The sequence below is a fragment of the Anaerostipes amylophilus genome (assembly GCF_025567365.1).
In the GTDB taxonomy this organism is placed as follows: domain Bacteria; phylum Bacillota; class Clostridia; order Lachnospirales; family Lachnospiraceae; genus Anaerostipes; species Anaerostipes amylophilus.
Genome location: NZ_JAOQJG010000002.1, coordinates 1 through 57,671 on the forward strand (window position 1 = coordinate 1; position 57,671 = coordinate 57,671).

The window sequence follows — 57,671 nt, forward strand, 5'->3', positions numbered from 1 at the left end:
TAATAGAATTCGACATGCATGGAATCTGGTTCAGATTGATGGAACATACTACTATGTAGATCCTACAAATGCTTATTTTAAAGAGGATGGAGAACCGGGAAGAGAACTGTTACTTGGTCAAAAATATCTATTCAGTCTTTATACTCCAGATAATACTACAATAGAGGATACCTATAAAAATATATCACAGGATGACTACTTAAAAGAACATTCCATATGCAAAGGAAATCATGATTTATGGGAAAGTGGACACAATGGAGCTACATGTGAAAACCCTGCAACAACAGTATATTCTTGCAAAAACAAGGGATGTTTATATAAAAAGTATGTAGAAACAGCACCGGACCTTGGTCATGAATGGGGTAATGCAAAAATCACTCAAGAGCAATCTTGTGAAAATCCGGAAATTACAACTTATACGTGTACTCATAGTCTTTGTGAAAGAAAAAAGCAAGTAGAAACCAAACCCGCCCTAGGTCATACCTGGGATGAAGGAAAGGTTACAAAAGAAGCTACCTGTTCCGAAACAGGAGTTAAGACTTATACCTGTACTCGCTGTGGTGGAACAAAAAACGAAGAGATCCCAAAAACAAAACATGACTATGAAGAGCATGTCGAAACTCCGGCAACCTGTACATCCAGAGGCGTCAGTTACTATGTATGTAAAAACTGCGGACTTACAACATCAAAAAAACAGACACCTGCGACTGGCCATATCCATACAGAAGTCCGTAACAAAAAGGATGCAACTTATACAGACGATGGTTATACCGGAGATACTTACTGTAAAGATTGTGGTAAGAAACTGGAAACAGGAACCATGATTCCAAAACTGGTAGAAAAAGAACATGACTACGGAGAATGGGTTCTTGATCAGGCTCCAACATGCAAAAAATACGGAGTAAGACACAGGATCTGTAAGAACTGCGGAGATCGAGAGGTCGATGTGCTTGACAAAGTCGATCATTCATGGGAACTTGTCTCAACAACACCTGCTACATGCATCATTGGAGAAATCCAACATTATAAGTGCAGCGTTTGTGGAGAGACAAAAGATGTGACATTAAGTAATCCATTAGGAGAGCATTCCTGGGATAACGGAAAAGTAACAAAAGAAGCTACCTGTACGGAAGATGGAGAAAAGACTTATACCTGTACTGTCTGCAATACGACAAAGACAAAAGTCATTCCTGCTACCGGACATCAGCACAAAGAAGTAAGAAACGCAAAGAAAGCTACCTGTACCGAAGATGGTTACACCGGAGATACCTACTGTACAGACTGTAATACAAAACTGGAATCTGGAACAGTGATCAATAAACTCGGTCATACATGGGATAACGGAGTGATTACAAAAGAAGCAACAGAAACCGAGGAAGGTGTTAAGACATACACCTGTAAGACATGTGGCGAAACAAAGACAGAAAAGATTCCAGTTACATCCCACCATTTGGATCAGGGAACGATCACAAAGAAAGCTACTTGTACAGAAAACGGAGAGAAAATGTATCATTGTACGGATGCAGACTGTGATAAAACATATGTAGAAACGATTCCAGCGACTGGGCACAAGTTTGATTCCTGGAAGACTGTAAAAGCCCAGAGTATCTACAGCGGAGCTGTACAGAAACGTACCTGTAATGCCTGCGGTAAAAAAGAAACAAGGATTGTTGGAGACAAACTAAAACCAGTCTTAAAGGTCAATACACCAAAACTACAGTTAAAACGTAGACAGAAAACACAGAAATTCACATTAACTGATATAGCAAAAGGAGATTCTGTTAAGTCATGGGTAAGCAGCAACAAGAAGATCGTAACTGTTTCAGGGAAACCAAATGGAACATGTATCATCAAAGCCGGTAAGAAAACTGGAAGTGCAAAGATCACGATCACAATGAGATCAAACCTGAAAAAGACAATCGGTGTTAAAGTACAGAAAAAAGCAGTAGCCTGTACATTCATTAAAAATGTACCAAAGAAGCTGACACTAAAACGCAAGAGATCTTATCAGTTAAAACCAGTGATCAATCCGATCACATGTACTTATAAAGCAAAATACAAGACTTCCAACAAGAAGATCGTAAAAGTAACATCCAAAGGAAAGATTACAGCAGTAAAGAAAGGAAAAGCAAAGATCACAGTGATGGTAGGCAAGAAGAAGTTTATCTGCATGGTAACTTTCGATAATATAAAAAAACAACACACAACAAAGCTCGTAAATAAGCCATTTTTACGAGCTTTAAAAAAAAATTAAAAAAACTTTCAAAAAAGTGTTGACATTTATCGAAAATGAGAGTATATTATTATTTGTCGTCAGGCAAGAGAGCTTGAAAGACACAAGGGATCATAGCTCAGCTGGGAGAGCATCTGCCTTACAAGCAGAGGGTCATAGGTTCGAGTCCTATTGGTCCCACTATCCATGAACCTCATGGAGTAATTTCATAACATATGGCGATGTAGCTCAGTTGGCTAGAGCATACGGTTCATACCCGTAGTGTCAGCAGTTCGAATCTGCTCATCGCTACTTAACTAAGACATATTCATTAGGAATATGTCTTTTTTCTTTATAAATGCTTATAAGGCTTTCTGATAGTTACACTTTTTCTCAATCACATAATGAATAAAATTCTTCAAAACCATCCCCAGAAATTTTGCCGAAAAGATGATAAAAAAATTTAATCATGTTATAATAAAAACAAAAAAGGAGAACTTATATATGCGTGTAGGAATGGGATATGATGTCCACAAATTAGTAGAAGGAAGAGCCCTGATCTTAGGTGGTGTAAAAGTACCTTACGAGAAGGGACTATTAGGTCATTCAGACGCAGATGTTTTGCTGCATGCGATCACAGATGCAATCCTGGGGGCAGCAGCACTCGGAGATATTGGAAAACATTTTCCAGATACAGATCCTGCATATCATAATGCAGACAGCATGAAATTATTAGAAGAAGTAGTGAAACTGATTGAAGACAAGGGATACGAGGTAGGAAATGTTGATGCAACAGTGATCGCACAGAGACCAAAGTTATTAAATTATATTCCAATGATGAAAGAAAACATCAGCAAAGTTCTCAAAGTTGATCCAGATCAGGTGAACGTCAAGGCAACAACAGAAGAACACTTAGGATTTACAGGAGAAGGGCTTGGAATCAGCGCACAAGCTGTATGTTTGCTAAACGAGAGGAAATAATATGGAATTAATTTATCAGGAAGAGAAAGAAGTAAAACCAGTCTATGACATGTATCAGAAGATTTTTGAAGATCCTGAAGAATTTGCAAAGTATTATTTTGAAGAAGTCTATGCATCCAATGAAGTGCTTCTGGCAAGAGAAGGCCAGAAGATCTTAGGAATGATACATTTGAATCCATACCATATAAGAACAGGGGAAAAGACATACACATTAAATTACATTGTAGCTGTAGCGGTATGGAAAGAATACAGAAGACAAGGAATAATGGCAGCAATGCTTACAAAGTGCTTAAATGACATGCATCAGAAGAGACAGCCGTTTACTTATCTGATGCCGGCGAATAAAGCATATTATGAGCCATTTCAGTTTACCTTTGTGATGGACTGGGAAGAAACGATGATTCATTCAATGAATGATTCGGACAAGATAATTCCAGCAATACAACAAGATGCAAGAATTGTCACAGCACCAGAAGAAGAATATGACCGAATTACTATATTTTTAGAACAATTTATGCAGCCATATCAGATTTATACAATTCCTGATAAGCAATATTTAAGAAGACTTTCAAAAGAAAGCCAGAGTGGTGAAGGGAACCTCATGGTATATTATGAGGGAGAACAATTGACAGGTGTTTTTGCAGAGAGTTTTGAAGATGATGAAGTGTATATCCGATGGGCATATTCAACGCAGCCAGAGAATATGCTCAATGAGATAAAATATCGATATAAGAATAAGAAGATTTATATTACAGAAGGTAATTTAACCAAAGGAGAAAAAATACCAAAGATTATGGCAAGGATCACAGATCTCACAGCGTGGGGAGAGATCCTTCATGGAAAGAGTGATTTTACATTCAGGATTTTGGTCAAAGATCCGTATATCAAGGATCAGAATGGTGTATACCAATTCCAATGCCTGAATCATAAGATATCCATTCAATGTGTAGATTCATCAAAAGAAAATGCATGCAAAGAAGGACGATCAGATGCACAAGAATGGGAAGATGAAATTTCAATTGACGAGCTGACACAGGTGTTTTTTGACAACAATGCAGGACAGATATTAAAACAGCATGAGTATCTGAAAGATATCGTGCCGGCTGGCCCAATCTATATTTCAGAGGAGGTATAAGCCATGAAGTTAATGTTTATCGGAGCAGATCATGAAGTAACCGGAAGCTGCCACTATGTGGAAGCCTGCGACAAAAGGTTTATTGTTGACTATGGAATGGAACAAGGGTTAAATGTGTACGAGAATGTCGAGCTGCCAGTGAATGCAGGCAGTCTGGATTTTATTTTGCTGACACACGCACATATTGATCATTCAGGATTAATTCCGCTGCTGTATGCAAAAGGATTCAGAGGAAAGATATTTGCAACAAGAGCAACGACAGATTTATGCGAGATCATGTTGCAGGATAGTGCGCACATTCAGGAATTTGAAGCAGAATGGAAGAATCGTAAGGCAAGGAGATCTGGAAAACCAGAAGTTGTACCAATTTATACAATGGATGATGCGGTAAATGTTATGCAGTATTTTGTACCATGCCCATATGGAAGACAGATCGAAGTTTCAGATGGGATTACCATCAGATTTACGGATATCGGTCATTTGCTTGGTTCATCAAGTATTGAAGTATGGTTAAGGGAAGATGATGTAGAGAAGAAACTTGTGTTCTCTGGAGATATTGGGAATTTTGATCAGCCTCTGATCAAAGATCCAAGCTATACGAAAGAGGCAGATTATGTTATTATGGAATCTACATATGGAGACCGCTATCATGGAAAACATCAGGATTATGTAACAGAGCTTACCAATGTGATCCAGAGAACATTTGACAGAGGAGGCAATGTCGTCATCCCATCATTTGCGGTAGGAAGAACACAGGAATTATTATATTATATCCGTCAGATCAAAGCAGAAGACAGAGTGAAGGATCATGGCGATTTCAAGGTTGTTGTAGACAGTCCGTTAGCGGTAGAAGCAACTAAGATCTTTAATAAGAACATTGACGAGACTTATGATGAAGAAGCAATGGAATTAGTGAAAGAGGGCATTAATCCGATCACATTTTCCAATCTTCATTTATCTATTACAACCGAAGAATCCAAGGCGATCAACTTTGAGACAGAGCCGATGGTTATCATATCAGCTTCAGGTATGTGTGAAGCTGGAAGAATCAGACATCATCTCAAACATAATCTTTGGCGACCGGAGAATACGATCATATTCGTAGGATATCAGGCATACGGAACATTAGGAAGATCATTGATTGAAGGAGCCAAGGAAGTGAAATTATTTGGTGAAACGATCAAAGTGTCAGCAGATATCGTTCGGTTAGAAGGCCTGAGTGGACATGCAGATAAGAATGGACTATTAAAATGGGTCAATAGTTTCGAGAAGAAACCAGAAGAAGTATTTGTAGTTCATGGAGAAGATGCAGTTTGTGAAGCATTTACATCCTGTTTAAAAGATGAATATAAATTTAAAGCGAGAGCACCATACAGCGGAGATGTGTATGATTTTATTTCAGATGAATGGATCGAATGGGGATCAAGAGAACGCATCCAGAAGAAACCAAAACAGAGTAGTGCTTATATCAGACTTCTTACAGCAAGCGAGCGTTTGAAATCTGTAATAGAGCATAATGAGGGCGGTACGAACAAAGATCTTGGTAAGTTTGCCGATCAGATCATAGCCCTCTGTGACAAGTGGGAAAGGTAACAATGAAAGAGACAAAACGTAAAACAGAAGATGCAGTGCGTATAAATAAATATTTAAGTCAGGCAGGAATCTGCTCCAGAAGACAGGCAGATACTTATGTTGAAGAAGGCAGAGTAGAAGTCGATGGAGAAATTGCAGTAAGCGGAACCAAAGTACTTCCGGGGCAGAGCGTGACATTTGATGGAAAGCCGGTAAAGATTCAGGAAGATCTGATCTTTCTGGCTTTTCATAAGCCAAGAGGAATTGTATGCACAGCAAGCAAGGAAGAGAAAGATAATATTATTGATTATATCAATTATCCAACAAGAATCTATCCAGTAGGGCGTCTGGACAAGGATTCACAGGGCCTGATACTTCTTACGAATGACGGAGAAGCAGCCAATCAGATCATGAAAGCGAGAAATTATCATGAAAAGGAATATGAAGTTACAGTAAATAAGCGGATTACAAACGAATTCATTCATAATATGAGGAATCCGGTTCCATTAGATGAGATCAATGCAGTGACAAGAAGATGCAAAGTAACAAAAGAAGGACCAGATCAGTTCCGTATTATTCTGACACAGGGATTAAATCGCCAGATCCGAAGAATGTGTGAATACTTTGGATATCGTGTGACAAAATTAAAGAGAGTCAGAATTATGAACATAGAACTTGGAAACCTCAAAGAAGGAAGATATCGAAAATTAACTCCGGACGAATTGAGAGAGTTAAAGAAGGAGCTAAAAAGTGAATGATTTAGAGAGAATGAAAGAACTCATCCAGATCTTAAATGAAGCAGGAAAGGCTTATTACCAGCAGGATAAAGAAGTCATGAGCAACCTTGAATATGACAAGATGTACGATGAACTTTTAGAACTGGAGAAAAAGACAAACACTGTATTATCCAACAGTCCAACGATCCATGTCGGATATGAACTGATGACATCATTAGAGAAAGAAGCACATCCATCACCAATGCTTTCTCTAGACAAAACAAAAGAACCAGATCAGCTGGCAGCATGGCTTAGTGGACATGATGGAATCTTATCATGGAAATTAGATGGATTAACGATCGTACTGACTTACGAACATGGAGAATTAGTCAAAGCAGTAACCCGTGGAAATGGAGAAGTCGGAGAAGTTGTAACAAACAATGCAAGAGTATTTGACAATGTTCCAAGACACATTTCTTACGACGGAACGTTAGTGGTCCGAGGAGAAGCGATCATTCCATATTCTTATTTCTATAAGATGAATGAAGAGATTGAAGATGTTGACAGCCAGTACAAGAATCCAAGAAATTTATGCAGTGGTTCCGTCAGACAGTTAAATAATGAGATCACAGCAAAGCGCCATGTGCATTTCTATGCATTCAGCGTAAGTGACATCGAAGGAATGGATTTTAATAATTCTTTTGAACAGAAACTAGACTGGGCAGCAAGTCTTGGATTTGACGTAGTTGAACATATCAGAGTAACAGAAGATACGATTCGAGGTGAGATTGAAGAATTTTCAAAGAAGATCGAACATTTTGATCTGCCATCTGATGGATTAGTATTAGTTTATGACGATCTTGCATATGGAAAAAGTCTTGGAAGAACAGCCAAATTCCCAAGAGATTCCATTGCATTTAAATGGGCGGATGAAATGGCAGATACAACATTGACAGAGATCGAATGGAGTCCATCAAGAACAGGGCTTATCAATCCGGTAGCAATCTTTGAACCAGTAGAATTAGAAGGAACAACCGTAAGCAGAGCAAGTCTTCATAATATCAGTGTGATGGAAGAACTGGAATTAGGAATTGGTGATGAGATTGTTGTATACAAAGCAAACATGATCATTCCTCAGGTCGCAGAGAATAAAACGAAAAGCGGCAAGATTGAGATCCCACATACATGCCCAGCATGCGGAGGAGAGACAAAGATTGAAGATGAAAATGGAATCAGAACTCTGATCTGTACCAACGAATTTTGCAGTGCCAAGAAGATCAAGTCATTTTCACATTTTGTATCCAGAGATGCAATGAATGTAGATGGACTTTCTGAGGCAACATTGCAGAAGATGATCGATGTTGGACTATTAAATGAAATTTATGATCTCTTTACATTAAAAGAACATAAAGAAGAAATTTTAGAATTAGAAGGATTTGGGGAGAAATCTTTTGAGAATCTGACAAAAGCAATCGAAGATTCCAGAAAGCCGGTATTGGCAAACTTTATTTATAGTTTGGGAATTCCAAATGTAGGACTATCCAATGCGAAATTGATCTGCAAGCATTTTAAAGAAGATTTCAAAGCGATCAGAGAAGCAAAAGAAGAAGATTTTACAGCGATCGACCAGATTGGACCGATGATCGCAAAGGCAATGGTATCATACTTCCATACACCTCATAATGAAAAGATTTTAGAAGTACTTTTAAAATATGTGCAGTTTGAAAAGAAAGAAGAAGTAGAAACTGAACAGATATTAGAAGGAAAGACGTTTGTTGTCACAGGTTCACTTAATCATTTTGATAATAGAAAACAGTTAAAAGAAGAGATTGAGCAGATGGGAGGCAAAGTCACAGGATCTGTATCCAAGAAAACAGATTACCTGATCAACAACGACAAGATGTCTCAGTCTTCTAAGAATAAAAAAGCAATGGAATTAGATATTCCAATCCTGAGTGAAGAGGACTTCTTAGAGTTAATTGGACGATAAATAGAGATTGCATAAAAAAGGCAAGAGTTTTATAATAGATATTTGACAGGAAAATCCTGTAAGCTTAGAAAGCAATCGAAAAAAGAGAGAAGGAGATTTGATAAAATGCCAATTCGAATAGACAGTGATCTGCCAGCAAAGGCGATCTTAGAAGAAGAGAATGTATTTGTGATGGATAATGAAAGGGCATGCACACAGGATATCAGGCCTTTAAAGATTGCAATTTTAAATCTGATGCCAAATAAACTGGATACAGAACTTCATTTACTGAGAAGTTTATCAAATACACCATTACAGTTAGATATCACATTTTTACAGACAGAATCCTATGTTCCAACTCATGTATCAGAATCACATATGGAGAAATTTTATAATTATTTTTCGGAGATTAAAGATACACGTTTTGATGGATTGATCATTACAGGGGCACCAGTTGAATTGAAGGAATTTGAAGAAGTTGACTACTGGGATGAAGTAGTAGAGATCATGGAATGGTCAAAAACACATGTAACTTCAACACTTTACATTTGCTGGGCGGCACAGGCAGGGCTTTATTACCATTATGGAATCAAGAAACATGTCTTAGATAAGAAGATTTCAGGTGTTTATGAACATCATCCATTACATAGTAAAGTTCCGATCATTCGAGGATTCGATGATAAGTTTTATGTACCACATTCAAGAAATACAGGTGTTGACGGAGAAGCGATCAAGAAAAATAAAGAATTAACAGTTGTTGCGGAATCAGATGAAACGGGACCATATATCATTCTGAATTCCACAGGAAGCCAGGTATTTGTAACAGGTCATCCAGAATACGATGTGATGTCACTCCATTATGAATATGTAAGAGACGTGAAGCGCGGACTGAATCCAGATATACCAAAGAATTATTACAAAGATAATGATCCAACAAAGAAACCAGTCAAGTCATGGAGATGCCATGCAAATACAATGTATTATAACTGGTTAAATTATTATGTATATCAGGTAACACCATACGATCTTGAAAAGAAAAAATAAAAACAAAAGGTTGTTGTAAGATCAAAAGATACAGCGACCTTTCTGTGCGTATAAAGGAAATACAGCAGATCGTACAATAGATATAAAATTGTAAGGAAAGATAGAATGAAAAAGAATAAGAAAAGCATATGGATCAAAGTCATAGCATTTTGTATGAGTCTTATGATGGCTGTATGCGGTACAGTTACCAAAGATAAAGTACAGGTAAATGCTGCAACAAAGCTTAAAGTACATTTTATAGATGTTGGGTGTGGGGATGCAATATTGATCCAATATGGAAGTGGGGTAAAAGCAGAGTACGGAATGATCGATGCAGGACCCGTTTACTATACCAAAACAAATAAGAAAGATGTAAATACATCCAACAGAGCAAGAAACTATTTAAAAAAGCAAAAGATCACACATTTAAAATTTGTTCTCCTGACACATCCACACCAGGATCATATTGGAGGAATGATTAAAATTTTAGATGATCCGAAGATCAAGATTGATACGATCTATGGAAATAATTTTGATCTGAAAGTACTTCAAAGTAGTAAGAATAAAAAGAAACAAAGTGCATCAACAGCAAAGCTGATCAAATATCGAGACGATGAGGGAATATATGCACAAGTGATCGCAAAGATTCAAAAGAAAGTGAAACGAAAAGAAACCGTATATGTTGTTCCAAAAGCAGGAGATAAAGTTTATCTTGGAAAAGCATGTATGAGATTCTATGGTGTTATGAATGCAAAATACAAATATGGAAGACGAGGAGATTTGAATTATCGTCAGGTAAACAAATATTCTATTGTAACCAGACTTACCTATAAAAGCAATTCATTTCTATTTACAGGAGATGCACAAAAAGAGACAATTGAACAGTTAGTGAAAAAAGGGTATAATCTACAGGCACAGGTTTTAAAAGTACCGCATCATGGAATGCAGGATATTTTAAAAAACACTAAAAAAGCAAGATCAGATCATCGATATTTATTTCAACGTGTAAAAGCGAAAATAGCTGTGATCAGTAATGGTTATAAAAACAGTTACAAGGCACCACATAAGAAGACACTTAATGAATTAAAAACTGCGAATGTTTATGATACAGGAAGCAGAGGAACGATTGTGATCACAAGCGACGGCAAACGATTATCTGTAAAAGTGCAGAAGGGGAAAGGCCCAAGTTATAAGAGAACAAAGAAATAAGATATTTACAATAAATCAGACAAAGATAAGAAAGGAAAAGAAATGATAAAACTGATCGCAACAGACATCGATGGAACATTATTAGCAGATGGGACATTAAAAATTAATCCAGAATATTACGATGTGATCAAGGAACTGCGAAACAGAGGAGTGCGAGTGATCGCAGCCAGTGGAAGACAGCGCTCAAGTATTAAGAAAGTGTTTGCACCGATCGTTGATGAAATAAGTTTTATTTCAGAGAATGGAACAGCTGTTTATTCAAAAGATTATCAGTTTATAAATAAGATTCCAGAAGATGTTGCAAGAGCATACATTCGTGAAGCAAGAATGTTTCCAGGATGTGAAATTACGATCAATAAGGATAATATGGCGTATTTTGAAAATGTTGGATTATATCGTTATATGATCGATGATTATGGATATAGAGGAGAATTAGTTGATAATATTGAAGATTATCTGGATGACGTATGTAAGATCAGCATCTTCCACCACAATTGCGCAGAAAAGATGGTAAGTCAGGAATTTGTGGACAAATGGAGCAAAACAATGAATATTGCTGTCTCAGGAAAATTCTGGCTGGACTGCACAAATCAAGGTGGAAACAAGGGATCAGCGCTGCAGCATTTTCAGGAAGCATATAAGATCAGTCCGGATGAAACACTTGCGTTTGGGGATAATATCAATGATATTGAAATGCTAAAACGTGCCAGCCACAGTTTTGCAGTAGAAAATGCAAGAGAAGAAGTAAAAGAGGTAGCGAATTTTATTGCACCTTCTTATAAAGAAGACGGAGTATTACAGGTGTTAAAAGCAGTATTACGCGGAGAATTGGCATGACATACGAAGAATCTGTAAAATATTTATACAAAATCGCAGGATTCGCCAAAAAATCTTCTCTGGAAGATATAAACTATTTATTAGAGCAGCTTGGAAATCCGCATAAGGATCTGAAGTTTGTACATGTAGCTGGAACTAATGGCAAAGGATCAGTTTGTGCATTTTTGGAAGCAGTCTTAAAAGAGCATGGGAAAACGACAGCAGCATTTACTTCACCACATCTGGTAAAGGTAAATGAACGAATCCGGCTGAATGGACAGGATATTTCAGATGAGAGATTTAAAGATGCCTGCAGCCGGGTGAAAGAATGTGTGGAAGCAGCAGTGGAAAAAGGAGTTAATCAGCCTTCTTTTTTTGAGATGATGTTTTTGATGGCGTTATGTATCATGGAAGAAGAACAGCCGGATATCTGTCTGATCGAGACAGGGATGGGTGGAAGATATGATGCAACGAACGTTATCATTCCAGAAGTCAGCGTGATCACATCAATCAGTATGGATCATATGGAATTCCTTGGACACACGATCGAAGAGATCGCATCACACAAGGCAGGAATCATAAAAAAGGCGATTCCTGTTGTAACAATGGAACAGGAACAGGCAGTATCTGATATTTTGAGAGAAGAAGCAAAGCAGAAAATGTCACCATTTTATGACGTTTCTGAAGATAATCTTAAATTTGAAGAAAAAGCAGCAAAATATATTGATTTTTTAAATGCGAGTGCGTATGATAAGAGAAGAGATGTGAGAACGAATATTGCAGGAACATTTCAGAGGGCAAACTTAGCAGTTGCACTTAAGACAGCCAAGATCTTATGCCAGCAGTTAGATGCTGACAAGATTTATAATGCACTGACACAGATAAAGATTCCGGGAAGGATGGAAGAGATCGCACCAGGGATCATTGTTGATGTGTCACATAATATTCAGGGAATGGAAGGCTTTGTAAAGACTGTAGAAGCCAATTTCCAAGGAAAGAAACGCATATTATTTGCAGCATCTCACAAGAATGAAGAAGAATACATGAAGAATATTTTGAAACAGATACCACAGATCGAAGCTTTTTATACAGTGGCGATCGATCACAGAAGGATCAGAGAAGAAGAATTTCAGAATGTTTTTCGTCAGATGATAGATCGAAGAGAGAAAGATACGGTCTGCTTTGTAGTCGGGTCATTTTACCTGGCAGGCATGGCCAAAGATTTCATAAATCAGGAGGAGAAAGATGTTAAATTATAATGAAGAATTAGAAAGATTCCAGCCATGTGCGGATCTTGAATCAGCAGAAGAGAATATTTATGGTAAAGAGCTTGAAGAGATTAAGAAGAATAAGACAGAATTATATAAAGCAAATCAGATGATCAAGAAATATAACCAGGCACTGAATTATGCAAAACAGGGCAATGATGACCTTGCAATGCTGCAGTTAAAGAACGTTGTAGCAGCAATTCCTAATTTTGTAGATGCATATCTTCTGATGGCTCTATTATCCATCAAAGAAGAGAATTATGATGATGCAAGACAGTTCCTTGATACAATCTTAAAGATTGAACCAGATAATGAATTAGCCGTTGAATATGGTAAGGAATTTGAGTCAAAAGTAGTGGAAGAAGAACCAGAGGAAAAAGAATCAGATAAGAAAGAAAAGAAAAAAGAAAAGAAAAAACAGACAAAGGCACAGACAGAGCAGCCACCAAAGAAGAAAGAGAGCCCATTTAAGATCTCATCTTTCCAGGAAAATGAATCTGCAGGAAAGAGCCCTATGTTTTATATGGTAACAGGTATTGTGATCGGTGTGATCGTTGCAGCTGTTTTGATCTATCCAACAGTCAGAGCAAGCTTTAATCACAAGAGTACAACACAGGTTGAAGATTATAAAGAACAGATTTTAGCAAAAGATACACAGCTAAAAGCAAGTGACAAGAAAGTAAAAGAAGCACAGAAAGCTCAGAAGAAAGCAGAAGATGAATTATCAGAATATATCGGAACAAGCAAGAAAGACGGAGTCTATGATTCATTATTAAAAGCATTACAGAAATACAGTGATCGTGATTATACAGGATCAGCAGACGCATTACTTGATATTGACAGCAAGAAATTGACAACAAAGAATATGAAGAGCATCTATAATGATCTGACAACAAAGGTTTATCCAAACGCTGCAACAGGATTATACAGCAAAGGAAAGAATGCATACTGGTCAAAAGACTACAAGACAGCGATCAACTACTTAAAGAAAGCAATCAAAGTAAGAGATACAAATAGTTATGCATACAGCTATCTTGGACAGGCATATGAAGCTTCAGGAGATACTAAGAATGCGAAGAAGACATATGAGACACTGATCAAGAAATTCCCAGGAACATCACAGGCAAGATTAGCACAGACAAAAATTGATGCTATGGGCAAGAAGGATGCAAAGAGTCTGTAAATAATAACAAAGACTAAGATACAAAAGATAAGAGAAAGAAGAACAAACGAAGATGTTTGAGCTTCTTTCTTTTATTTTTTGTATCTTTTTCTATAGAAGATTTTAATGAAAGATTCTATAAAAGGTCAGGAGGAAAGAATATGGCAACAGAGTACAAAATTGAAAACAGAAACCTATATATTTATCTGGATGGAGAATTGGATCATCATCTTGCGAAAAAAATAAAATACCAGTGTGATATCATTTTGAAATCATATCCGATCAAGGATATAGAATTTGATTTTACAAACTCACCATTTATTGACAGTTCAGGAATTGGAGTGATCCTTGGAAGATACCGTTATGTACAAGCAATGGGAGGCACCGTAAGATTAAGCCATATGAGCCCATCAGTCAAAAAGATCATTCATATGGCAGGATTGCATCAATTAGTAGAAGAAATATAAAAGATATGGGAGGATTTATATGTTGCATTTAGAATTTAACAGTGAATCAGAAAATGAAGGAATCGCAAGAATCGTAACATCTGCATATATCATGAGATTTGATCCAGATATGGAGGAAATGGAAGATGTAAAAACAGCGGTATCTGAGGCTGTAACAAACTGCATTGTACATGCGTATTTCGATGAAAATGGAAAGATTGAGATGGACATTTCTGATAAGGAACAGATTGTGAAAATAGAGATCACAGATCATGGAATTGGAATTCCGGATGTGAAGAAAGCGATGGAACCAATGTATACGACAAAACCAGAAGAAGAGAGGACAGGAATGGGATTTTCTTTTATGGAGGCTTTTATGGATGAAGTGCATGTATATTCAAAAGAAGGGGAAGGGACCAAAGTAATTATGACAAAGAAAATGGGAGAGAAGAATCATCTGAATGGATAAGGTAAGAGAACTTTTGCAGCTTACCAAAGAAGGAAATGAAGAAGCAAGAGAGAAACTTATCTTAGACAATGTAGGGCTGATATGGAGTGTAGTCAGGCGTTTTACTAACAGGGGGTACGAATCGGATGATCTATTCCAGATAGGGAGTATTGGGCTTATGAAAGCAGTTGACAAGTTTGATCTGTCCTATGATGTCAAATTTTCAACATATGCGGTGCCGATGATCACAGGAGAAATTCGAAGATTTATAAGAGATGATGGGATGATCAAAGTAAGCCGAACCTTAAAAGAAAATGCGTATAAGATCATGAAAGCAAGAGAAATGTTTTGCCAGACATATCAAAGAGAAGCAACTATCGATGAGATCAGCAGCATCACACAGATCGCACGAGAAGAGATCGTGACATCCATGGAAGCAAGCAGTGAAGTAGAATCTTTACACCAACCTGCGTACCAGAAAGATGGAAGCGAAATTCTTCTGATGGAAAAATTATCAAAGGAAGGAAATGAGACAGAGAAAGTGATCGACCATGTATTACTACATCAGGCGATGAAACATTTGGAAGAACGAGAACGACAGATCATCCAATATAGATATTTTGATGGAAAGACACAGCAGGAGATCGCTGGATTATTTCATATTTCCCAAGTGCAGGTTTCAAGAATGGAAAAAAAGATTTTAAAAAAGCTAAAAAGACAAATGGTTGGAAAATTTTGAAAAATATGCTAAAATGAAAAAAACAATACAAATCTGAACCGATCGTTAAAGGATAGTTCATCCATTTTCCCAGGTAAAAGGAGAAAGAATCAATATGACATATGAAAAAAAATCGGTGATCGAATTGCGTGAAATTGCAAAAGAAAGAAAGATCAAAGGGATTTCAACATTAAAGAAGAAAGAATTAATTGAGACATTAGAAAAATATGATCAAGAGAATTATAAAGAAGTAAAATCTAAAGAAGAAACTCATGGAGAGCATCAGGGAAGAAAGCATTATCAGAAGGAATTCCCTAAAAATATCAAGAGCCTGGACAGTGGACAGAAAGCACATGGAATTCTGGAAGTTATGCCGGATGGTTATGGATTTATTCGTTGTGAAAATTATCTTCCAGGAGAAAATGATATTTATGTTTCCCCTGCACAGATTCGTAAGTTCAATTTAAAAACAGGAGATATCTTAACAGGTGCGATTCGCATCAAAACACAGAGTGAGAAATTCAGTGCGTTGTTATTTGTGGAATCTGTCAATGGATATGAGCCAGAGATGGCAGCAAGAAGACAGCATTTTGAAGATCTGACCCCAATCTTTCCACACGAAAGACTAAGCATGGAAACAGAGAAATCATCCATTCCAATGCGTATGGTTGATCTGTTATCGCCAGTTGGAAAAGGTCAGAGAGGAATGATCGTATCACCTCCAAAGACAGGAAAGACAACTTTGTTAAAACAGATGGCACAAAGTATCAGCAAGAATTATAAAGATATCAAATTGATCGTATTATTAATTGATGAGAGACCAGAAGAAGTTACAGATTTTAAGGAATCTATCGAAGGAAAGAATGTTGAAGTTATCTATTCTACATTTGATGAATTACCAGAACATCACAAGAGAGTATCAGAGATGGTATTAGAACGTGCAAAACGTCTGGTAGAACATAAAGAAGACGTTGTGATCCTTTTAGACAGTATCACAAGGCTGGCAAGAGCCTATAACCTTACAGTACCACCAAGTGGAAGAACATTAACTGGTGGACTTGATCCCGCAGCACTCTACATGCCAAAAAAATTTTTCGGTGCAGCCAGAAATATGAGAGAGGGCGGAAGTTTAACGATTCTTGCAACAGCACTTGTTGAGACAGGAAGCAAGATGGATGATGTGATCTTTGAAGAATTCAAAGGAACCGGTAACATGGAATTAGTTCTAAACCGCAAACTCGCAGAGAAGAGAATCTTCCCAGCTGTTGATATCGCCAAATCAGGAACAAGAAGAGAAGAATTATTACTTACAAAAGACGAGAGAGAAGTTGTCACAGCACTCCATAAAGAATTATCTGGAAATCGCTCCGAAGAATTTATGGAACAGATGCTTGATCTATTCAAGAGAACCAAGGACAACAAAGAGTTCGTCGCATTAACAAAAAGATCTTTATTAAGAAAATAAAAAAATGTTTGCAATTTCAAATAAATTGTGATAGAATAAAAAAGCTGTTTATTAAACAAGAAATGACGAAAGTCAAAGTATGTAAATGTTGGCAAAATCCAACAAATTTTTTAGAAGAGGTGAAAGAACATGCGTGAAGGAATCCATCCAAAGTATTATCAGGCAAAAGTAGTATGTAACTGTGGTAACGAATTCGTAACAGGATCTACAAAGGAAGATATCCACGTAGAAATCTGCTCAAAATGTCATTCATTCTACACAGGACAGCAGAAAGCTACTCAGGCTCGTGGACGTATTGATAAGTTCAATCGTAAATATGGTGTTAAGTAGAAAATTAAGAAATCAGGTTGAGGTTATCAAAATCTCAACCTTTTTTTTATGCAATGGGGAAGTCCCAGCATAGTAATAGGAGATAACAATGGCGGTTCGTATTGGCGGGCAGGCAGTGATCGAAGGCGTAATGATGAAGAACATGGATCGTTATGCAGTATCCGTGCGAAAGCCCGATGGAAAGATAGAGACAAAAGTAGAAGAATGTGTAAGCTTTGCAGAGAAACATCCATTATTTAAATTACCGATCCTTCGTGGAATGGTAAACTTTTTAGAATCAATGGTGATCGGAATGCAGACGCTTAATTACTCTGCATCTTTTTATGAAGATGAAGAAGAACAAACAGAAGAAAAGACCGAACAGTTTTTGGAGAAATTTCTAGGAGAAAAAGCAGAGAAGGTAATCATGGGAATAGTCCTTGTATTTTCATTAGCAATTTCCATCGGATTATTTATGATCCTTCCATATATTGCATCAGAAGCAGCAGGAAAGCTCATTCATAATGAATACGGAATCCTGTTGATGGAAGGAGTGATCCGAATTGTGATTTTTCTTGGATACATTGTACTGATCTCACAGATGGAAGATATCAAACGGGTATTTATGTACCATGGAGCAGAACACAAAACGATCAACTGTTTAGAAGCAGGTGTGGAACTTACCACTGAAAATGTGGATAACTATTCAAGATTACACAAAAGATGTGGAACAAGTTTTATTTTTATCGTCATGATCATCAGTATGGTATTTTTCTTCTTTATAAGAGTGGATACCATCTGGTTACGAATCGTGTTAAGATTATTATTTTTACCATTGGTGGCTGGCGTTTCCTATGAATTTATCAGACTTGCAGGAAGCAGTGACCATCCACTTGTACAGATTTTCTCAAAACCAGGACTGGCACTTCAGAAACTGACAACGAAAGAACCAGATCATTCTATGATCGAAGTTGCGATCGCATCAGTGGAAGGCGTATTTGACTGGAGAGAATATCTGGATAGTCTGAATAAAGGGGAACAAAAAGAAGATGAATAGAAGAGAATGGGTCCTCTATGGACAGAAAGAACTAGAAGAAGCACAGATTGAGAATGCATCTGGTGATGCATGGTATTTATTTTCTGAATGTTTTCATATATCAAGGGAAGACTATCTGTTCGGAATGACGGATGAGATCAATGATAAAGAAGCAGAAGAAAGATATAAAGAATTGATTCAGAAGAGAAAAGAACATGTGCCATTGCAATATATTTTAGGAACACAGGAATTTATGGGATATACATTTAAGGTAACACCAGATGTGCTGATTCCAAGAGCAGATACAGAAACAGTATTGGAGGAAGTGCTTCTTAAGGTCCCGCAGACCTTAAAGAATCTGAAAATTTTGGATTTATGCACTGGTTCAGGCTGTATTGCGATCAGTCTGGCATTGATTTTAAATCCAGAAGTATGTATTGGGACAGATATCAGTGAAAAAGCATTAAAAATTGCAAAAGCTAATGGCGAAAATCTCGCACCTATGGTAAAATTTATTCAAAGTGACCTTTTTGAGAATGTCACAGGAAGCTATGATCTGATCATTTCGAATCCGCCCTATATTACAACGGAAGAATGTGGGAAGCTGATGCCGGAGGTAAAAGACTATGAACCGATGTTAGCACTCGATGGGAAGGAAGATGGACTTTATTTTTATAAGAAGATCATCAAAGAAGCGAAAAACTATTTAAATCCACAAGGAATGCTCGCATTTGAGATCGGATATGATCAGGGAGAAGCAGTGAAGAATTTGATGGAAGCACAGGATTTTGCCTGTGTTGAGATAAAAAAGGACCTGGCAGGATTAGACCGGCTGGTCTTTGGATTTGCAAGAGAAGGAGAATAAGATGTTTGATAAGTTAGAAGGTTTAGTAGATCGTCTGGACACTGTACTGCAGGAATTGAATGATCCAGATGTAGCAGGTAACCAGAATCGTTTCCGTGATCTGATGAAAGAACAAAATGAGCTGACACCGATCGTGGAAAAATACAAAGAATACAAAGCAGAGAAACAGAATATCGAAGATAGTTTGATGCTTTTAGAAGAAGAGTCTGACGAAGAGATGAAAGAACTTGCCAAGGAAGAACTGAATGAATCTAAGGCAAATGTGGAAAGATTAGAAGAAGAGTTAAAGATTCTCTTAATTCCAAAGGATCCAATGGATGATAAGAATATCATCGTTGAGATGCGTGCTGGTGCCGGTGGAGATGAAGCTGGGTTATTCGTCGCTGACGTTGCACGTATGTATCGAAATTATGCAGAAAGCAAACGTTGGAAAGTAAATACATTAAGTTTTAATGAGAGTGGAATCGGTGGATTTAAAGAACTTGTATTCATGGTATCTGGACAGGGTGCATACTCAAGATTCAAGTACGAAAGCGGTGTACACCGTGTACAGAGAATCCCTGCAACAGAGTCTGGAGGAAGAATCCATACATCTACAATTACGGTAGCGATCATGCCAGAAGTGGAAGATGTGGAAGTAGAAATCGATATGAACGATTGTAAGTTTGATGTATTCCGTGCATCAGGAAATGGTGGACAGTGTGTCAATACAACAGACTCTGCGGTACGTTTAACACATATTCCAACAGGAATCGTTGTATCATGCCAGGATGAAAAATCACAGTTAAAGAATAAGGACAAAGCGTTAAAGGTATTACGTTCCCGTCTGTATGAATTAGAACAGCAGAAAGCACATGATGAAGAAGCAGCAAAGAGAAAGAGCCAGATCGGTACAGGAGACCGTTCTGAAAAGATCAGAACATACAATTATCCACAGGGTCGTGTTACAGATCACAGAATCAAGCTGACACTTCACAAATTAGATTCTATCATGAACGGTGATTTAGATGAATTGATCGACAGCTTAACAGCAGCAGATCAGGCAGCAAAATTAAGTAACATGGAAGAAGAATAATACAAAGAGATTTATAAGGGGTCAGGTGATCAAACCTGGCCCCTGCATATATTTAATTGAGGTATATAAAATGAAAGATGGATTTATCAAAGTTGCAGCCGCAACACCAAAGATCAAAGTGGCAGATCCTGCATACAATACAGAAGAAATTTTAAAGATCATCGATGAGACAGAAAAAAATGGAGCAAGTATTCTGGTATTTTCTGAATTAACGATCAGTGGATATACATGTGGTGATCTATTCTTGCAGCAGCCACTTTTAACAGAATGTAAAAATCAGCTTTTAAGAATTGTGAAAGCAACTGAAAATAAGAGTATGTTAGTTGTTGTAGGCTGTCCGATCGTTATAAAACAAAAATTATATAATTGTGCGGTTGTGATCAGTGATGGCAGTATTTTAGGAATCGTGCCAAAAACACATTTACCAAACTATTCAGAATTTTATGAATTACGTCATTTTACATCTGGAGAAGGATTAGAAGAAGATCTTTGGTTTGGAGAAGAATTTGGTTATGTAAATGTAGCCGTGAATCAGTTATTCAAATGCAAAGAGATTCCAGAACTTGTGGTAGCATGTGAAATCTGTGAAGATCTCTGGGTACCACTTCCACCAAGCACATATCACGCAATGGCAGGAGCAACGGTGATCTGTAATCCATCTGCAAGTGTAGAGACAACAACAAAAGAATCTTATCGAAGAAGCCTTGTATCAAATCAGTCAGCAAGATTGTTAGCGGCTTATATCTATGCTGATGCAGGAGAAGGAGAATCCACACAGGATGTTGTATACAGTGGACACCATCTCATCTGTGAAAATGGTTCAGTTTTAGCAGAAGCAAAACGATTTACAAATGAGATTATCTATGCAGATATCGATGTGCAGAAATTGGCAGCAGAACGAAGAAAGATGACTTCTTTCCCAGGAGGCCAAACAGATGATTATTTTGAACAGGAATTTTCACTAGAAGTCAAAGAAAACAAGATCACAAGAACATTCCCGAAAGCACCATTTGTACCAGATAATCAAGATGAAAGGGATAAACGATGCGATGAAATCTTATCTTTACAGTCTATGGGACTTAAGAAACGTCTGGAACACACAAACTGCAAACATGCAGTCGTAGGAATTTCAGGTGGATTAGATTCCACATTAGCAGTCTTAGTTACAGCAAGAGCTTTTGATCTGTTAGACATTCCAAGAGAAAACCTGATCTGTGTGACAATGCCATGTTTTGGAACAACAGACAGAACTTACCAGAATGCCGTATCCCTGATCAAAGAATTAGGAGCGACACTCAAAGAAGTAAGAATCGAAAAAGCAGTCCGCCAGCATTTTGCAGATATCGGGCATGATGAAAATAACCACGATGTAACTTATGAAAACTCTCAGGCAAGAGAAAGAACACAGATTCTGATGGATATGGCAAATCAGTACAATGGTATGGTCATCGGAACTGGAGACATGTCAGAATTAGCGCTTGGCTGGGCAACATATAATGGCGATCATATGTCCATGTATGCAGTGAACTGTTCTGTACCAAAGACATTAGTACGCTATCTTGTACTCTATTATGCTGAAACAACAGATAATAAGAAATTATCTGAAGTACTGATGGATGTCCTAGACACACCAGTAAGTCCAGAATTACTTCCACCAGTTGACGGAGTCATTTCACAGAAGACAGAAGACTTAGTCGGACCATATGAACTGCACGATTTCTTCTTATATTATATGTTAAGATTCGGATTCCCAAAATCCAAATTATACCGCATGGCAAAATTAACATTTGATGGTGTATACGATGATGAAACGATCAAGAAATGGCTGGATAAATTCTATTGGAGATTCTTCAGCCAGCAGTTTAAACGTTCTTGCCTGCCAGATGGACCTAAGGTTGGTAGTGTAGCAGTATCACCTCGAGGAGATTTAAGAATGCCAAGTGACGCAAGTCCAACGGCATGGATCTAAAATAAATAAAAGTCAGTTGGAAACGCGCTTTCGCTCGACTCGCACGTAGCGGACACTAAATTCGACAGCGACGAATACTCGTCACTGCTCATTAAGTGCCGACGAGCTCCTACGGTTTTCAACTGGCTTTTATTTATTTTAGTGAAAGTTTGTTGGTAAAAATAAAGAACATAACTTGTTTTAGGATATGTGAAAATTTGTTGGAATTATAAATAAATTTCGTTATAATGATTATATATTACGGAAAGAAAATGCGAAAAAGAGGAATGAAAGAACAAATATGAATCAACAATCGAAAAGAAATCTAACCAATAAGATCATAAGCTTAGCAGGAATCATGGTTTTTGTTTTTTTTATAGCAATCTATGTCAGTACATGTTCAAATTATCTGAAAGGAAATAGAACAAGAAGAAAATTATTCGGGGCGACTTATATGACGATGAATAATGAATTCTATAAAGTGGTCAATAACCAGATCCGCATGCAGGTTAAGAAGAATGGAGATGAGATGATCACATTGGATCCGGCACTTGATCAGAAGAAGCAGAATGAGCAGATCAAACAGCTGGTTAAACGAAAGGTAGATGCAATCTTTTTAAATTCAGTCGACTGGAAAGAAGTAGAGTCTGGATTGAAGGCAGCGAAGAAAGCGAAGATTCCAGTGATCGTTATCGACTCACAGGTTTATAGAAATGATCTTGTCACAATGACGATCGTGTCAGATAACTACAAAGCAGGTGTTTTATGTGCAAAGGAAATGATGAAGCAAAAAGATCATGCGAATATTGTATTGTTAACACATAATGCAGCAAGATCTGCGGTAGATCGTATCAATGGATTTACAGATACGATCAAGAAAAATAAAAACTATAAGATCCTTGCATCTGCAGATACTCAGGGACAGATCGAACGTGCACTTCCCAAGGTAGATAAGATCATCGAAAAATACAAGAATATTGATGTCGTCATGGGATTAAATGACCCGGCAGCGATGGGAGCTTTAGCTGCTCTTGACAGTAAGGGGGCTAGAGAAGGTGTTCTCGTATACGGAATTGATGGATCTCCAGAAGGAAAGAAACTGATCAAAGAAGGTATGATGACAGGAACAGCAGCACAGTCTCCCAAACAGATGGCAGACACAGCGATCAATGCAGCATACAAGATTTTGCAAGGGAAAAAAGTAGAGAAGAAAAAGGTAATCTCTGTTCAAATGATAACAAAAAAGAATGTAGAGCAGACTGATATTAGCCGTTGGCAGTAAAGAGGAAATGATATGGATCGAAAAAATCAAAATTTATATTATATCAAGATTCTGATGGGAGTCATAAATTTCATCATTTTATCCTTCCTTTCTGCAGTTTTTATTTTAACATTAAATAAGATCAATTGTGATTTTGGAGCAAGGAATTTCTTAGAGAATATCACATATCTCCCAAACGAACCAGTGACATCAACAGTGTTGATATTTATTGCTTTTTTCTTATTGTTAGGCATTATAGAAATTCGAAGAAAACAAAGAAAAAGGCAACAGGTATCTGTGATCTTATATGCAGCAGAGATTTTGTTATGTCTGATCATTATTAAATTTGTTTATGTAAATTATAATGGAATCATTCTTCTTGTCATTGCAGATATTGTAACGGATATCAAAGATAAACACACTAGGGGAATTTTCTTTGTCATCATGGGAATGATATATTTATTCTCAGACTACGATATCATATCAATGTTTATAGATATGATATCGTTCCAACAATTTTTGAGTGTATACCCGGCGAAAGTCAGTATGATGATCCAAGGAACAAGAAATATACTAGTTGCATTGAATGCGATCGCATTTATTGCATACATGATCATTTTGATGAGAAATCAGATGAAAGAGAATGCAAGGATTGGATTGTTAAACCTTCAGCTTCAGACAGCCAATATACGTTTAAAGGAAATGAATGAACAGCTGAAGGACTATTCAGAGATGACAGAAAAAATGGCGGAGACAAGGGAACGAAATCGAATTGCCAGAGAGATTCATGACACACTGGGGCATACGATGACTGGACTGTCTGCAGGAATTGACGCATGTATCGCGATGATCGATTTTTCTGTAGATGCAACGAAAGAACAGTTAAATAAAATATCACAGGTTGCAAGGCAAGGAATTAAAGATATTCGAAGATCGGTCAATAAATTAAGACCAGATGCCTTAGAGCATAGTGGATTGCAAGAAGCTTTAGAAAAGATGATCAATGAGACGATGCAGGTATCAGATGTTAAGATTAATTATGATTGTCAGGTAGAGGTCTTGAAATTCAATCAAGATGAAGAAGATATGATCTATCGTGTAGTACAGGAAAGTATCACAAATGCGATCAGGCATGGAAAAGCGAAGCAGATTGATGTAAACTTATGGAAGGAAGATAAGTGGCTCAATCTAGAGATCAAAGACAATGGAATCGGATGTGAAGAGATTCATACAGGATTTGGATTGATCCATATCGAAGAGAGGATCAAGATGTTAAAAGGAACTGTAGAATATGATGGAAGTAATGGATTTAAAGTCACAGCAAGAATACCGATCAGATGGGGTGAAAAACTATGATTAAAGTAATGATAGCAGATGATCAGGAACTGATCAGACAAAGTTTACAGATCGTACTTGAGATGAAAGAAGGAATCGAAGTTACTGCAACTGCCAAGGACGGAAGAGAAGTCATTCAGGAAGTCAGGAAAGACAAGCCAGATGTTATTTTAATGGATGTGCGTATGCCAGAAATGGATGGAGTGCAATGTACACAGATCATCAAAGAACAATATCCAGATGTCAAGATCATTATCTTGACAACATTCGATGATGATGAGTATGTATACAATGCATTAAAACATGGAGCAAGTGGTTATCTGTTAAAAGGAATTTCTATGGATGAATTAGAAAAAGCGATCAATACAGTACATAGCGGCGGGGCCATGATCAATCCAGAAGTGGCAACAAAGGTGGTCGATTTCTTCTCTGAAATGGCACAAAGCAATTATGATACATCAATTCATGCACAGAATGTAGAAGAGATCACAGATGCAGAATGGGAGATCATTAAATTAGTCGGAAGAGGCATGTCAAATAAAGAAATCTCGACGGAACTAAGCCTTTCCGAAGGAACTGTACGAAATTATCTCAGCACGATCTTAAGTAAACTAGACCTAAGAGACAGAACCCAGCTTGCAATCTGGGAAGTACAGTCAGGTTCAGCCAAATACGGGAGAAGATAGATGAGACAGAAACTAGAAAAATGGTGGAAACGAATCATTGCTGTTGGATTGGTCATAAGTTTATTATCTGTTGGTTTTGTGATCTATCCCAAACAACAAAAAATTGTTTTAACCTTTGGAATGTTCGCAGGAAACAAGTGGGATGTTCCAGATGATAATTGCTATCAGATGATCGATCAAGTAATCAAAGAATTTGAAAAAGAATATCCGAATGTCACGATCAAATACGAAAGTGGTGTGATGAAAGATGATTATTCAGAATGGCTGTCACAAAAGGCACTAAAAGGAGATCTGCCAGATGTTTTTATGGTCTTGCCAGAAGATTTTAGCACATTTTCATCCGTAGGAATGTTAAAGAACTTAGACTCCTATACAAAGATTGATAAAGTGTTCAAAAAAAGCAACTATTATGAAGGAAGTTATGATGCTGGAACCTATAAGGGAACGCAATATGCTCTTCCATATGAAAGTGTACCAACTTTGATGCTAGTCAATAAGACACTACTAAAAAAAGAGCATATCAAAATGCCAGGGAATCACTGGACTTGGGATGATTTTTATAAGATCTGTCAAAAAGTAACCAAAGATACCGATGGAGATGGACGATTAGACCAATTTGGTGTGTATGATTATAAATGGAATGATGCCACGTTAAGTAATGGCGGAAACTTATTTAATCAAAGTGGAACAAAATGTAATCTGTCATCCGAACCAATTGAAAATGCGATTCTGTTTACAAAGAAGATTGAAAGAATATCATCATTTCGAAATCTAACCTCAGATGATTTTGACTCAGGAAATATTGCATTCCGTCCCATGACATTTTCAGAATTTCGAACATATAAGCCATATCCATGGAAGATTAACAAATACTTTGATTTTGAATGGGACTGTATCAGACTCCCTTCCGGACCAGATGGAGAAAATAAGACACAGGTAGATAATCTTCTGATGGGAATGAGTAATCGGACGAAACATGGAGATATGGCATGGCAGTTTTTAAAGAAATTATGCTATGAAACGAAGACACAGCAGAAGATCTTTCAGTATCGCCAAGGTATTTCACCATTAAAAGCTGTGACGAATTCAAAACAAGCACAGCAGGTATTAGAAAAAAGCATGGGTGAGAATATGACAGATAAAATGAAATTGTTAGATGAACTCATGAACAATGCCTTGCAGATTCCAAAATTCCGAAGATACAATGAAGCCTACCAAAAGATTGACAGTGAGATGACAAGAATTCTTACAGATGAAGAAGAATTTGATTCCAATATCTTGAAACTAAAACAAGAGATTGATAAGCTTTTAAATCAGTAACAATAAGAAAATCAAAACAAATAAAACACGAATATGACATTTGTCACATAAAAAAGGACATTTGTAAATTGAAAGTCATGACAATTTACAGATGTCCTTTTTTTGCGTGATTGGTAGAATAAGCTTGTAAATAAGAGATAGGAAAAAAGAAAGGAGAAGAGGATGAAATACGTAGTATTAGTCAGCCACGGAACATTTGCACCAGGACTTCACAGTGTACTTAAGATGTTAGCTGGTGGAGAAAGAGAAGACGTGATTAGCGTCGGATTAGAGGACGGAATGAGTGCTGATGAATTCGCAGAGAAATTCAGCAATGCGATCAGCAAGATCACAGTAGACGATGAGATCATTCTTCTTGGTGACATTGTGGGTGGATCACCTCTTACAAATGCAATTGAACAGGTATCAAACAAAGGACTGATCGGTCAGACAGTGATCTTTGGTGGAATGAACTTGGCAATGGCATTGACAGCAACATTAATGAAAGACGGCGTAGACACAGACATGCTAAAAGATAGCTTGATCAATGAGGCAAAAGATGCAGTTAAAGAATTTGTTATGACATCAGCAAACGATGATGAAGAAGACGATATTTAAATTTTAAGGAGGAAAAAATATGTCAGTTTCATTTTTAAGAATTGATGACCGTATGATCCATGGTCAGACAGTAACACGTTGGTCACTAGAGTATCCATGCGATGGGCTGATCGCAGTGAACGACAAAGCAGCAACAACAGATGCACTTAAGATGGCATACAAGAGTGCCAGCACAAAGAAAACATTTGTTTGGACATATGAAGCATGGAAAAAGAAAAACCAGAAAGTATTAGACAGCAAAGACAATTACTTCCTGATCACAAAAGATCCAATCCAGATGAAGAAGATCTTAGTGGATGATGGATTTGTTCCAAGTGATGCAAAGAAAGTAATCGTAGGACCATGTAATGACAGACCAGGAGCTGTCAAACTTGGTAATAACCAATCTATTACACAGGAAGAAGCAGAAGCTTTAGAAGCGATCAGCAAAGCTGGTTATGAAATCGAATTTGCACTGATCAAAGAAGCGTCCATCGGAACATGGGACAAATTCAGAGGTCAGTTTGGATTTAACTAAAAAACCAATAGAGAGGAGAAACTATTATGACAATTAGTTGGTTACAAGCAATCATTTTAGGTATTTTTGCCTGCTTATCCAGTATGCCTGGTATGGGAGGTACAACCATTGGTAACTACACATTAGGAAGACCATTAGTTGCAGGTCTTGTCTGTGGTATCGTACTTGGAGATATTCAGGCAGGTGTTTTAGTCGGTGCGGCAATGCAGGTTGTATATATCGCATTGGTTACACCAGGAGGAACTGTATCAGCAGACGTTCGTGCCGTATCTTATATCGGTATTCCACTGGCAATGTTAGCATTAAATTCATACGGATTAGATCCTGCATCAGCAAAAGGTATCTCCATGGCAACATCATTTGGAGCAATGGTAGGAACAATCGGTACAGTATTATTCTATGGAACAGCAACGATCAACCTTGTATGGCAGCACATTGGATGGCAGGCCGTTGAAAAAGGTGAATTCAAGAGATTATACGTTGTAGATATGGTTCTTCCATGGATTTCTCATATCATCTGCAGTTTCTTACCAGCAGTTGTAATGTGTAAATTAGGAGTTCCAGTTGTAGAAGCGATCAAAACAACATTACCAATGGATGGAATTGCAATGAAAACACTGTTTACAGTAGGTAGCTTGCTTCCTTGCGTAGGTATTGCGATCTTATTAAAACAGGTAGTAACAAAAGCAGTTGACTTTATACCATTCTTCTTCGGATTTACATTAGCAGCAAGTATGGGATTAAACCTTGTATCAGTAACAGTTGTAGCAGCAATGTTCGCAATTATTTACTACAACATTAAAATGGTAGGAATCAGAGCAAAAGAAGCAGCCTTAGCTTCTGGCGGTTCCTTTGACGATGATGACGAGGAGGATATTTAATATGGCAGAGAAAAAACTATCTAAAAAAGCGTTAAATAAATCATTCCGTAACTGGGCTTATGGAAACTTAACATGTTTCTCTCAGGAACATATGCAGACATTTGGTTATCTGTGTGCAATGCTTCCATTGGTAGAAGAGTTATATGATACAAAAGAAGAACAGAAAGAAGCAATGAATACATACACAGCTTTCTTTAATACAGAACCACAGGTTGGATCTATCATCGTAGGTATCACAGCTGGTCTTGAGGAAGCAAAAGCAAATGGAAATGAAGATATCGATGCAGAAGCGATCAATGGTATCCGTGCCGGTCTTATGGGACCTTTAGCAGGTATTGGTGATTCCTTAGTTGTAGGTACATTAATTCCTATCTTACTTGGTATCGCACTGGGATTATCAACAGGTGGATCTGTCGTAGGACCAATCTTCTATATCGTAGCATGGAATTTGATCATGGCATTTGGAATGAAGTTCTTATACTTCAAAGGATATGAACTGGGTGGAAAAGCCGTAGATATCCTGGTTGGTGAGCAAGCAACCGCGATCCGTGAAGCAATCGTTATGTTAGGAACAATGGTTGTTGGATCTGTAGCAGCAACATGGGTATCAGTAAAAACATCATTCCATCTCGTAAACAGTGCAGGAAAAGAATTCTTAAATCTTCAGAATCAGTTAGACGGAGTATATCCAGGATTCTTAACAGCAGCTTTTGTAATCTTCTGTTGGTGGTTAATGTCAAAGAAAAAAGTATCTCCAGTTGTTACAATGTTGATCTTAGTAGTTGTAGCATTTATCGGAGTTATGATCGGATTCTTTAACCCAGGATTAAAATACTAAGAAAGGAAGTATATTATGACAACACAAACAAGAGCACAGCAGCTAAAAGAAATTGAATTTCAGACACAAATGCTCAATAACCTCAAAAAATGGATTCGCAATCTCATTATTTTATCCTCTATCGGAATCATACTTGCGTATTGGGGACTAGGTGCCCAAAGTAAAATGCCATTTACAGTATTTGGTGTAGTTGGAGTGATCATTACGATCATCAGTGTGATACTTTGTGTTGTCATAGGACTTGGGATAAAGAGAGGCAAAGAAAACATAGATAAGATTATACAATTGATTAAAGCATAGGTATAAGAACTTATTGTTTTTTGAGTGAAAAGGACGATTATAGTTTGATCGTCCTTTTTTTGTACAAAGAAAGAAGGAAAAATTATGAGAAAAATAAGTCCAAGATTATTGGCACTAATGATGGCAGGAGCTGTTACAGTTACCTCCATAACACCAGTAACAGGATATCAAACGATTACTGTAAATGCTGCAACAGATAGTCAGGAGAAAGAGGCAGCGTAAGGATATCAAACGAATTTAACAGGTTTTGATTATAAGAAAGGTGATTGGAAAGAAACAAAAGATGGTCTGTACAGCAATGCAGTTGATAAAGGAGACTGTTTTGCATTCAGTAAAACAACAGCTAAGAATTTTGTATATTCTACAGACGTAACATTTAAGAGAAATCAAGGTGCAGCAACATTAATTTTCCGTTGTAATAATAATCTTGATAATAAAGAATGCTATGCGGTAAATATCGATGGAGGTTCGCATAAATGCAAGTTTTGGCGATGGCAGGAAAATAGTGATTATCAGTTGATTGATGAAAAAGAAGTAAAAGCAACGGATGATGAGAAATATACTTTAAAAGTAGTGGCTTATGATTCATGGATTTCTTATTATGTAAATGATACTTTGATAGCAAGTACAGGTGATTATACACTTCAAAAAGACGACAAAGGACAGAGTACTGTTTTGACAGAAGGTTCTCTTGGTCTATTAAATTGGAATGGTGAGATGACATTCCAAAATACCTATTATACAGAATTAAATGATCAAAACACACCAGAGTTAAAAAATATCTTGGTATCTTCCTCAACTGGAGATGTGGAGAAAGCAGCACAATTTACATCCACAGAACCAATTATGATTCAGTATGTAAAGAATAATGCAGAAACAGTAGACTTGAATATCGAAAAGAAAAATAAAAATGCAGATGTACAGGTTGAATATGATGGAAAAACATATAACGATGGAAAGAATATTCCAGTTAAAGTTGGTAAGAATTACATTACAGTAAAGAGCACAGTTCAGGGAGAAAATGGACAGACAGCAACTTTAACATATCGTGTAAATGTGCATCGCCGAGCAGCAGATAAAACTTATTATAATGAAGCATACAGAAATCAGTATCATTATTCTGTAAAGGACGGATGGGGAAATGATTTAAATGGATTGGTTAAGTATAAAGGAACATATCACATGTTTTATCAGTTCTATGATGATACAAAATGGGGGCCAATGCATTGGGCACATGCAACAAGTAAAGATTTGATCCATTGGGAAGAACAGCCAATTGCATTATATCCAGATGCAAATGGAGCTATGTTTTCAGGATGTATTGTAGCGGATGAAAAGAATACATCAGGACTTTTTGGTGACGGCAATGAAGGTGGATTAGTTGCATTGATCACAGCAGATGGAAATGGACAACGTATTAAAGTTGCCTATAGTACAGATGAAGGAAAAACTTGGAAAAAAACAAATAAAATTGCAGCAGACTGGTCAAAAGATCCATTAAACAATAGAGATTTCCGAGATCCTAAAGTTTTTAGATGGGAAAATAAATGGTTCATGGTAATTGCAGGCGGACCACTTCGTATTTATTCATCAGACAATCTGACAGATTGGAAATGTGAATCTACATATGCAGATCTTCATACAGAATGCCCTGACCTTTATCCAATTGAAACAAAAGATGGTGTGAAATGGGTACTTTCCCGCGGTGGAAGATCTTATAAAGTCGGTGATTTTAAACAAGTTGATGGAAAATGGAAATTTGTTGCAGATGAAGCTTACAAAAACAGTGACGGTGTTATGAACTTTGGTAAGGATTCTTATGCAGCAATGACATATTATGTACAAGACTTCGGAACACAGGAAAATCCAACGATTCCAGAGATTATTGAAGGAAATTGGATGAATACATGGGATGATTATTGTAATAAAGTTGCAGATACTGTAGGACAGAATTTTAATGGAACTTATAATCTGAATCTTAAAGTAGGACTAAAACAGGAAAATGGAAAATACGTTTTAACACAGACACCAATTAGTGAATATGAGAGTTTAAGAGATGCAGAAAATAAGATTTCTTATAAAGATGTTACAATTTCAGAAGATAATGATCTCTTAAAGGATTTTGCAAAGGATACATATGAGATTGTTGCTAAATTTAAACCATCAGAGAAAACAAAGAAAGTTGGGTTCAGACTGAGAAAGAATCAAAATGATACAGAATATACCGATGTAATTTATGATTTAGAAAATGAGAAACTATCTATCGATAGAAGTAAATCAGGAAAGATTATCAGTCAAGAATTCAAAAAAATAAATGAGCAGTCTAATGTGAAAAAGAATGAAGATGGTTCTGTAGAATTACATATTTATGTAGACAAAGCCAGTGTCGAAGTATTTAGCAGTAATAATACAGCAGCAGGAGCGAACCAGATATTCCCAACACCAACAAGTTTAGGAGCATCTGTTCTAGTAGAAGGTGATCCTGTAAAAGCAGATATTGATATTTATCCAATGAAGTCAATTTGGACAGATAAGGAAGAATTGACAGATGTGGAATCTGTTGGATCTATGCAGAATGAGAACCAGACATTATATGCTGGTGATAGTGTAGAATTAAGTGCATATGTATTTCCAATTTCTATGGATCAGACGATAACATGGGATGTTACAGAAGGAAAAGATGTTGTAAGTATCAAAGAGTCAGATGGAAAAGCAGTTGTAACAGCATTAAAATCAGGAAAAGCAACAGTTACTGCATCAAGTAAATCAGATCCATCAAAGAAAAAGATATTTACGATTAATGTAAAAGAAAATAACTTCAAAACAAACATTAAGAAATTTGTAAATGTAAGTGGTAATTGGACGATTGATGGAGAAGTGTTATCAGATTCCAACCAGTCTGCAAATGATTTTTATATGTCTGAAGATGCGGTAGTTAATGAAAAATCAACAATAGAAGTGGATATGTCCTTTGAAAAAGGATTAGTTAACTTAATTTTTGCATCAAAATCAACGGATCCAAATGGAGCATATTGTCTTCAGTTTGTTCCAGGTAGTAACAAAGTGCGATTGTTTAGAATGTATAAAGATGGTGATATTGCAGTAGGAGAGATGTCTTCTAGCATTAGTGATGGATCATATCATCATGTGAAGATTGAAAAAGAAGCAAATGCAGTGAAAGTATATGTAGATGATAAGGAATGCTTAAATTATACTTTTGATGCAGATAAAGAGTCAGACAAAGATTTCTTTGATATCAAAACTGGATATATGGGACTTGGTTTATGGGATGGTGCAGTAAGTTTCAAGAATTTATATGTAGATAAAAAAGAAGAAACAAAACCATCAGAGCCAACAAAACCATCAGAAAAACCAAAAACAATTTCAGTAACATTAAAAGGTAATGGTGGAAAAACTGTTACAACAATAAATAAAACAAAAGCTGGAACTAAATTACCAGGATGGAATAAAACAAAATATAAAGCTGCTGGTAAGAAAGGTTATGTATTTGCAGGATGGACTTATAAAGGAAAAGTTGTTAATAAAGTACCTGCTTCAGATAAAAATATTGTATTAACAGCAAAATTTGTTAAAATCAAAGTAGAAACAGCGAAACTATCATCTTTGAAAGGTAAGTCTGGAAAAGGAACAGGATTTGTAGCCAAATCTATCAAATACACAAATAAATATGGAGAAAAACGAGGATTTAGATTCCGTTATTCTACAAGTAAAAAGATGAAATCTGCAAAATACAAAACAACAGGTTTAGCAAAAAACGTTTATACCAAAACAGGTCTGAAAAAAGGTAAGAAATATTACGTACAGGTTCGTTATTACTATTATGATTCAACAAATCAGAAAGTATATGGAACATATTCTAAAGCAAAATCAGTGAAAGCATATTAAAGATCCAAGACCTAAAAAAAGGAGAAAGCCATCTGGAACATTTTATCCTCGCCAGATGGCTTTTCTTACTTTATAATAGAAGAAATGGACAACAAAGTAGAAAAATGAAAGGATGAAGACATGATGAAAAAATATAAAGCAGTATTCAGTGACATTGATGGAACATTATTAAATTCAAAGCATCAGATACCAGAAAGTACAAAAGAAAAAATAAAACAGATCAATGAAAATGGAATTCCATATGTCTTAGTATCCGCAAGAATGCCCAAAGGTATGACAGCTATCAGAGCAGAATTAGGGGCGAAGAGTCCAATGATCTGCTATAGTGGTGCCTTAGTTGTTGATGAAGAAGATCATCCAATCTACAGTGTGGCAATGCCACAAGAAGTTGCCATGAAGTTATGCAGAAGAGTTTATGAGTTGAATCCAAAGATTTCTATCAACATTTACACAAACGATGAATGGCTGGTAAAAGATAAAAAAGAATACTGGGCAGCTCAGGAAAGTGATATCACAGGCGTGATTCCACAAGAAGTATCCTTTGAAGATGAAGAAGTCTATAAAGAAGTGCATAAAGTATTATGTATGGGTGATAAAGCAGATATTGCTGCATTGGAACAACAGTTAGTGAAAGAATTTCCACAGATCAGAATCTATCGATCTAAGGACACCTATTTAGAGATCATGTCCATGAAAGCATCCAAATCTGATGCAATCCACATGTTAAAAGATCATTTTCATGTAAAACAGGAAGAGACAATGGCATTTGGAGATAATTTCAATGACATCGATATGATCAGATACGCAGGACTTGGAGTCGCCATGGGAAATGCAACCGATGAGGTAAAAGAGGCAGCAGATATTATCACAGATATCAATGATAACGAAGGAGAGCGCCAGATCTTGGATAAATATTTTAAATAGGAAGAAGCATTATATAAAATATAGTACAAGGGTATAATAGCAAGAGCCATAAAATAAACGTAATCTTAGAGATGAAATAGTTTATTTTATGGCCCTTTTTTTCTTAAATATAACAAACATTTATATAAATTAGTAGAGCTATTTGACAATGCATCAAATTACATGATCATGTTCCTGAAGAATACACAACTAAAAATCACAACAGATTTCCTTGCTTAATATCAAGAATCTTCATCTCATGCGAAATCGTATTTAAAACTTTCCGCTTATGAAGACTCCAAACAGGAGCGATCAACAGATTTTTCGGGCCATCCCCGGTCAATCGATGAATCACGATCTCAGGACTTAAATTTTCAATACATTTTAAAAGCAGATCAACATAAGAATCCAAAGTAAAAACATCAAAAGGATGTTCTTCATAATAAGCTGCCAGATCTGTATTCTTCAAAATATGCAGCATAGAAAATTTCACTCCATGAACAGGAAGTTGATTTAAATAACGAACCGATTCAAGCATCATATCAGTTGTTTCACCAGGAAGTCCAAGGATCAGATGAACAACCGTCAGCACTCCAATTTTATGAAGATTCAAAACCGCCTCATCAAAACAAGACAAAGGATATCCACGCCTGATAAATGAAGCAGTCTTTTCATGAATTGTCTGTAATCCAAGTTCCACAAACACAGGTTTGATCTGATTCAAACGCTCAAGCAGGTTAAGAACTTCAGGAGGCAGACAATCAGGTCTTGTACCGATCGCAAGAGCAACAATTCTTGGATCATGGATCGCTTCCATATATAAAGATTCTAATTTCTCAATAGGACCATAAGTGTTTGTGAATGCTTGAAAATAAGCAATATACTTTCCGTTCTCAATCTTCTTAGAAACCATCTCAATTCCAGCAGAGATCTGATCCGTTACAGATAAGCAGGATGAAGAAGCGAAATCTCCAGATCCTCCTTCACTGCAGAAAATACAGCCACCAGTTCCAAGTGTTCCATCTCGATTTGGACATGTAAAACCGCCATCTAAAGATACTTTATAAATTTTCTCACCAAAATAATTTTTTAAAAAGCTGTCAAACGAATAATAACGTTTCCCGTGCCAATTCATAAGATCATAACTCCTAACTACAAGTTTGTTATATACAAGATAGCATGAAAAATGTGGAAATTCCAGCGATTTTAAGTTACAAAATATTCATAAAACTATTTTCAGATCAATATTTACTATGATTGACAGTATTTCCTACAAAAGAGTATATTCTTTGTTCACTAATTGTTAGAAGATACTTCCTGATAGGTATTTAAATCTTTTGGAAGTGAAACAGTAACAGATTTTCCAGGATTATGATAAATAAGATTCATTTTCAAAGTTATTTTTCCAACTTCATTACTGTTACTTTCTATTACCATTTTGATAGATTCTTTCACAGGAAGATCTTTATCATTGAGCGTTTTTTTACCAGACATAGAAGTGATCTTAATAGAATCACTGCCGCCTGTGATCGCAGACATGGAATTTGTGATATTCTCAACATATTTATTTAATCCATCACTGTTAATACTATAACTGATGACGTTGTTACCATCATCTTCACTAAGTTTAAGATCTTTATAATATTTGATCGGCAAAGTTGACTGTCCTGTGGTTGATTGAATTTGTTTTTGGAGACTGGCGATATCCATTTTCATTTTCTGCTTTGTACCATTAGAATTCATATAATAATATCCATCTGCATAATACATTGTCATGTTAATATTCTGACCAAGCATATTGATGGTAGAAGTCATGGACATTTTGAGGTTATCTTTTTTTAGTGTTTGAAGTTTGGTATCGAAGTTCATCTTAAAATTAATTGTTGATTGAGATCCCTCTTTTCCCGTTTCAATTGTATAAGAGGCATTTCCATTAAAATCAGCATCTTTTAGACTGCTGCTTTGTTTAAGAGATGACTGCATAACTTCTTTTGCTGTTCGTTTCTTCTGACATGCTGTAATTGAAAAAAGCAGGATGCAGGATAGAAACAATGCACTGATTTTTTTCATTTTTGCTTTCATAATAAAGTCCTCCATAAAAGCGTTGATAGTTATGTTCATAGTTTACCACAAATCAATATTTGACACAAAAATTCATTAGAATTAAACTAAAAGAAATAAACAGGATGGAGGTGCCAAAAGTGAAGAAAACAGTATATCTGACATCAAAACAAGATGGACTAAAACTACACGTATTATTAATGGAACCAGAAGAAGAACCAAAAGGAATCGTACAGATTGTTCATGGAATGGCAGAGCACAAAGAACGGTATGAGCCATTTATGGAGATGCTATGTAAACAAGGATATATCAGTATAATTCATGATCATAGAGGACACGGAAAAAGTATAAGAGCAAAAGAAGATCTCGGATATTTTTACGACGAAAGTGGAAAAGCAATCGTTGAAGATGTACATCAGATCACTCAATGGACAAAAGATCGATATGGAGAAATGCCATATCATTTATTTGGACACAGCATGGGATCACTAGTTGTAAGATGTTATTTGAAAAAATATGATAATGAATTAGATTCACTGATCATATGCGGAAGTCCAAGCGAGAATAAAGCTGCGAAGGCAGCAACCTTGCTGGCAAAGGCAGCGTGTAAAATAAGACCACATAAAAGAGGTGATTTCTTTCAGAAACTGGCATTTGGTTTATACGGGAAAATACTAGAAGAAGGAGAATCAGAAAACGGCTGGATCAGTTATAATAAAGAAAATGTAAAGGCCTATGATGAAAATCCACTCGATGGGTTTGTATTTAGCAATAATGGATTTTTGAATCTCTTCTTATTAATGGATGAAACATATAATAACAAAGGATGGCAGGTAAAACATCCATCATTGCCGATTTTATTTATCGCAGGAGCAGATGATCCATGCATCGGATCAAAGAAACAATATGCAAAAGCTATGACAACATTGAAAAAACGAGGATACAATAATGTCAGAGGAATGCTGTTTTTAAATCGCAGACATGAGATTTTGAATGAAGATGGGGTGGAGAAAGTTTATAAGGCAGTGTTGAGTTTCCTGAAGTAAGATCTGCTGATCGTTGCCACCGGTTTCTTATCAATATTTTTTGTTATCTTATTTCCGTCACATAAAACTGAAGTCTATCGAAACCAGTATACAGAGTGTATGTTATAGGGTATTGGCTGATAAGTTTTGTATATACTCATTTATCGCTTTAAAGTTGCATATTATCAGAAAATTTGATATAATCGTTTCATTATATTGAAAATGAAAGGAAATTATTTACTATGAAGAAAGAGAATAACAAGAAAAGTGCAAGCGCCTTGATCGGTGCAGCATTTCTTATGGCGACATCGGCAATTGGACCTGGATTCCTCACACAGACTGGTAAATTTACGGATAGTCTTCATGGAAGTTTCGGATTTGTAATTCTGATCTCCGTGATCTTGGCAGCGATCGTACAGTTAAATGTATGGAGAGTTTTGTGTGTATCTGGAATGCGTGGACAGGATGTAGCCAACAAAGTGCTTCCTGGACTTGGATATTTGATCGCGTTCTTAGTTGTCGCTGGGGGACTTGTATTTAATATTGGTAACGTTGGTGGAGGAGCCTTAGGTTTTAATACATTACTTGGAATTCCGACAACTGTTGGCTATTTTATCGCAGGAGCGATCGCGATCCTTGTATTTTTGATGAAAAACGCTATGAATGCAATGGATAATCTTACAAAAGTCCTTGGTGCTATCATGATCCTTGTCATCTTTATCGTAATTCTTATTGTACAGCCACCAGTTGGTATGGCAGCAAAAGAGACAGTACTTCCTACAGCATCTATGAGTGATATTTTCCCAGCAATCCTTACATTACTTGGAGGAACTGTTGGTGGATATATCACATTTGCAGGAGCTCATCGCTTGATCGATGCAGGAATCACTGGAAAAGAAAACTTAAAAGAGATCAATAAGAGTTCTGTTATGGGAATGGGAATCGCAACGATCGTTCGTATCTTCTTATTCCTTGCAGTTTTAGGAGTTGTTGTAGCAACAGCAACATCACCAGCTCATACACTAGATCCAGCAAACCCAACAGCAGATGCATTTTTACAGGGAGCAGGACAGATTGGATACCGTTTCTTTGGACTTGTGATCTTATGTGCAGCGATCACGTCAATTGTTGGATGCGCATACACATCAGTATCTTTCCTTAAGACATTCAGCAAGACGATTGAGAAGAACGAGAAATGGTTTATCGTTGGATTTATCGCAGTCAGCACGATCTGTATGGCACTTGCTGGACAGCCAGCCGTATTACTTGTACTTGCAGGAGCCTTAAATGGACTGATTTTACCGATCACATTAGGTGTCTGCCTGATCGCTTCCCAGAAGAAATCGATCATGGGAGAAGATTATCATCATCCAGTATTATTACTGATCCTTGGAATCGTGGTAGTCGTTGTTTCAGGATATCTTGGAATTACATCATTAAGCAGCTTAACTGCACTGTTTGCATAAGTAGAGTTATTTACATAAGTAGTTAAGATTAAAATATAAAAAACACAGACTGACCGAAAGGAGTTATGTGAAAAAATGGAAGAAGTAAAGATTAGCACTGCGGGAGATTCAGCCCTGCTTATTGAGTTTGGACAGGAAATCTCTCCAGAGATTAACGCAAGGATCACAGCCTTTGTACATCTTTTAAAAGCACAGCATATTGAAGGAGTACAGGATATGATCCCGGCATTTACCAGTCTTTTGATCAATTATGATCCAAGAGTGGTAAATTATAAATCATTAACAAAACGTTTGCAGAAGTTATTAAAACTGGATGTAAATGAAGAAGCCTCTGCATCCAGAGTCTTTGAGATTCCAGTATGCTATGGAGGAGAATACGGACCAGATATCGAAAATATCGCAAAACATGCTGGTTTAACGGAAGAAGAAGTTATTGAGATTCATTCTTCTAAGGACTATTTAATCTATATGCTTGGATTCCTACCAGGATTTTCTTATCTTGGTGGATTGGATGAGAGAATCCATACACCAAGACTTGCCAATCCAAGAATCAGAATCCCAGCAGGAAGTGTCGGGATCGGTGGTTCCCAGACGGGAATTTATCCACTAGATTCACCGGGAGGATGGCAGCTCCTTGGAATGACACCGGTAAAAACTTATGATCCAGAACGAGAGGATCCAATTCTTTTTGAAGCTGGAAACTATATCCGTTTTGTGCCTGTATCAGAAGAAGAATATAAACAGATCAAAGAACAGGTTGAAAATGGAACTTATGAATGTGTCATTCATACAAAGGAGGTGTAAACAATGGGAGTTCGTATACTAAAAGGTGGAATGCTGACAACCGTGCAGGATCTTGGAAGAACAGGATATCAGAGTCAAGGATTCAGCGTATCCGGAGTTATGGACGTTCGTTCTTTTAAGATCGCAAACCTCTTACTGGACAACCCGGAAAATGAAGCAGTCCTCGAATTTACTTTAATGGGACCAACTCTTGAATTTACATCAGAGACGATTATTTCGATCACAGGTGGAGATTTCCGCCCACAGATCAATGGAAAACCTGCGAAGATGTATACAGCAATTTATATGCATCGTGGAGATATCCTGACATTTGGCGGAGCAAGAACTGGAACAAGAGGATATATTGCATTTTCAAGTTATCTTGATATACCAGTTGTGATGGGAAGCCGTTCAACCAATATCAAGTGCAAGATCGGTGGATTTAAAGGACGTAAACTCGAAGATGAAGATTATATCGGATTCAGAGCAAAACGAAGATATCTTCCATACTATTTATCAAGAAGTTTGGATTTAAATGAATTTGATCAGGAAAAAGTAACCTTAAGAGTTGTCATGGGTCCACAGGAGAAGATGTTTACCAAAGAAGGACGCGAGACATTCTTAAATTCAGAATATACAGTGACAAGTGAATTTGACCGTATGGGATGCCGCTTAGAAGGTCCATTTATTGCATACAAAACGACATCCGATATCATTTCCGATGGAATCGCATTTGGATCTGTTCAGGTGCCAAGCCATGGAAAACCGATCATCTTATTAGCAGATCGACAGACAACCGGTGGATATGCAAAGATCGCAACGGTCATCTCTGTGGATATTCCGAAACTTGTCCAGAGAAAGACAGAACAAAAAGTAAGATTTCAGGCCGTATCAGTCGAAGAAGCTCAGAAGCTGTTAGCAGATGAGATGAAAGAACTGAATGATTTCAGAAGTCAGATTTATACACCTTGTAAAGAAGTATTAGACTGCAGACTAGTTGCAAAACGAATCAGCGCTCTATTTGAATAGAAAAGGAGAAACACTGTGAATTTAGAAAAAATTGAAAAATTAGTAAAGATCATCGAGAATTCTTCTATGCTGGATTTCAGTATTCAGGAAGGCGATGTAAAAATTAAAATGAGCAGAAGAGGAAGTGCTGGAGCACCATCAACACCGATGGCAGTTTCTACACAGGGGGTTGATAATGCAGCAGATGGTCTTGATTCTGACGATGAAGGATATATTACATCTCCGATCGTAGGTACGTTTTATTCTGCACCATCTCCAGAAGCAAAAGCATTCGTGAAAGTTGGAGACCGCGTCAAAGCAGGACAGACAGTATGTATCCTTGAAGCGATGAAATTAATGAACGAGATCGAAAGTGATTTTGACTGCGAGATCGAAGCTGTCTTAGTAAGTAACGAGCAGAAGATCGAATATGGACAGCCATTATTTAAAGTAAAGAAAATTGAAGACTAAAGGAGGCATTATATGTTTCGAAGTATATTGATCGCGAACCGTGGAGAAATCGCAGTCAGGATCATCCGTGCCTGTCGTAATATGGGAATCAAGAGTATCGCGGTTTATTCAAAAGAAGATAAAGACAGTCTTCATGTACAACTTGCAGACCGAAGAGTATGTATCGGAGAAGGTCCTGCAAAAAATAGTTATCTGAATATGGAACGTATCATTTCAGCAGCAAAGAACACGGATGCCGATGCAATTCATCCAGGATTCGGATTTTTATCTGAAAATGCAGACTTTGTCCGTTTATGTAAGGAAAATGATATTGCATTTATCGGACCAAGTGCAGAAGTCATCGACAGCATGGGAAATAAATCTAATGCAAGAAAGACAATGATGGAAGCAGGAGTTCCAGTTGTACCAGGAACAAAAGAACCTGTCTACGATGCAGTGACAGGAGAAAAATTAGCAGACGAGATCGGATATCCGGTTATGATCAAAGCATCTTCCGGTGGTGGTGGAAAAGGAATGCGTGTTTCAAAATCCAAAGAAGATTTTGAATTTAATTTCAATACTGCACAAAGAGAGTCAGCCAATGCATTTGGTGATGACACGATGTATATTGAAAAATTCATTGAGAATCCACGACATGTCGAGATTCAGATCATGGCAGATGAACATGGAAATGTCGTAGCATTAGGAGAACGTGACTGTTCTGTTCAGAGAAATCACCAGAAACTGATCGAAGAATCACCATCCCCAGCGATCACAGATGAGATCAGAAAATCCATGAATCACGATGCGATCCTTGCAGCAAAAGCCGTAGGTTATACAAATGCAGGAACCGTAGAGTTTATCCTTGATCCAAAAGGAACTTACTATTTCATGGAAATGAACACCCGTATTCAGGTAGAACATGGAGTGACAGAGATGGTAACAGGGACAGACCTGATCATCGAACAGATCCGTGTAGCAATGGGAATGGAATTAAGCTTTACACAGGAAGATGTTCATATCAATGGACATGCCATCGAATGCCGAATCAATGCAGAGATTCCAGAGAAGAACTTTATGCCAAGCCCTGGAGTGATCAAACACATGCATCTTCCAGCTGGAAATGGAGTTCGTGTGGATACAGCGATCTACACAGGATACTGCATCCCATCCGAATACGATTCCATGATCGCAAAGGTCATTGTACATGCACCAGACCGTGACGCAGCATTACAAAAAATGAGAACAGCCCTCGATGAAATGGTAATCTTAGGAATTCATACAAACCTTGATTTCCAGTATCAGCTGATGAACAATCGAGAGTTCTGTGAAGGAAAAGCAGATACAGGATTTATCGAGAGATTATTAAGATTAGACTAAGTATTAAGAATATTAGACTAGTTATTAAGATTAGCTAAGAAAGATACTCATAAACAGAGTATACAAAAGAAAGTGAGGCATCATTTATTATGTATCAGGTAGATTTAAACAGCGACCTTGGAGAAAGCTTTGGAAGATATACAATTGGAAATGATGAAAAGATCATTCCACTGATCACATCCGCAAATGTAGCATGCGGATACCATGCATCCGATCCAGTCGTAATGACACAGACCATTCAGAGAGCCAAAGAAGCAGGAATCGGAATTGGAGCCCATCCAGGACTTCCAGATCTGATGGGATTTGGACGAAGAAGTATGGTGATTTCCAACGAAGAAGCTAAAGCATATACACTATATCAGATCAGTGCCTTAGGCGGAATGTGCAAAGCAGCCGGAGTGAAATTACAGCATGTAAAGCCACACGGAGCGCTGTATAACATGGCAGCCAAAGACTATGATTTGTCCAAAGCAATCTGCGAAGCAATTTACGAATACGACAAAGATCTGATTGTCATGGGATTATCCGGAAGCGAAATGATCAAAGCCGCTCATGATTGTGGATTAAAAGCAGCCAGCGAAGTATTTGCTGACCGCGCATACGAAGAAGATGGAACCTTGGTAAACAGAAGAAAGCCAGGAGCTATGATCGAAGATGAAGACGAAGCAATCAAGAGAGTCATCCGCATGGTAAAAGAAGGAAAAGTTACTTCAATTACTGGAAAAGATATTGATATTAAAGCAGACTCTATCTGCGTGCATGGAGATGGAGAGAAAGCATTATTATTTGTTGAGAAGATTCGCAAGGCATTAGCCGAAGAAGAGATAGAGATTCGTCATTTATAAGAACTAATATAAAAATAAAAATCTGATATGTAATCTGTGGGTTATATATCAGATTTTTTTGCCTTAGATAAAACTTTAGGATAAAATATGGAAATGATTATATCAAAAAATGAATTGAATCAAGGAAATTCACAAGATATAATAAAAAACATAAAATGGATTATTAAATTGCAAATTAAGATATCATCATAACAAAGAAAGAAGGAAAAGTATGGCAGACAAAGTAAGAGACTTAAGAAGTGCCCTAGAACGTTTAAAAACAATGGAAGGGCAATACATAGAAACTGACGTAGAAGTTGATCCAATGGCAGAACTTGCCGGAGTTTACCGTTATGTAGGTGCAGGTGGAACAGTCAAACGTCCGACAAAAGAAGGACCAGCAATGGTATTTAACAATGTCAAAGGACATAAAGATGCCAGAGTAGCGATTGGTGTTCTAGCAAGCAGAAAGCGTGTAGCAGCTCTTTTAGACTGTAAACCAGAAGAATTAGGAAAGAAACTTTATCACAGTGTAGATAACCCAATCCCACCAGTTGAATATCAGGGAGCGCCACCATGTCAGCAGGTCGTTCATAAAGCAGAAGATCCAGACTTCAACCTATACGATCTGGTACCAGCACCAACAAACACACCAGATGATGCAGGTCCATATATCACCCTTGGAATGTGCTATGCAACACATCCAGACACAGGAGTTCATGATGTGACGATCCATCGCTTATGCATTCAGGGAAAAGATGAATTATCTATTTTCTTCACGCCAGGAGCAAGACATATCGGAGCAATGGCAGAACGTGCAGAAGAATTAGGACAGAAACTTCCAATTTCCATTAGTATCGGAGTCGATCCAGCGATCGAGATCGGTTCCTGCTTTGAAGCACCAACAACCCCACTTGGATATGATGAACTCGCTGTTGCAGGAGCATTAAGAAATGAACCAGTCGAATTATGCAAATGTTTAACAGTGAACGAAATGGCAATTGCAAATGCAGAATATGTCATCGAAGGAGAAGTCATTCTAAATGTACGAGTACAGGAAGACCAGAATAGCCACACAGGATACGCAATGCCAGAATTTCCAGGATACACAGGACCAGCAAGTTCTCAGTGCTGGTTGATCAAGGTAAAAGCTGTTACACATAGAGAAAATCCAATCATGCAGACATGTATCGGACCAAGTGAAGAACATGTATCCATGGCAGGAATTCCGACAGAAGCAAGTATTTACGGAATGGTAGAAAAAGCAATGCCGGGACGTCTTCAGAACGTATACTGTGGATCAGCAGGTGGTGGAAAATATATGGCAGTCCTACAGTTTAAGAAACGAGAAGCCAGTGACGAAGGAAGACAAAGACAGGCAGCATTATTAGCATTTTCTGCGTTTAGTGAATTGAAACATGTATTTTTAGTAGATGAAGATGTTGACTGCTTTGATATGAATGATGTCTTATGGGCAATGAATACAAGATTCCAAGGAGATGCAGATATCATCACGATTCCGGGAGTCAGATGCCATCCATTAGATCCATCCAACGATCCAACATGTTCTCCAAGCATCAGAGATCATGGAATCGCATGCAAGACAATCTTTGACTGTACGGTTCCATACGATCAGAAAGAACGATTTAAGAGAGCAAGATTTATGGAAGTAGATCCAGAACATTGGTTATAAATTAAGAAAAGGAAATTTATTTTAATGAAGAAACGACTGATCATAGGAGCAACGGGGGCAAGTGGAATGCCGATTTTGATCCAGTGTCTAAAACTAATGAAAGAGCAGGATGATTTTGAATCTTATTTAATTATGACAGACAGTGCAAAGTTAACTTTGGAACATGAAACAAAAATGAAAATAGAAGAAATAGAACAACTTGCGGATCATGTCATAGATTCAAGAGAGATTGGAGCAGGCCCAGCCAGTGGATCATTTAAAACAGAAGGAATGCTCATAGTTCCATGCAGTATGAAGACGATCGCAGGAATTCACAGTGGATATGCAGACAATCTGGTATTAAGGGCAGCAGATGTAACGATCAAGGAGCATAGACCACTGGTACTTGCAGCAAGAGAGACACCATTAAGTGCGATTCATTTAAGAAATCTTCAAGAATTGGCGATGATTCCAGGAGTTCATATTATTCCTCCGATGATGACATTTTATCATATGCCAGAGACAATTGAGGAGATGACATATCATATTGCAGCAAAACTATTGGAACCATTTGGGATAGAAGCCAAAGAATATAGGAGATGGACTGGAATATAAAATCTATATAATTAACAAAAAAGGAACCCCCCAAAAAAAATATCAAGAGGTTCCTTTTTTGATTATAAGATTTCGATTGAGAAGCTTAAAGTTTCTGATTCACCAGATTGTAAGAATCGAACCCCGCGTTTATGCTCAAACACATCATCCTCATCACTACATGTAGAAGTTCCGCTCCAAGGTTCCAAAGCAACAAATGGTCCATCATTCGCACTAGACCAAACCCCAAGATAATCAAAATCAGGGAAAGAAACTAAAATACCATGACCAGTTTTCTTGTGTTTCAGAGCAACTTTTCTAGATTTCAACGCATCAAAGACTAAAGCATCCTTATAGAATAAAGAATGTCTCACAGGGATAACCGCTTCATTTTCAAGAACAGAAACTCGGTCAGCGTTGTTGATCAGTCCATCCTCTGTAAGTTGTGCACAGGCAGCATTCTCTGGCTGCTCAAATTCTACGATATAATCTTCAAAGGATTCATTTTCAAAAACAGGACAGTTAAATGCAGGATGACCACCAACACAGTATGGCATTACCACAGAATCATGATTGATCACAGTGTGACTTACTTTTACGCCGTGTTCTGTCAATTCATATGTCATCTGAAGTTCAAAATCATATGGATACTGTTCCTTTGTTTTATCATTAGCTTTTAAAGAATATGTAATGCTGGTATCAGAAGAAGAAACAAGATCAAATTCTAATCTTCTTGCAAGTCCATGTCGCCCAAAAGAGCATGTTTTGTTGTCGCCGATCGTGGCAGTTCCATTTCGAAGACATCCAACAATTGGGAATAATACAGGAGCCTGTCCACTCCAGAATTCAGGGTTCCCCTGCCAGAGATATTCAGTGCCAGAAGCATCTTTGATAGAAGTTAATTCAGCACCAAGAGATTTTAAAGTAACAGATACATTTTCATTGTGTAAAGTTGTGTTGCTCATGAGAAATCCTCCTAGATTTAATATTATTTTTTATTATACCATGAATCAGCTTGTAAAAAAACGTACATTTTATAAGGAAAAACATTGTTTTTCATAAGAATCAGTAGAAATTTTTATAGGTGTGTGATAATATGACTAAGTATGCGTAGAAAAGTAAAATGATAGATAGAAAGAATAGAAAAGAGGAAAAAACTATGGCAAACAGCATTGAGCAGGAAATTGGCCGCAGAAGAACCTTTGCGATCATCTCCCATCCGGATGCAGGTAAGACAACGCTGACAGAGAAATTCCTTTTATATGGAGGAGCGATTAATACAGCAGGGTCAGTTAAAGGAAAAGCAAACTCAAAACATGCAGTATCTGACTGGATGGAGATTGAGAAAGAGAGAGGTATCTCTGTAACATCTTCTGTATTACAGTTTGAATATGAAGGAAAATGTATTAATATCCTTGATACACCAGGACATGAGGACTTCTCAGAAGATACTTACCGTACATTAATGGCAGCAGACTGTGCCGTCATGGTAATTGATGCATCAAAGGGTGTTGAACCACAGACAATTAAGTTATTTAAAGTATGTGTCATGAGACATATCCCAATCTTTACATTTATCAATAAGATGGACCGTGAAGCCAAAGATACATTTGACCTGTTAGATGATATCGAGAAAGTTTTAGGAATCGAAACATGTCCGATCAACTGGCCGATCGGATGCGGTAAGGAATTCAAAGGTGTATACGAACGTGCATCAAGAAATATCTTAAGATTCGAGGCAGTATCCACAGGTGGAGCAAAAGAAGCAAAAGAAACAATTATTTCTGCTGACGATGATAATGCGGCAGACTTAATCGGAGAAGATTTCTATGATAACCTTATGGAAGAGATTGAACTATTAGATGGCGCAGCAGCAGAATTAGATATGGACAAAGTACATCAGGGAAAATTATCACCAGTATTTTTCGGATCAGCTCTTACAAACTTTGGTGTAGAACCATTCTTAGAGCATTTCTTAAAGATGACAAACAGACCGCTTGCAAGAACATCTAAAGGAGAAGAAGTAGATCCTGTGAAAAATGGATTCTCAGCATTTGTCTTTAAGATTCAGGCGAACATGAACAAAAACCACCGAGACAGAATCGCATTTATGAGAATCTGCTCTGGAAAATTCGAAGCAAACATGGAAGTAAAACATGTACAGAGCAAGAAAAAAATGAGATTATCCCAGCCACAGCAGATCATGGCACAGGAACGTAAGATCGTTGATGAAGCTTATGCGGGAGATATCATCGGTGTATTTGACCCAGGAATCTTCTCTATCGGAGACACTGTCTGCCTTCCAAAAGATGACTTTGAATACGAAGGAATTCCAACATTCGCACCAGAGCATTTTGCAAGAGTTATTCAGTTAGATTCCATGAAAAGAAAACAGTTTGTTAAAGGTGTCGAACAGATCGCACAGGAAGGAGCTATTCAGATCTTCCAGGAACACGAGGCAGGATTTGCAGAGATCATCGTAGGAGTTGTAGGAACACTGCAGTTTGATGTATTAAAATATCGTCTGGAAAATGAATATAACTGTGAGATCCGTTTAGAACCGCTTCCATATCAGGCAATCCGCTGGATCAAAGACCGCGATACAGATATGAACAAGCTTCGTGGTGTATCTGAAGTGAAGAAAGTAAAAGATATGAGAGGAAATCCATTATTACTGTTTAAAAATGAATGGGGAATTCAGTTTGTATTAGACAGAAATGAAGGACTAGAGCTTGTTGAATTCAGCAAAGAATAAACCGGATAATTGTATTATTTTTAGAAAAGCAAAAAGATTGTAACTTAAGTAAAAGAATGATATATTATACTAGAGTAGTTCTTAAGATAGAAAGAATACTCTGATATTATGCCAACATTAGAAAAGAGATTGTTATGGGAATGATAGATATTCATACACACATATTATACGGGGTTGATGACGGGGCTAAGACGCTCAGTGATTCAATGGAACTTCTGGATGAAGAACGTGAACAAGGTGTGGATACAGTGATAATGACTTCTCATTACGGACCGAAGTTTGGATATCCGGACAAAGAGATAATAATGGAACATTTTGAAGAGATTTCCAAGAAAGCAGAGAAGTATTATCCAGAGATAGAGTTATATCTTGGAAGTGAATTATATTATCAGGAAAGTACGATCTCAGATTTAGACAGTGGTAAAGCATTGACGATGAATGGAACACGATATGTTTTAGTAGAATTTGGAGTGAACGATCCTTATACATACATATATCGTGCGATCCAGAGCTTCGGATATGCAGGCTACATTCCGATCATAGCACATGCAGAACGTTATGAAGCAGTGTTCCGCCATATCAACAGGATTGAAGAACTAGTTAGTCTTGGAGCATATATTCAGATTAACGCAGAAAGTCTGATCGGGGGAATCTTTGACAAACGTTCATCTTTTTGTAAGAAGCTTACAAAAGAAGGACTGATACATTTTTTAGGAAGTGACTGCCATGATTTTAGAAACCGCAGACCGAATATGAAGAAAGCGGCAGAGGTAGTTCTTAAGAAGAATGCACAACAGATTCTTGAAACAAATCCAAGGAATATGTTGGAGGGGAAAAGTATCTAAGGAAAGGGAAGCAATATCTATGTATGAATTAGAAAATGACGATGAAATTGATTTAAGGGAGTTATTTCTTGCATTAAAGAAAAAAATGAGACTGTTTCAAGTTTTGTGTAAACACAAAAAACTGATATAAGATTAATCAATAGTTATGAGGGTTATGAGTCAAATTTTGACTCATAGCCCTTATCTGCATTATACAAAAGATTTTAGGCATGTCAAATAAACCTGTCTAAAAACACAGATTTTTAATACATATATTTTTCTAATCGTTCTTCAAAAAATATATCTAATTGTGCACGGATCTGGCTCCAGTCTCTTCTGCGACCAGTCCATTTTTTTGTGATGTCCATCGTTGCCAAATAAAGCATTTTTAATAAGCTGTCATCAGTTGGAAATACAGTTTTGCTTTTTGTCACTTTTCGCAACTGACGATTGAATCCTTCGATGGCATTTGTTGTATAAATAAGTTTTCTAACCTGTTCTGGATATTTAAAATAAGTAGCCAGTGTTGCCCAGCGTTCGCTCCATGATTTATAGATTTTTGGATATTTTGAGTTCCACTTTTCTCCGAAATCTTCAAGATTTTCTAAAGCGATNTCAGCCATTACTTTTCGATTGTCTTTATAAGATACATATCTTGTGGTATTTCGTATCTGATGAATGATGCACTGTTGTATCTCTGTCTGTGGAAATACAGCTTCGATTGCCTGTGGAAATCCTGTCAGTCCATCCACACATGTGATCAGAATATCTTCAACGCCACGATTTTTCAGCCCATTGATGATAGAAAGCCAAAATTTAGCACTTTCATTATCACCCACATACATTCCAAGGACTTCTTTTTTACCATCCATGTTGACCCCAAGAGCGATATAAACAGCACGTTTTACAATTCGGCCTTCACTTCGCACATGATAGTGGATTGCATCCATATAAACAACTGCATAGACTTCTTCCAAAGGTCTTTCCTGCCATTCTTTTACGATCGGAAGGATCTTATCTGTAATCCTGCTGATCGTACTGTCTGATATATCAATGTCGTAGAGTTCTTTCATGTGAGATTCAATATCTCCGGTCGTCATGCCTTTTGCATACATGGAGAGAATCTTTTCCTCCATGTCCTGGGTAACAGTATTCTGATATTTTTTGATTAATCTGGGTTCATATTCGCCATTACGATCACGAGGAACAGCGATTTCCATATCCCCATAACTGGTATGCATGGTTTTCCCAGAATGACCATTGCGACTGTTATTGGTATCTTTATTACGATAATCATATCTGGAATAGCCTAGTTCCTCATTAAGTTCTTCATCCAGAGCACCTTCAAGGATCACTGACATCATATCACGCATGATTGCATTAACATCTGTTCCATTTTTTACACTGATATCATTGTCCTTTAAATATCCTTGCATTAATTGTCTTAATGCTGCTTTTTGTGGTGTGTCTCCTTTTCTTCTTCCCATAAAAAAACCTCCAAACTGAGTAATATTATCTTACATCAGTTTGAAGGTTTACACAAACTTTGGGATACTCCCAAAAAAATTGTCTGGATTCTGCTTACAACGATCGTGTTTGCAGGAGCAGCAGGACTCATTACCAAATTTGCAATGACACCAGTTTATTCTTCCAGTGCACAGCTTTATGTTATGTCTAAGAGTGGAATTTCACAGTTAACAGACTTAACAATGGGAACACAGCTTACACAGGATTATATGGTAATTGTTAAGACAAGACCAGTGCTTGAACAGGTGATCAATGATCTGAAACTTGATATGGATTACAAAGAATTAAGCGAAAAGATCACAGTTGAGAATCCAACAGATACACGAATCATGCAGATCACAGTATCTGATAATGATCCAGAACTTGCGAAGAACATCACACAGGATCTTGCAGAAGTAACATCAAAGACAGTTGCAGAGAAGATGGATGTGAAATCACCAACGATCATTGAGAATGCTTATAAGTCAGAACAGCCAGACAGCCCAAGTCTCAAGAAGAATGTAGCGATCGGAGCGATTCTTGGATTTATTCTGATGGCAGCAGCAATTGTGATCCAGTATCTGATGAATGATACAATCCTTAAGGAAGATGATATTGAGAAATATCTTGGAATCAATACTTTAGCGCAGTTACCATTAGTGAAAGGTACATCAAAGCGTACAAAGAAAGTAAAGAGGGCGAGGTAGTACAATGAAGAAAGTAACAATGAATCTGCCAGAGGTCAAAGACTATCGTCTGACAGAAGGATTAAATCAATTAAAGACAAATCTTGCATTTTGCGGAAAAGACATCAAAGTTATTATTATAACAAGCAGTGTGCCAAACGAAGGAAAGAGTTCAGTTGCATTTGATCTTTCCAAGACGATGGCAGAAGGCGGTAAGAAGATTCTGATGGTTGATGCAGACCTTAGAAAGTCCGTGCTGGCTGCGAAGTATCATATTCAGGGAATTGATAAAGGATTAAGTCATTACCTGACAGGACAGGCAGAAATCGAAGATATCATCTATGAGACAGAGACAGAAGGATTTTATCTGTCCGTTGCCGGACCATTATCACCAGATCCAACAAGTCTTCTTGATTCTGATCAGTTTCAGAAATTTATTGACAAAGTAAGAGAAGATTACGACTATGTGATCATTGATGCCCCTCCTCTTGGAGTAGTGATCGATGCAGTGATCATTGGCAAATACTGTGATGGTGCAGTTCTTGTGATCGAGCAGGGAGTTATCAAACGTAAAGTAGTACAAGATGTCATCAAGCAGCTTAAGAGGGGCGAGGTGCGTATCCTTGGGGCTGTATTAAATAAAGTTGATGAACGTATCGGAGCGTATGGAGCTTATGATTATAAATATTCATATTCATACTATGGTGATTCTGATGCGGAAGACAGACATTAAAATACTTAATAAGGAGGAATGTAAGTATGAGTAACAAAATGATCAAGAAAGCAGCAGCTTGTACATTATCAGCAGTTATGGCTTTCGGACTTGTTGCAGTTACAGATGCACCAAAGACAACAAATGTAAGTGCTGCAACAAAAAAAGTTAAGAAACTTTCTTTCAAAAAGAAAGGCTATGTAATGAAGAGTGCAGGACGTTGGATGAACGTAAGAATCCGTCTGATCTTTTCACCAAAAAGCTCTAAAACTAAGAATCTGACTTACAAAACAAGCAACAAAAAGATTGCGACAGTTTCTAAAACAGGTATCTTAAGAACAAAGAAAAAAGGTACAGTGACAATCACAGCAATTGCTAAGAATAATAAGAAAGCAAAAGCTACAATGACACTGACTGTTGGTAAAGTTGTAAAAACTCTGAAGTTCAAAGAAGGAACAAAGAAAACAGTAACAGCTGGAAGCAAGTTTACACTTCACCCAACATACAAACCAAAAGATGCTGCAACAAAGGCAGTAACATGGAAATCAAGCAATACTAAGGTTGCAACAGTATCATCTAAAGGTAAAGTAACAACAAAGAAAGATGGTACAGTAACAATCACAGCAACAGCAAAAGACGCTGGTAAGAAGAAAGCTACTTTTAAAGTAACTGTTAAGAAAAAAGCAGTAACACCAGCAAAACCTACAACTGAAACATTAATACCAGTTGCTACAGGTAATGGAAAAGTTAAATTAAGCGGAATCGATCCAAAGGCATCACAGTATGTTTTAAAATACAAAGATAACAGTGTAACTATTTCAGCAAAAGAAGCAAAAGAAGCATTAGGATATCTTGATAATCCAGAATCTGGTTACCAAGCTTGGGTAAATACATCATATCGTGAAAAAGGATTTGTATCAGTATCAGGTAAAGGTAATACAAAAACTGTAACATTGACTGCAAATACAAAATACGCTGGTAAATACGAAGTAACTGTAACAGAAGTAAGTGTTGGAAAAGAATATAAAGTTCATGCAAAAAGAGTAACTACTGGTGGAACACGTGATATTACAGTAACAGTTAGTAATGGAGTAGTAACAGCTAAGAATGATAAAACTGGTGTTGAATATACAGCTCAGAAAGAAAATGGTAAATATTCTATCGAATTACCAGAATCCATTGGAAACAATGTAACAATCATTCAGACAGTTGCAAAATAATAAATATCATTTTAAATGATAATTAAAGGAATTCTGGAGGAGATCCTTCTCTGGAATTCCTGTTTTGTTATAATTTAATCTTACAAACCAAACATATAGTAAAGAATCAAAGGAAGAGCGTATCAATGAAGAAAAAGATTACAGCATTTATAATGTCTGTATGCCTGGTTGCTGCTATGATCGCAGATCCAGTTCAGGCAGCTTCTAAAAAGGCATATATTAAAACAGGAGTCAGCAGCAAAGTAACTGTATTATGTGGCAAGACTGTTAATTTAAAAGCAAAGACAGTAAACAAAAAGAAGAAGATCACATATAAAAGTTCAAAGAAATCAGTTGCAACCGTAAGTTCCAAAGGAATCGTCAAAGGGAAAAAATACGGAACAGCAGTGATCACACTCAGAGCAAGTGGAATGAGTGCAAAAAAAGTGAAAGTCTATGTAAGAAAACCAGTGACTTCTATTAAATTAACTTCAAAATCATCTCTGAAACTTGGAAAAGGAAAGACATCACAGATCAAGACAAAAGTATATCCAGGTGAAAAGCAGATGGTAAATGCGAAATTGTATTACAAAAGCAGTAATACAAAGGTTGCAACCGTAAGTTCCACTGGAAAGATCACAGCAAAAAGTGGAGGATATGCAAAGATTACAGTTTCCACAAGCAAGAGTGCAGGAAAAGTATGCACAAAATATGTAGATGTATTTATTTATGATGGATTTAACGATGTCTGTATGGAAACATCAGGAAACAAAACAATTTATACATTTAATCCATCATGGAAATCTGTAACGATCAAATTTACAAGTAATGGGAAAACATATTCTTTTAAAACAAGTGATCTAGGCAGCGATGTGAAACAAGCTTTTAATACACTGACATCTTTTGCAGGATTTAAGATCACAAAATATGGCGTAAAAGTAATGAAAGATGCGAACAAAGGAAAAAATATTGTTAATTTCCGAATTGTAAAAACAGGTGAAAATTATGATGTTTTAGTAGATAATACAAGATATCAGTTAACATTCTATAAAAAGATTAAAGGAAAAGTCTCATTTACAGTAGAAAAATAAAAAAACACAAAAATCACTTGACAATTAAAAATAAAGCATGATATAATATCAAAAGTTGCGAAAGAGCAACCAAAACAACAAAGAAGAGTATCCACTCTCACCTTAGCACATAAGATAGTAGAAGAAGTGACTTGGGTTAATATTTAAGAATATGATATTTCGTGATCATGCTTGAATTTTATGTGGATAGTCTTATAACTATCCACTTTTTTAATTATCATGGAGGTGTAATTATCAGCGAATTAATGATTAACGGACAGATCAGAGATAAAGAAGTACGTCTGATCGCGAATGATGGCGAACAGCTTGGAATTATGTCCGCAAGGGAAGCACAGAAGTTAGCAGATGAAGCAGGATTAGATCTTGTCAAGATCTCACCAAAGGCCAAACCACCGGTTTGTAAGATTATCGACTACGGTAAGTACAAATACGAGCAGACAAGAAAAGAAAAGCTGGCGAAGAAGAAACAGAAAGTCATCGATGTGAAAGAAGTCCGCATGTCACCAAACATTGACACAAACGACTTAAACACAAAGATTAATCATGCAAAGAAATTCCTTTCCAAGGGTGCAAGAGTGAAAGTCACACTTCGATTCAGAGGAAGAGAACTTGCCCATGTAAACGCAAGCAAGTATATCTTAGATGACTTCGCGAAAGCATTAGAAGATGTAGCCACCATCGATAAGAAACCTAAATTTGAAGGAAGAAGCATGACAATGTTTTTAGCTCCAAAGAACAACTAGGAGTTTAAGATATTCAAATATGAGTAGATACAAGCAGGATTAAGGAGGAAATAACCATGCCAAAAATGAAGACATGTAGAGCAGCTGCAAAAAGATTTAAAAAGACAGGAACAGGAAAATTAAAAAGAAATAAGGCATACAAGAGCCATATCTTAACAAAGAAATCTCCTAAGAGAAAGAGAAATTTAAGAAAAGCTGCAATGACAGATGCAACAAACGAAAAGAACATGAAGAAGATTTTACCATATCTGTAAGATGGATCGTTAAGGAGGAAATGTAAGCAATGGCAAGAATCAAAGGCGGAATGAACGCAAAGAAAAAACACAATAGAGTATTAAAACTGGCTAAAGGATATAGAGGTGCCAGATCTAAACAGTATAGAGTAGCAAAACAGTCTGTAATGAGAGCTTTAACAAGTTCTTACGCAGGAAGAAAACAGAGAAAACGTCAGTTCAGACAGTTATGGATCGCACGTATCAACGCTGCTACAAGAATGAACGGACTTTCTTACAGCAAATTCATGCACGGATTAAAATTAGCTGGTGTTGACATCAACAGAAAAATGTTATCTGAGATGGCTATCAGCGAACCAGAAGCATTCAAAGCTTTAGTAGACGTTGCAAAAGAAAAATTAGCTTAATTCATAGAATTAACATTGTAAAAACATCTTGATTTTAAAACGATGGTTGTCAGTCTGAATGGACAGATGACCATCGTATTTTTTTTAGGAATTTTTCTGAGATACGAGCATTCATTCTCATTTCTCCTCAAGTTTCAAAAAATGATATTGAATATACTGTTCGCGTATCTGTTTACGTCCTTTCGTTTTGATTGGAAAACACTTGGAGTCGGTCATTTCAAAATAATCAGCTTCCATTGCCTTGATATAATCCATATTCAGTAGGATTCCACGATTACACTGTAGAAATCTCGGGTCATCAAGATTCTGTGTAATGGAATAAAATGGAAGACGAAATGATTGACTGTCGATAGTAGTATGTATGATCACGTCATGGTTATTTGAATAAATATACTGAATCTTAGACAATGGAAAATGAACATTAATATTTCGATATTCAAAAGATAGTTCATTTTTACTTTGAGGAAGAATCTGTCTCGCATCATTCAAAACATGAAAAATCTGTTTATATTCAAAAGGTTTCAATATATAATCAAAAAAATGAAGTGGTGCAGCCTCGAAAATATGATCAGGACTCATCGTCAGAAAGACGATCAGTACTTTGAGATCAGACTGTCGTATCTTGCGTACAATATCAATGCCATTTAGGTTTTTTAGGAAAATATCCATAAAGATAAGATCATAATTACCAGATTTGTAAGCATTCAGGAAAGAATCTCCGTCTGAAAAACTTTGGATTTCAAGAGAAATCCCACTTTCTTTATGATAAGCATTTAAAGTATTTAAAATGATTTCCTGTTCAATTTCATTGTCATCGACAATTGCTAATTTCATATCATGTACTCCTTATTATAGGAAAATAAATTAATATCTTAAGTATAACTTGCAAGTTAAAGGAAAGCAAGCAGTGAGAAAATAATATTTATAAATAAGTACCACTAGAAAGTATATTTCAAACTTCATGAAAATATGGCATAATAAGAGAAAAAAGATGTTTCAGAAAGGAGATAAGCCATGAATGAAATATATGATAAAGTAAAAAAATGCTACAACCAAGTGAGAGAAAAAACAGATTTCAAACCGCAGATCGCAATGATCTTAGGATCAGGACTTGGAGATTACGCAGAAACGATCGAGATTAAGGAGATCATTGATTATCACGAGATTGATGGTTTCCCGATTTCAACAGTACAGGGACATAAAGGACGTTTTGTATTAGGATATATTGAAAGTGTTCCAGTTATGATCATGGAAGGTCGTGTTCATTACTATGAAGGATATTCCATGAGCGATGTAGTTCTTCCAGTACGTTTGATGAGGATGATGGGAGCAGAA

General features: G+C 36.9%; 56 protein-coding genes and 2 tRNA genes (1 of these 58 running past the window's edge). 53 read left to right on the plus strand and 5 right to left on the minus strand.

Annotated elements, in window-relative coordinates:
- The 34 genes from OCV53_RS02505 to OCV53_RS02670 all read left to right on the plus strand — a co-directional run.
- On the plus strand, positions 1 to 2,254 hold a 2,254-nt coding region (locus OCV53_RS02505), incomplete at its 5' end, for an Ig-like domain-containing protein (RefSeq protein WP_172674539.1).
- 86 nt (positions 2,255 to 2,340) lie between these two features.
- Positions 2,341 to 2,413: transfer RNA gene (locus tag OCV53_RS02510), tRNA-Val, on the plus strand.
- Between the two features lie 37 nt (positions 2,414 to 2,450).
- Positions 2,451 to 2,524 (plus strand) — tRNA-Met (locus tag OCV53_RS02515).
- Between the two features lie 192 nt (positions 2,525 to 2,716).
- Positions 2,717 to 3,193, plus strand: coding sequence for a 2-C-methyl-D-erythritol 2,4-cyclodiphosphate synthase (ispF, locus tag OCV53_RS02520; RefSeq protein WP_055196474.1), 477 nt, complete (start codon positions 2,717 to 2,719; stop codon positions 3,191 to 3,193).
- A gap of 1 nt (position 3,194) precedes the next feature.
- A complete protein-coding gene (locus OCV53_RS02525; protein ID WP_055196475.1) occupies positions 3,195 to 4,328 on the plus strand; it encodes a GNAT family N-acetyltransferase in 1,134 nt (377 codons plus the stop codon).
- Positions 4,329 to 4,331: 3 nt separating this feature from the next.
- Complete coding sequence (locus OCV53_RS02530) at positions 4,332 to 5,921, plus strand: MBL fold metallo-hydrolase RNA specificity domain-containing protein (protein ID WP_055196476.1); 1,590 nt, start codon at positions 4,332 to 4,334, stop codon at positions 5,919 to 5,921.
- A 2-nt stretch (positions 5,922 to 5,923) separates the two neighbouring features.
- On the plus strand, positions 5,924 to 6,658 hold the full coding sequence (locus tag OCV53_RS02535; protein ID WP_055196477.1) for a pseudouridine synthase: 735 nt from the start codon (positions 5,924 to 5,926) through the stop codon (positions 6,656 to 6,658).
- 10 nt (positions 6,659 to 6,668) lie between these two features.
- Positions 6,669 to 8,606, plus strand: a complete 1,938-nt coding sequence (gene ligA / locus OCV53_RS02540; protein ID WP_334307841.1) for an NAD-dependent DNA ligase LigA — start codon at positions 6,669 to 6,671, stop codon at positions 8,604 to 8,606.
- 105 nt (positions 8,607 to 8,711) lie between these two features.
- On the plus strand, positions 8,712 to 9,629 hold the full coding sequence (gene metA, locus OCV53_RS02545) for a homoserine O-acetyltransferase MetA (RefSeq protein ID WP_022374616.1): 918 nt from the start codon (positions 8,712 to 8,714) through the stop codon (positions 9,627 to 9,629).
- A 105-nt stretch (positions 9,630 to 9,734) separates the two neighbouring features.
- Positions 9,735 to 10,817 carry a ComEC/Rec2 family competence protein gene (locus tag OCV53_RS02550; protein WP_022374617.1) on the plus strand — a complete coding sequence of 361 codons (1,083 nt, stop codon included), beginning with the start codon at positions 9,735 to 9,737 and terminating at the stop codon, positions 10,815 to 10,817.
- Positions 10,818 to 10,859: 42 nt separating this feature from the next.
- On the plus strand, positions 10,860 to 11,654 hold the full coding sequence (locus tag OCV53_RS02555) for a Cof-type HAD-IIB family hydrolase (protein WP_022374618.1): 795 nt from the start codon (positions 10,860 to 10,862) through the stop codon (positions 11,652 to 11,654).
- On the plus strand, positions 11,651 to 12,892 hold the full coding sequence (locus tag OCV53_RS02560) for a bifunctional folylpolyglutamate synthase/dihydrofolate synthase (RefSeq protein ID WP_022374619.1): 1,242 nt from the start codon (positions 11,651 to 11,653) through the stop codon (positions 12,890 to 12,892). Before OCV53_RS02555 ends, OCV53_RS02560 begins: the two co-directional genes overlap by 4 nt.
- Positions 12,879 to 14,084, plus strand: coding sequence for a tetratricopeptide repeat protein (locus tag OCV53_RS02565; RefSeq protein ID WP_022374620.1), 1,206 nt, complete (start codon positions 12,879 to 12,881; stop codon positions 14,082 to 14,084). Before OCV53_RS02560 ends, OCV53_RS02565 begins: the two co-directional genes overlap by 14 nt.
- 140 nt (positions 14,085 to 14,224) lie before the next feature.
- Positions 14,225 to 14,530, plus strand: a complete 306-nt coding sequence (locus tag OCV53_RS02570) for an STAS domain-containing protein (protein WP_022374621.1) — start codon at positions 14,225 to 14,227, stop codon at positions 14,528 to 14,530.
- Between the two features lie 19 nt (positions 14,531 to 14,549).
- Entirely contained in the window at positions 14,550 to 14,978 is a 429-nt protein-coding gene (gene spoIIAB, locus OCV53_RS02575) for an anti-sigma F factor (protein ID WP_022374622.1), read from the plus strand.
- The gene (locus OCV53_RS02580; protein ID WP_022374623.1) at positions 14,971 to 15,696 is read left to right on the plus strand and encodes a SigF/SigG family RNA polymerase sporulation sigma factor; all 726 of its coding nucleotides are present in this window, start codon (positions 14,971 to 14,973) and stop codon (positions 15,694 to 15,696) included. Before spoIIAB ends, OCV53_RS02580 begins: the two co-directional genes overlap by 8 nt.
- 94 nt (positions 15,697 to 15,790) lie before the next feature.
- On the plus strand, positions 15,791 to 17,140 hold the full coding sequence (rho, locus tag OCV53_RS02585; RefSeq protein ID WP_022374624.1) for a transcription termination factor Rho: 1,350 nt from the start codon (positions 15,791 to 15,793) through the stop codon (positions 17,138 to 17,140).
- Between the two features lie 129 nt (positions 17,141 to 17,269).
- Entirely contained in the window at positions 17,270 to 17,470 is a 201-nt protein-coding gene (gene rpmE / locus OCV53_RS02590) for a 50S ribosomal protein L31 (RefSeq protein WP_022374625.1), read from the plus strand.
- 88 nt (positions 17,471 to 17,558) lie between these two features.
- Positions 17,559 to 18,506 (plus strand): DUF1385 domain-containing protein, encoded by a 948-nt coding sequence (locus tag OCV53_RS02595; RefSeq protein WP_055196479.1) that lies wholly within the window; start codon positions 17,559 to 17,561, stop codon positions 18,504 to 18,506.
- Positions 18,499 to 19,350, plus strand: coding sequence for a peptide chain release factor N(5)-glutamine methyltransferase (prmC, locus tag OCV53_RS02600; RefSeq protein WP_055196480.1), 852 nt, complete (start codon positions 18,499 to 18,501; stop codon positions 19,348 to 19,350). Before OCV53_RS02595 ends, prmC begins: the two co-directional genes overlap by 8 nt.
- A 1-nt stretch (position 19,351) precedes the next feature.
- The gene (gene prfA / locus OCV53_RS02605; protein WP_009265461.1) at positions 19,352 to 20,425 is read left to right on the plus strand and encodes a peptide chain release factor 1; all 1,074 of its coding nucleotides are present in this window, start codon (positions 19,352 to 19,354) and stop codon (positions 20,423 to 20,425) included.
- Between the two features lie 70 nt (positions 20,426 to 20,495).
- A complete protein-coding gene (locus OCV53_RS02610; protein WP_055196481.1) occupies positions 20,496 to 22,394 on the plus strand; it encodes an NAD(+) synthase in 1,899 nt (632 codons plus the stop codon).
- Between the two features lie 337 nt (positions 22,395 to 22,731).
- Positions 22,732 to 23,655, plus strand: coding sequence for a sugar ABC transporter substrate-binding protein (locus OCV53_RS02615; RefSeq protein WP_242852091.1), 924 nt, complete (start codon positions 22,732 to 22,734; stop codon positions 23,653 to 23,655).
- A 12-nt stretch (positions 23,656 to 23,667) separates the two neighbouring features.
- Positions 23,668 to 24,990, plus strand: coding sequence for a sensor histidine kinase (locus OCV53_RS02620; RefSeq protein WP_008390541.1), 1,323 nt, complete (start codon positions 23,668 to 23,670; stop codon positions 24,988 to 24,990).
- Entirely contained in the window at positions 24,987 to 25,655 is a 669-nt protein-coding gene (locus tag OCV53_RS02625) for a response regulator transcription factor (protein ID WP_009203604.1), read from the plus strand. Before OCV53_RS02620 ends, OCV53_RS02625 begins: the two co-directional genes overlap by 4 nt.
- A complete protein-coding gene (locus OCV53_RS02630; RefSeq protein ID WP_055196483.1) occupies positions 25,656 to 26,975 on the plus strand; it encodes an ABC transporter substrate-binding protein in 1,320 nt (439 codons plus the stop codon).
- 162 nt (positions 26,976 to 27,137) lie between these two features.
- Positions 27,138 to 27,572: a PTS sugar transporter subunit IIA gene (locus OCV53_RS02635; protein WP_055196484.1), complete on the plus strand. Its 435-nt coding sequence runs from the start codon at positions 27,138 to 27,140 to the stop codon at positions 27,570 to 27,572.
- A gap of 19 nt (positions 27,573 to 27,591) precedes the next feature.
- On the plus strand, positions 27,592 to 28,089 hold the full coding sequence (locus OCV53_RS02640; RefSeq protein WP_055196485.1) for a PTS sugar transporter subunit IIB: 498 nt from the start codon (positions 27,592 to 27,594) through the stop codon (positions 28,087 to 28,089).
- 26 nt (positions 28,090 to 28,115) lie between these two features.
- On the plus strand, positions 28,116 to 28,970 hold the full coding sequence (locus OCV53_RS02645) for a PTS mannose/fructose/sorbose/N-acetylgalactosamine transporter subunit IIC (protein ID WP_008390531.1): 855 nt from the start codon (positions 28,116 to 28,118) through the stop codon (positions 28,968 to 28,970).
- Position 28,971: 1 nt separating this feature from the next.
- Positions 28,972 to 29,808 (plus strand): PTS system mannose/fructose/sorbose family transporter subunit IID, encoded by an 837-nt coding sequence (locus tag OCV53_RS02650; protein WP_009265455.1) that lies wholly within the window; start codon positions 28,972 to 28,974, stop codon positions 29,806 to 29,808.
- A gap of 15 nt (positions 29,809 to 29,823) precedes the next feature.
- On the plus strand, positions 29,824 to 30,108 hold the full coding sequence (locus OCV53_RS02655) for a hypothetical protein (RefSeq protein WP_055196486.1): 285 nt from the start codon (positions 29,824 to 29,826) through the stop codon (positions 30,106 to 30,108).
- An 84-nt stretch (positions 30,109 to 30,192) separates the two neighbouring features.
- The gene (locus tag OCV53_RS02660; RefSeq protein ID WP_242852092.1) at positions 30,193 to 30,330 is read left to right on the plus strand and encodes a hypothetical protein; all 138 of its coding nucleotides are present in this window, start codon (positions 30,193 to 30,195) and stop codon (positions 30,328 to 30,330) included.
- A 294-nt stretch (positions 30,331 to 30,624) separates the two neighbouring features.
- Positions 30,625 to 34,014: a GH32 C-terminal domain-containing protein gene (locus OCV53_RS02665; RefSeq protein WP_242852093.1), complete on the plus strand. Its 3,390-nt coding sequence runs from the start codon at positions 30,625 to 30,627 to the stop codon at positions 34,012 to 34,014.
- A 120-nt stretch (positions 34,015 to 34,134) separates the two neighbouring features.
- Entirely contained in the window at positions 34,135 to 34,938 is an 804-nt protein-coding gene (locus OCV53_RS02670; RefSeq protein ID WP_242852094.1) for a Cof-type HAD-IIB family hydrolase, read from the plus strand.
- Positions 34,939 to 35,134: 196 nt separating this feature from the next.
- Here OCV53_RS02670 and mnmL read toward each other — a convergent pair whose 3' ends face one another.
- Positions 35,135 to 36,052, minus strand: a complete 918-nt coding sequence (mnmL, locus tag OCV53_RS02675) for a tRNA modification radical SAM protein MnmL/YtqA (RefSeq protein WP_055196488.1) — start codon at positions 36,050 to 36,052, stop codon at positions 35,135 to 35,137.
- Positions 36,053 to 36,213: 161 nt separating this feature from the next.
- Positions 36,214 to 36,999 (minus strand): DUF6612 family protein, encoded by a 786-nt coding sequence (locus OCV53_RS02680; RefSeq protein ID WP_242852095.1) that lies wholly within the window; start codon positions 36,997 to 36,999, stop codon positions 36,214 to 36,216.
- Between the two features lie 119 nt (positions 37,000 to 37,118).
- On the opposite strand from OCV53_RS02680, the gene OCV53_RS02685 reads away from it, so the two are divergent.
- From OCV53_RS02685 to OCV53_RS02725, 9 genes are all read left to right on the plus strand, one after another.
- A complete protein-coding gene (locus OCV53_RS02685; RefSeq protein ID WP_055196490.1) occupies positions 37,119 to 38,024 on the plus strand; it encodes an alpha/beta hydrolase in 906 nt (301 codons plus the stop codon).
- A 221-nt stretch (positions 38,025 to 38,245) separates the two neighbouring features.
- Positions 38,246 to 39,469 carry an NRAMP family divalent metal transporter gene (locus OCV53_RS02690; protein ID WP_022374874.1) on the plus strand — a complete coding sequence of 408 codons (1,224 nt, stop codon included), beginning with the start codon at positions 38,246 to 38,248 and terminating at the stop codon, positions 39,467 to 39,469.
- A 75-nt stretch (positions 39,470 to 39,544) separates the two neighbouring features.
- Complete coding sequence (pxpB, locus tag OCV53_RS02695) at positions 39,545 to 40,273, plus strand: 5-oxoprolinase subunit PxpB (RefSeq protein WP_022374875.1); 729 nt, start codon at positions 39,545 to 39,547, stop codon at positions 40,271 to 40,273.
- A 3-nt stretch (positions 40,274 to 40,276) separates the two neighbouring features.
- Positions 40,277 to 41,281 carry a 5-oxoprolinase subunit C family protein gene (locus tag OCV53_RS02700; RefSeq protein WP_022374876.1) on the plus strand — a complete coding sequence of 335 codons (1,005 nt, stop codon included), beginning with the start codon at positions 40,277 to 40,279 and terminating at the stop codon, positions 41,279 to 41,281.
- Positions 41,282 to 41,296: 15 nt separating this feature from the next.
- On the plus strand, positions 41,297 to 41,731 hold the full coding sequence (accB, locus tag OCV53_RS02705; RefSeq protein WP_022374877.1) for an acetyl-CoA carboxylase biotin carboxyl carrier protein: 435 nt from the start codon (positions 41,297 to 41,299) through the stop codon (positions 41,729 to 41,731).
- A gap of 12 nt (positions 41,732 to 41,743) precedes the next feature.
- Positions 41,744 to 43,090: an acetyl-CoA carboxylase biotin carboxylase subunit gene (accC, locus tag OCV53_RS02710; RefSeq protein ID WP_055196491.1), complete on the plus strand. Its 1,347-nt coding sequence runs from the start codon at positions 41,744 to 41,746 to the stop codon at positions 43,088 to 43,090.
- A gap of 89 nt (positions 43,091 to 43,179) precedes the next feature.
- Entirely contained in the window at positions 43,180 to 43,935 is a 756-nt protein-coding gene (locus OCV53_RS02715; protein WP_055196492.1) for a LamB/YcsF family protein, read from the plus strand.
- A gap of 211 nt (positions 43,936 to 44,146) precedes the next feature.
- Positions 44,147 to 45,607 carry a UbiD family decarboxylase gene (locus OCV53_RS02720; RefSeq protein WP_055196493.1) on the plus strand — a complete coding sequence of 487 codons (1,461 nt, stop codon included), beginning with the start codon at positions 44,147 to 44,149 and terminating at the stop codon, positions 45,605 to 45,607.
- Positions 45,608 to 45,631: 24 nt separating this feature from the next.
- Positions 45,632 to 46,201 (plus strand): UbiX family flavin prenyltransferase, encoded by a 570-nt coding sequence (locus OCV53_RS02725; protein ID WP_022374881.1) that lies wholly within the window; start codon positions 45,632 to 45,634, stop codon positions 46,199 to 46,201.
- 62 nt (positions 46,202 to 46,263) lie between these two features.
- Here the strand turns inward: OCV53_RS02725 and OCV53_RS02730 are convergent, their stop codons facing one another.
- Positions 46,264 to 47,145 carry an aldose 1-epimerase family protein gene (locus OCV53_RS02730; RefSeq protein ID WP_022374882.1) on the minus strand — a complete coding sequence of 294 codons (882 nt, stop codon included), beginning with the start codon at positions 47,143 to 47,145 and terminating at the stop codon, positions 46,264 to 46,266.
- 194 nt (positions 47,146 to 47,339) lie between these two features.
- On the opposite strand from OCV53_RS02730, the gene OCV53_RS02735 reads away from it, so the two are divergent.
- Positions 47,340 to 48,935 carry a peptide chain release factor 3 gene (locus tag OCV53_RS02735; protein WP_022374883.1) on the plus strand — a complete coding sequence of 532 codons (1,596 nt, stop codon included), beginning with the start codon at positions 47,340 to 47,342 and terminating at the stop codon, positions 48,933 to 48,935.
- Positions 48,936 to 49,069: 134 nt separating this feature from the next.
- Positions 49,070 to 49,780 carry a CpsB/CapC family capsule biosynthesis tyrosine phosphatase gene (locus OCV53_RS02740; RefSeq protein ID WP_055196494.1) on the plus strand — a complete coding sequence of 237 codons (711 nt, stop codon included), beginning with the start codon at positions 49,070 to 49,072 and terminating at the stop codon, positions 49,778 to 49,780.
- A 242-nt stretch (positions 49,781 to 50,022) separates the two neighbouring features.
- Here the strand turns inward: OCV53_RS02740 and OCV53_RS02745 are convergent, their stop codons facing one another.
- Positions 50,023 to 51,195, minus strand: coding sequence for an IS256 family transposase (locus OCV53_RS02745; RefSeq protein WP_172674545.1), 1,173 nt, complete (start codon positions 51,193 to 51,195; stop codon positions 50,023 to 50,025).
- Positions 51,196 to 51,216: 21 nt separating this feature from the next.
- Here OCV53_RS02745 and OCV53_RS02750 point away from each other — a divergent pair, with 21 nt between their 5' ends.
- The 7 genes from OCV53_RS02750 (at position 51,217) to rplT (ending at position 56,336) form a co-directional block, all read left to right on the plus strand.
- Complete coding sequence (locus OCV53_RS02750) at positions 51,217 to 51,972, plus strand: YveK family protein (protein ID WP_252196740.1); 756 nt, start codon at positions 51,217 to 51,219, stop codon at positions 51,970 to 51,972.
- 4 nt (positions 51,973 to 51,976) lie between these two features.
- Positions 51,977 to 52,684, plus strand: a complete 708-nt coding sequence (locus OCV53_RS02755; RefSeq protein WP_055196496.1) for a CpsD/CapB family tyrosine-protein kinase — start codon at positions 51,977 to 51,979, stop codon at positions 52,682 to 52,684.
- A gap of 26 nt (positions 52,685 to 52,710) precedes the next feature.
- The gene (locus OCV53_RS02760) at positions 52,711 to 53,883 is read left to right on the plus strand and encodes an Ig-like domain-containing protein (RefSeq protein WP_055196497.1); all 1,173 of its coding nucleotides are present in this window, start codon (positions 52,711 to 52,713) and stop codon (positions 53,881 to 53,883) included.
- 125 nt (positions 53,884 to 54,008) lie between these two features.
- Positions 54,009 to 54,953, plus strand: coding sequence for an Ig-like domain-containing protein (locus OCV53_RS02765; RefSeq protein WP_055196498.1), 945 nt, complete (start codon positions 54,009 to 54,011; stop codon positions 54,951 to 54,953).
- Between the two features lie 245 nt (positions 54,954 to 55,198).
- Positions 55,199 to 55,696: a translation initiation factor IF-3 gene (gene infC, locus OCV53_RS02770; protein WP_055196499.1), complete on the plus strand. Its 498-nt coding sequence runs from the start codon at positions 55,199 to 55,201 to the stop codon at positions 55,694 to 55,696.
- 56 nt (positions 55,697 to 55,752) lie between these two features.
- On the plus strand, positions 55,753 to 55,950 hold the full coding sequence (rpmI, locus tag OCV53_RS02775) for a 50S ribosomal protein L35 (RefSeq protein ID WP_008393260.1): 198 nt from the start codon (positions 55,753 to 55,755) through the stop codon (positions 55,948 to 55,950).
- 29 nt (positions 55,951 to 55,979) lie between these two features.
- Positions 55,980 to 56,336 carry a 50S ribosomal protein L20 gene (gene rplT, locus OCV53_RS02780; RefSeq protein WP_008393261.1) on the plus strand — a complete coding sequence of 119 codons (357 nt, stop codon included), beginning with the start codon at positions 55,980 to 55,982 and terminating at the stop codon, positions 56,334 to 56,336.
- A 117-nt stretch (positions 56,337 to 56,453) separates the two neighbouring features.
- Here the strand turns inward: rplT and OCV53_RS02785 are convergent, their stop codons facing one another.
- Complete coding sequence (locus tag OCV53_RS02785) at positions 56,454 to 57,170, minus strand: LytR/AlgR family response regulator transcription factor (protein WP_055196500.1); 717 nt, start codon at positions 57,168 to 57,170, stop codon at positions 56,454 to 56,456.
- Positions 57,171 to 57,350: 180 nt separating this feature from the next.
- On the opposite strand from OCV53_RS02785, the gene OCV53_RS02790 reads away from it, so the two are divergent.
- Positions 57,351 to 57,671, plus strand: partial view of a purine-nucleoside phosphorylase gene (locus tag OCV53_RS02790; RefSeq protein ID WP_055196501.1) — the start only. 525 nt of this gene lie beyond the right edge of the window; 321 of the gene's 846 nt are visible here — the first part of the coding sequence; it begins with the start codon at positions 57,351 to 57,353; the stop codon falls past the right edge of the window.

Coding starts and splice junctions, on each gene's coding strand:
- ispF (WP_055196474.1), top strand. CDS start 2,717: ATGCGTGTAGGAATGGGATATGATGTCCACAAATTAGTAGAAGGAAGA.
- OCV53_RS02525 (WP_055196475.1), top strand. CDS start 3,195: ATGGAATTAATTTATCAGGAAGAGAAAGAAGTAAAACCAGTCTATGAC.
- OCV53_RS02530 (WP_055196476.1), top strand. CDS start 4,332: ATGAAGTTAATGTTTATCGGAGCAGATCATGAAGTAACCGGAAGCTGC.
- OCV53_RS02535 (WP_055196477.1), top strand. CDS start 5,924: ATGAAAGAGACAAAACGTAAAACAGAAGATGCAGTGCGTATAAATAAA.
- ligA (WP_334307841.1), top strand. CDS start 6,669: ATGAAAGAACTCATCCAGATCTTAAATGAAGCAGGAAAGGCTTATTAC.
- metA (WP_022374616.1), top strand. CDS start 8,712: ATGCCAATTCGAATAGACAGTGATCTGCCAGCAAAGGCGATCTTAGAA.
- OCV53_RS02550 (WP_022374617.1), top strand. CDS start 9,735: ATGAAAAAGAATAAGAAAAGCATATGGATCAAAGTCATAGCATTTTGT.
- OCV53_RS02555 (WP_022374618.1), top strand. CDS start 10,860: ATGATAAAACTGATCGCAACAGACATCGATGGAACATTATTAGCAGAT.
- OCV53_RS02560 (WP_022374619.1), top strand. CDS start 11,651: ATGACATACGAAGAATCTGTAAAATATTTATACAAAATCGCAGGATTC.
- OCV53_RS02565 (WP_022374620.1), top strand. CDS start 12,879: ATGTTAAATTATAATGAAGAATTAGAAAGATTCCAGCCATGTGCGGAT.
- OCV53_RS02570 (WP_022374621.1), top strand. CDS start 14,225: ATGGCAACAGAGTACAAAATTGAAAACAGAAACCTATATATTTATCTG.
- spoIIAB (WP_022374622.1), top strand. CDS start 14,550: ATGTTGCATTTAGAATTTAACAGTGAATCAGAAAATGAAGGAATCGCA.
- OCV53_RS02580 (WP_022374623.1), top strand. CDS start 14,971: ATGGATAAGGTAAGAGAACTTTTGCAGCTTACCAAAGAAGGAAATGAA.
- rho (WP_022374624.1), top strand. CDS start 15,791: ATGACATATGAAAAAAAATCGGTGATCGAATTGCGTGAAATTGCAAAA.
- rpmE (WP_022374625.1), top strand. CDS start 17,270: ATGCGTGAAGGAATCCATCCAAAGTATTATCAGGCAAAAGTAGTATGT.
- OCV53_RS02595 (WP_055196479.1), top strand. CDS start 17,559: ATGGCGGTTCGTATTGGCGGGCAGGCAGTGATCGAAGGCGTAATGATG.
- prmC (WP_055196480.1), top strand. CDS start 18,499: ATGAATAGAAGAGAATGGGTCCTCTATGGACAGAAAGAACTAGAAGAA.
- prfA (WP_009265461.1), top strand. CDS start 19,352: ATGTTTGATAAGTTAGAAGGTTTAGTAGATCGTCTGGACACTGTACTG.
- OCV53_RS02610 (WP_055196481.1), top strand. CDS start 20,496: ATGAAAGATGGATTTATCAAAGTTGCAGCCGCAACACCAAAGATCAAA.
- OCV53_RS02615 (WP_242852091.1), top strand. CDS start 22,732: ATGGTTTTTGTTTTTTTTATAGCAATCTATGTCAGTACATGTTCAAAT.
- OCV53_RS02620 (WP_008390541.1), top strand. CDS start 23,668: ATGGATCGAAAAAATCAAAATTTATATTATATCAAGATTCTGATGGGA.
- OCV53_RS02625 (WP_009203604.1), top strand. CDS start 24,987: ATGATTAAAGTAATGATAGCAGATGATCAGGAACTGATCAGACAAAGT.
- OCV53_RS02630 (WP_055196483.1), top strand. CDS start 25,656: ATGAGACAGAAACTAGAAAAATGGTGGAAACGAATCATTGCTGTTGGA.
- OCV53_RS02635 (WP_055196484.1), top strand. CDS start 27,138: ATGAAATACGTAGTATTAGTCAGCCACGGAACATTTGCACCAGGACTT.
- OCV53_RS02640 (WP_055196485.1), top strand. CDS start 27,592: ATGTCAGTTTCATTTTTAAGAATTGATGACCGTATGATCCATGGTCAG.
- OCV53_RS02645 (WP_008390531.1), top strand. CDS start 28,116: ATGACAATTAGTTGGTTACAAGCAATCATTTTAGGTATTTTTGCCTGC.
- OCV53_RS02650 (WP_009265455.1), top strand. CDS start 28,972: ATGGCAGAGAAAAAACTATCTAAAAAAGCGTTAAATAAATCATTCCGT.
- OCV53_RS02655 (WP_055196486.1), top strand. CDS start 29,824: ATGACAACACAAACAAGAGCACAGCAGCTAAAAGAAATTGAATTTCAG.
- OCV53_RS02660 (WP_242852092.1), top strand. CDS start 30,193: ATGAGAAAAATAAGTCCAAGATTATTGGCACTAATGATGGCAGGAGCT.
- OCV53_RS02670 (WP_242852094.1), top strand. CDS start 34,135: ATGATGAAAAAATATAAAGCAGTATTCAGTGACATTGATGGAACATTA.
- mnmL (WP_055196488.1), bottom strand. CDS start 36,052: ATGAATTGGCACGGGAAACGTTATTATTCGTTTGACAGCTTTTTAAAA.
- OCV53_RS02680 (WP_242852095.1), bottom strand. CDS start 36,999: ATGAAAGCAAAAATGAAAAAAATCAGTGCATTGTTTCTATCCTGCATC.
- OCV53_RS02690 (WP_022374874.1), top strand. CDS start 38,246: ATGAAGAAAGAGAATAACAAGAAAAGTGCAAGCGCCTTGATCGGTGCA.
- pxpB (WP_022374875.1), top strand. CDS start 39,545: ATGGAAGAAGTAAAGATTAGCACTGCGGGAGATTCAGCCCTGCTTATT.
- OCV53_RS02700 (WP_022374876.1), top strand. CDS start 40,277: ATGGGAGTTCGTATACTAAAAGGTGGAATGCTGACAACCGTGCAGGAT.
- accC (WP_055196491.1), top strand. CDS start 41,744: ATGTTTCGAAGTATATTGATCGCGAACCGTGGAGAAATCGCAGTCAGG.
- OCV53_RS02715 (WP_055196492.1), top strand. CDS start 43,180: ATGTATCAGGTAGATTTAAACAGCGACCTTGGAGAAAGCTTTGGAAGA.
- OCV53_RS02720 (WP_055196493.1), top strand. CDS start 44,147: ATGGCAGACAAAGTAAGAGACTTAAGAAGTGCCCTAGAACGTTTAAAA.
- OCV53_RS02725 (WP_022374881.1), top strand. CDS start 45,632: ATGAAGAAACGACTGATCATAGGAGCAACGGGGGCAAGTGGAATGCCG.
- OCV53_RS02730 (WP_022374882.1), bottom strand. CDS start 47,145: ATGAGCAACACAACTTTACACAATGAAAATGTATCTGTTACTTTAAAA.
- OCV53_RS02735 (WP_022374883.1), top strand. CDS start 47,340: ATGGCAAACAGCATTGAGCAGGAAATTGGCCGCAGAAGAACCTTTGCG.
- OCV53_RS02740 (WP_055196494.1), top strand. CDS start 49,070: ATGGGAATGATAGATATTCATACACACATATTATACGGGGTTGATGAC.
- OCV53_RS02755 (WP_055196496.1), top strand. CDS start 51,977: ATGAAGAAAGTAACAATGAATCTGCCAGAGGTCAAAGACTATCGTCTG.
- OCV53_RS02760 (WP_055196497.1), top strand. CDS start 52,711: ATGAGTAACAAAATGATCAAGAAAGCAGCAGCTTGTACATTATCAGCA.
- OCV53_RS02765 (WP_055196498.1), top strand. CDS start 54,009: ATGAAGAAAAAGATTACAGCATTTATAATGTCTGTATGCCTGGTTGCT.
- infC (WP_055196499.1), top strand. CDS start 55,199: ATGATTAACGGACAGATCAGAGATAAAGAAGTACGTCTGATCGCGAAT.
- rpmI (WP_008393260.1), top strand. CDS start 55,753: ATGCCAAAAATGAAGACATGTAGAGCAGCTGCAAAAAGATTTAAAAAG.
- rplT (WP_008393261.1), top strand. CDS start 55,980: ATGGCAAGAATCAAAGGCGGAATGAACGCAAAGAAAAAACACAATAGA.
- OCV53_RS02785 (WP_055196500.1), bottom strand. CDS start 57,170: ATGAAATTAGCAATTGTCGATGACAATGAAATTGAACAGGAAATCATT.